Below are 55,300 nucleotides of genomic sequence, written 5' to 3'. Positions count from 1 at the left end.
TGCCATGCATGAACAGGGCAACTCCCTGCGCAACGACACGGCAGTGATCGACTGGGCCGCCAGCAACGGCATCGACAAGACCAAATTCACCGAGGCCTATAACAGTTTCGGCGTGGCCGCCAAACTGCGCCGCACGGAACGCATGATGGGCGATTACCGCGTCGACTACTGGCCGATGCTGGTGGTCGATGGCAAGTACATGACCTCCCCTGCCGAGGCAAACAAGAACGTCAAGCCGGTGCCTAACGAAGCCCAGCAGCACGCCAATGCGCTGACCGTGCTGGACTTCCTGGTATCCAAGGCCAAGGCGGAGAAGAAGTAAGGCTTTGAAGCGCGTATTCATTACCGGCGCCTCCAGCGGCATCGGGGCAGCACTGGCGGCGCATTACGCCGCGCAAGGCTGCACCCTCGGCCTGCTGGGACGTCGTGCGGATGCGCTGCAGGCGCTTGCCGCCACCCTGCCCAATCCGGAGCGCCACCGCTGCTATGCGGCCGACGTAACCGACCATGTGGCGCTGCGCAGCGCCGCCGAAGCTTTCCTCGGCTATGCCGGCGGCTGCGATATCGTCATCGCCAGCGCCGGCATCTCGCACGGCACCGTCACCGAACTGCCGGAAGACTTGCCGGTTTTCGAATCGATTATCGCCACCAACGTCACCTCCACCGTGGCGACCTTTGCGCCTTTCGTGGCGGCCATGCGCGCGCAGCGGACGCCGGCGCGCCTGGTCGGGATTGCCAGCGTTGCCGGCGTGCGCGGTTTGCCGGGCGGCGGCGCCTACAGCGCCTCCAAGGCTGCGGTGCGGGTGTATTGCGAATCGCTGCGCGTTGAATTGCGCGACAGCGCAATCAAGGTGGTCACTATCGCGCCGGGCTATATCGATACCCCGATGACGCAGCAGAACAAATATCCGATGCCCTTCCTGATGCAGCCTGCCGATTTTGCGGCGGCCGCAGCGCGCAGCATCGAACGGGGCGACAGCTACCGTGTCATCCCGTTCGGGGCGGGCATGATTGCGCGCCTGCTCGGTGCGCTGCCGAACTGGCTGTACGATCGGGCTTTCGCCAAGGCGCCGCATAAGGCGCGCAAGGGCACGACATGAATGCAACGCCTCTCGCCGCTGCTGCGATCCACGCCCTGGTTGCCGACAGCGCGTCGCACGTCGCCATTGAAGTGGTGGACGAAACCGGATCCACCAACGCCGACCTGCTGGCGCGCGTTCCTGGCGCGGCGCAGATGGCGCCCGCCGCACTGCACGGACCCGTGCTGCGCGTGGCCGAACGCCAGACCGCTGGCCGTGGCCGCGCCGGCCGCAGCTGGCTTTCCGCGCCAGGCGCATCGCTGACCTTCTCCCTCGCTTGGCCGTTTCGCGCGCCGCTGCACCGCATGGTGGGCCTGCCATTGGCGGTTGGCGTGGCGCTGGCCGAAACGGTGAATGGCCTGGGGGTGCCGGTCCAGCTCAAGTGGCCGAACGATATGTTGAAGGACGGCGCCAAACTGGCCGGCATCCTGGTGGAAACCCAGGCCGCGCCGGATGGCACCATCTGGGCTGTCATCGGTTGCGGCATGAACCTGCTGATGCCGGACGAGATGGAAGCGGCCATCGGCCGCGAAGTATCGTCGGCGCCGTGGCTGGCGCAGATGGACCGCAATGCCCTGCTGGCGCAATTGCTCAGCCGCCTGTGCGCCGTGCTGGCGGAATTCGACGATACCGGCTTTGCCGCCTTCAGCGAGCGCTGGAACGCGCTGCAGGCGTGGCGCGGGCAACCGGTGCGCTTGCTCGACCAGGGCGAAGTCCAGCAGGAAGGCCTGGCCGCCGGCGTCGACGAGCAGGGCCGGCTGCTGCTCGACACGCCTGCCGGCCGCGTGGCCGTGCTGTCGGGCGACGTTTCGCTGAGGCTCGCGCCATGAGGTACGACCTGCTGATCGACGCCGGCAATACCCGCATCAAGTGGGCGCTGGCCGCACCCGCTGCCGCCCTTGGCGACTGGCTCGCACAAGACGCGCACATGCACGCTGACGCCGCCGGCTTCCCGGCCGCCCTGACTTCCACCCTGGCCGCAGCGGGCGCCGGCGATCAGCCGGCCATCGGCCGCGTGCTGATCGCCAACGTCGCCGGACCATCCATACGCGACATGCTGGCAAGCTGGCTAGCCGCGCCGCAGCTGCAGATCCAGCCGCAAGCCATCGAATGGTTCGCTTCCGTCGCGCAGCGCGCAGGCGTGCGCAACGCCTACCGCAATCCGGCGCAACTGGGATGCGACCGTTTCGCCGCGGCCATCGGCGCGCATGCACTGTGCCCAGGCAAGGCCATCGTGGTCGCCAACTGCGGCACCGCCACCACCATCGACGCGATCACTGCCGACGGCACTTTCCTGGGCGGCATGATCCTGCCTGGACTGGGCCTGATGGCCACCTCGCTGGCCAGGAACACCGCCCAACTGCCGCAGGTCAAGCCCGGCAAGCTGCCGGAAGGTTTCGCCGACAACACCGACGACGCCATCCTGACCGGCTGCCTGGCGGCGCAAGCCGGTGCGATTGAGCGCGCATTCGAGCTGCATCAGGCCGTAGAATGTATTATTTCCGGCGGCGCCGCGCCATATATCGCGCCCGCGGTCCCCGTGCCGCACCGCCATGTCGAAAACATTGTGATGATAGGACTGCACGCTGCACTGCGTAGCGCCTGACCCATATGGAGTACCCGTGCTGAAACTGATTTTCGCCCTGCTGCTGGTCGCCAATGCCGCGCTGTTTGCGTACGGCGAAGGCTACCTTGGCCAATTCAGCGGCAACGAGCATGAGCCGGCACGCTTGCACCGCCAGCAGAACGTCGACAAGCTGCAGTTGATCAGCGCCGGCAAGGCCGAAAGCGCCGTCGCGGCGCTCGCCCCCCCGCCACCCGTGCCACGCGACGAGCCGGCAACCAACGCCTGCCTGGAAGTGGGCAATTTCGCGCTGGACGAAGCCCGCAAGTTTGAAAACCGCCTGTCGCCGCTGGAACTGGGCGATCGCCAGCAGCGCCGCAACGTGGCGGAGCAGGAAGTCTCGAGCTTCATCGTGCATATCCCGCCGCAGGCCAGCCGCGCCGCCGCCGAAAAGAAGGCCGACGAATTGCGCGAACTCGGTGTCACCAATTTCTTCATCCTGAACGACAGCTCGCCGTTGAAGTGGGGGATTTCACTGGGCGTGTTCCGTACCGAAGCAGCCGCCCAGGCGCAATTGGCCGCGCTGGTCAAGCAAGGCGTGCAGAGTGCCCGCGTGGCACCGCGCTACGCCAGCAGCAAGCAGGTGTATTTCCAGTTCCGCAACATCAGCGAAGACGCCAAGGCGCGCATCGAGAAGATCGCCGCCAAGTTCCAGGAACAGGAAACCCGTTCCTGCTCTAGCGCTCGATAACGATCGGCTTTAGTTTCAGGCTCGAAGGCAGCGCTTTGCCGGCTGCCAGCGCATCTTCACGGCTCGCGTACGGGCCGGCAAACAGGCGATAGAATTTGCCCGCCTGCTCCATATCCAGTTTCAGTCCGGCGTCGCTGGCTTCCAGCCGCTTGCGCAGGCCATCGGCGCCGTCTTCGCGCGCGTAGGAACCCAGTTGCAGGTAGAAGCCTGGCGCGCCTGAGCCGCCCAGCAGTATCGGCTTGGCCTCGTCGCCGCTGGAAGACGCCAGCATCGGCGCCGCCTTCGGCATGCTCTGCGGCGCGGGCGCGGAAGCCGTCTCCGGCGCGCTGCCGCCGTCTTTGCGCGCTGCGATCATGCGCTCGATTTCAGCCGGCGGCAGGTGCACCACCTCGAGCTGGCTGGTGCCATTGACCAGCAGGCCAAGCTTCAGCGCCGCCGTATAGGAAACGTCGATGACGCGGGTGGAATGGAACGGCCCGCGGTCATTGATGCGAACCACGACGGATTTGCCGTTCGCGATATTGGTCACACGCGCATAGGAAGGAATCGGCAGCGTCGGGTGCGCCGCCGTCATCTTGTACATATCGTAGATCTCGCCGGACGAGGTACGCTGGCCATGGAATTTCTTGCCATACCAGGTGCCGGGACCGCGCTGCTTGAAATCCGAGCCAAGCGGGATCGGCTTGTAGGTCTTGCCGAATACGACGTAAGGACGATTGGAATACGGCGCGAGAGGATCGTTGCGCACCTCCGCGTCCGGCGTATCGAGCAAGCCTGCGGGCGGGTTTGCGCCCGGACCGTCGTCCTGGTAATAGGCGCCGCGCCCGGAACCGGCCGCCGGCAGCACCGGAATGCTGGCCGTGGGCTTTGCCGTCACTGGCGACGGCGGCTTGCGCGAAGTGGAGTCGGTCTGCGTGGTACCGCAAGCGGCCAGCAGGGCGGCTGCCGCAAGCGGCAGGAGTCGGATTGCGTGCTTGTTCAAGTTTGCACCAGCTTTCTATGTCGCTGGATCGACATCAGGATGCCCGATGCCAATCCGAGTGTCAGCAGCGCAGTGCCGCCGTAGCTTATGAACGGCAGTGGCACGCCCACTACCGGAAGGATGCCGCTCACCATGCCCATGTTGACGAAGGCGTAGGTGAAGAAAATCATCGTGATCGCGCCTGCCAGCAGGCGCGTAAACAGGTTCGGTGCTCCCGATGCGATCATCAGCCCGCGGCCAATCAGCAGCAGGTACAGGAACATCAGGACCAGGTTGCCGACCAGGCCGAACTCCTCCGAATACACGGCGAAGATAAAGTCGGTGGTGCGCTCGGGAATGAACTCCAGGTGGGCCTGGGTGCCCTGGGTCCAGCCTTTGCCGGTCACACCGCCGGAGCCGATCGCAATGGTCGACTGCAGGATGTGGAAGCCTTTGCCCAGCGGGTCGGACGTCGGGTCGATCAGGGTCATGATCCGCTCGCGCTGGTAGTCGTGCATCATCGACCAGGCAACCGGCAGGCAGGCCGCGCCCATCACCACCAGGGCAAGAATGGCCCTCCACGCCAGGCCGGCCAGGAAGATCACGCAAGCGCCTGCCGCCACCACCAGCAGCGCCGTGCCCAGGTCGGGCTGGCGCGCGATCAGGAATACCGGCACCAGCAGCAGTACCGCGCCCAGGATATAGGCGTGCCAGCGCATATGCCCATGGCGCTGCTGGAAGTACCAGGCCAGCATCAGCGGCACGGCGATCTTGGCGAACTCGGAAGGCTGGATCTGCACAAAGCCCAGGTTCAGCCAGCGCCGTGCACCGAGCTTGATGGTGCCGAACAGCGCCACCGCAAGCAGCAGCGACAGCGTCACCACATAGGCCGGCAGCGCAATGCGCATCATGTTCTGCGGCGAGATGTTCGCCACGAACCACATCACCAGGAAGGACATGGCGATATTGCGCAACTGGTCTTCGATTTTGCCGGGAATGCCGATACTGGCGGAATACAGGGCGACCAGGCTGGTCGCCAGCAAAAGCACGATAACCAGCATCAGCGGGCCATCGAATACCGTCACATAAGGGCGCATGCGCCGCCACAGTGAACGCCTTTCATTGATAGGCATGCTGCCTCCTTATTCTCTTTTGCGCGGCGGGCCGGCCGGCGGCTTCTGTTCCGCCGGGACCGGCGCGGGCGCGGGTGCCTGCGGCGCCGGCACTGCCGCCTGGCCTTGCTGCTGCGCGCGGCGCTCGGCTGCCGCGTCCACATCGGCTTCAGGCAAGTCTTCCACTGGCACGGTTTCCGCGTCTTCCTTCGGCACCGGCGTCGTTTCCTTCTCCGTCGGGCGCTTGCCCAACAACCAATAGTCCAGCACTTTACGGGCGATCGGCGCCGCCACGGCGCCGCCAAAGCCGGCGTTCTCCACGATCAGCGCCAGTACGATCTTCGGCTTGTCGGCCGGAGCGAAGGCGGTGAACCAGGCGTTGTCGCGCAGGCGTTCGTCCAGGCGCGCCGCGTTGTACTTCTCGTTGGCCTTGATCGCCACCACCTGCGCGGTACCGGTCTTGCCGCCCACGGTATAGCCTGCGTTCAGGAACGCGCGGTAACCGGTGGCCCCCGGCTCGGTGGTCACGCCCACCATCGCATCCTTGATGAAGTCGATGTTGGACTGCTTGAGCGGGATGCGGTAGCTTTCCTTCGCCACCGTCAGGGTGCGCTTGCGGGTGCCGCCGTCCTCCAGGATCTTGACCAGGTGCGGCTTCATCACCACGCCGTTGTTGGCCAGGTTGGCCACCGCGTGCGCCACCTGCAGCGGCGTGTAGTTGTTGTAGCCGGAGCCGTTGGACACCGAAATCGTATCGCCGCCCACCCATTTTCCTGCCGCCGGATTCTTCTTGAAGCGCTGGCGCTTCCATTCCTGCGAAGGCAGCACGCCCTTTTTCTCGTTTTCCAGGTCGATGCCGGTCAGTTGGCCGAAGCCGAAAGGCGCCATGAAGTCATGGATCAAATCGATGCCCATGTCGCGGCCCAGCATGTAGTAATAGGTATTGCACGACACCACGATCGACTTGCGCATGTCGACCATGCCATGGCCGCCCACCACGTCGTCGCGGAACTTGTGGGTGCCGAGGTAGAAGAAGCCCGGGTCGGCAATCGCCTGGCCGGTGGTGCGCTTGCCGGTTTCCAGCGCCGCCAGCGCCATGAAAGGCTTGAAGGTGGAGCCTGGCGCATAGGTTCCCGACAGCGGCCGGTTCATCAGCGGCTTGTCGAGCGAGGTATTGAGCTCGCTCCAGCTTTGCGCGTCGATGCCGTCCACGAACAGGTTGGGGTCGTAGCCGGGGCGCGACACATAGGCCAGCACGTCGCCGGTACTCGGCTCAATCGCCACCAGCGCGCCGCGGTACTCGCCGAACGCTTCTTCTGCGATTTTCTGCAATTCGATATCGATCGACAGGATCAGGTTGGAGCCCGGCGTCGCCGGGGTCCGCGACAACGTGCGGATGGCGCGGCCGCCGGCGGTGCGTTCCACTTCTTCGTAGCCGGTCTGGCCGTGCAGTTGGCGTTCGTAGCTCTTTTCCAGGCCTTCCTTGCCGATATGTTCGGTGCCGTTGTAATTGGCTTCGTACTCGGTCCCTTCCAGCGCCTTCGACTCGGCCGGATTGATACGCCCGATATAGCCGACCACGTGCGAGGCCACCTCGCCCAGCGGGTATTGGCGGAACAGGCGGGCCTGGATATCGACACCCGGAAAGCGGAAGCGGTTGGCGGCGAAACGCGCCACTTCCTCGTCGCTCAGGCGGCTGCGCAGCGGAACGCTGGTGAAGCTCTTGGATTCCTCCATCAGCTTCTTGAAGCGGCGGCGGTCCTTGGCGGAGATCTCGACCAGCTTGGCCAACTCGTCGATCACCTCTTCCATCGGCGCGGCCACCTTGGACGGCGTGATCTCCAGTGTGATCGCGGAGTAGTTCCGCGCCAGCACCACGCCGTTGCGGTCGAGGATCAGGCCGCGGCTTGGCACGATCGGCACCACCGCGATGCGGTTGTCCTCGGCCTTGGCGATGTAATCGTTATGCTTGATGACCTGCAGCCAGATGAAGCGCGCCAGCAGCAGCGAGAAGCAAAAGAACACCAGCCCGCCCAGTACGGAAAGGCGCACCCGGAAGCGGTGCAGGTCTTGCTCTGTATTCTTAAACTCGGTCATGCTCAGATCGGGCGGGTGTGGTCTTTATCCACTGCGCGGCGCTGCGGCGCCAGCAGCAGCATGGTGGCCAGTGGCCACAACAGCGCCGCCACCACGCTTTCGATGAAGAAGTACCAGCCAGGGAATTTGCCGGCCACGATGAAGCGCACCACCATCTGCACGGTTTGCGCCAGCAACAGCAGCGGCACCACGTGCAGGATTTGCGTGGTCACCCGGAACCACAGGATGCGGCGGTGCAGCATGATGGCGAAATAGGACAGCAGCGTATACGCCAGCGCATTCTCGCCCAGCAGCGAAGCGTCGTGCACGTCCATCAGCAGGCCAAGACAGAACGCGGTGCCGATGCCGACCTTGCGCGGCTGGTGCACGCCCCAGAAGACCAGCGTCAGCGCCACGAAGTCCGGTGCCGCGAAGAAGCGGCCCCACGGCAGCATATTGAGCAGCACCGCGCAGAACAGGCTGAAGAAAATGAACAGCGGGCTGACCGGCAGCAGGATGTATTGTGGACGGTTCATCGGGTCGCCTCCTTCGGTGCTTGCGCGGCTGCTGGAGCCGGCGCCTGTGCGGTTTCCGCCTTGGCCTTTTCCTTATCCTTTTTCTTCGACGGCTTGGAGACCGGCTCCTCCTCCGGAGGGCGCGGCGGTATGTCCGGCAGCGACATCAGGATCAGCAGCGCGGTATTGCGCTCGGTGCCGGCCAGCGGCGCGCACACCACGCGGCCGAAGGCGCCGCTGGCATTGCTCTCCACCTGCACCACGCGCGCCACGGCCAGGCCGGCCGGATAGACGCCGTCGATACCGGAAGTAATCAGGATATCGCCGACCACCACGTCAGCCGTCGGCGCCATGAAGCGCAGGTCCAGGTTGCCCGACTGGCCGCGGCCGACGGCCACGGAGCGCAGGCCATTGCGCAGGATCTGCACCGGAATCGCCTGCTCCTTATCGGTCAACAGCGTGACTTCGGAGGTGAACGGGAACACCCGCGTCACCTGGCCCACCACGCCCTGGTTGTCGATCACCGGCAAGCCTGCGGCCACGCCATGCTGGATGCCGCGGTTCAGGATCACCTTGCGCGTGAACACATCGCGCGCTTCGTACAGGATTTCAGCCAGTTGCGACTTGCCCGGCACCCGCTGCTGCGCATCGAGCAGCTTGCGCAGCTGGTTGTTTTCTGCCTGGTAAAGCTGCGCCTGCTGCAAGGCCTGCGAGGCGGCAATCTGTTGCTGCTGCAGGACGCTGACCTGCTTCTCCAGCTTCGACAGCGTGGAGAAGTAGTCCCCCATGCCGACCATGGCGTCGCGCGGCAGCAGTGCGATCTTCTGCAAGGGATAGAGGACAAAGCCGACGCCCTGCCGGACTGCCGTCAGCGCATTAACGCGCGAATCGGCCAGCAGCAGCGCAATCGAAATGCACGCGAACACCATCATCTTGAAACGGGCGGACGCGCCTTGCTTGAACAGTGGCGGTGGACTGTATTCCATGTCTTCCAATTAAGAAGGGCAGCTTCCGCTGCCCTTTTTCTCAACCTTACTCGTAGGAGAAGATGGATCCCAGCTGGTCCATGCGCTCCAGCGCCAGGCCGGAGCCGCGCACCACGCAGGTCAGTGGGTCTTCTGCCACCAGCACCGGCAGGCCGGTTTCTTCCATCAGCAGGCGGTCCAGGTCGCGCAGCAGCGCGCCGCCACCGGTCAGCATCATGCCTTTTTCAGCGATGTCCGCACCCAGTTCCGGCGGGGTCTGTTCCAGCGCGTTCTTGACGGCGGAAACGATGTTGTTCAGCGGGTCGGTCAGCGCTTCCAGGATCTCGTTCGACGAAATCGTGAACGAGCGCGGGATGCCTTCCGACAGGTTGCGGCCCTTGACTTCCATTTCCTTGACTTCAGAGCCAGGGAAGGCGGAGCCGATGGCCTTCTTGATCGCTTCAGCGGTCTGTTCGCCGATCAGCATGCCGTAGTTGCGGCGGATGTAGTTGACGATCGCTTCGTCGAACTTGTCGCCGCCCACGCGCACGGAGCCCTTGTACACCATGCCGCCCAGCGAGATGATGCCAACCTCGGTGGTGCCGCCGCCGATGTCGACCACCATCGAGCCGGTTGCGTCGGAGACCGGCAGGCCGGCGCCGATCGCCGCTGCCATTGGTTCTTCGATCAGGTACACCTGCGATGCACCGGCGCCCAGCGCCGATTCACGGATCGCACGGCGTTCCACCTGGGTCGAACCGCAAGGCACGCAAATGATGATGCGTGGCGATGGGCGGAAGAATTTCGAGTCGTGCACCATGCGGATAAACTGTTTCAGCATCTGCTCGGTGACGGTGAAGTCGGCGATCACGCCGTCTTTCATCGGGCGGATCGCCTCAATGTTGCCAGGCACCTTGCCCAGCATCTGCTTTGCTTCTTTACCGACGGCCTGGATGGTTTTCTTGCCATTTGGGCCACCTTCCTGGCGGATCGCCACGACGGAAGGCTCGTCCAGCACAATGCCGGAACCGCGTACGTAGATCAGGGTGTTTGCCGTACCCAGGTCGATTGCCAGGTCAGACGAAATATAGCGACGTAAAAAACCAAACATGAGTGTCCTGTAGGGCGCAATGCGCAAAATTCGTTATATGAGGTATGCGGTCAAATGCGGCCAGGCGGGTCTTCAGCACCAGCAGCGCATTAACCCGCGATTGTACCTTATAATCTACAGCTTATTTGCCCTAAATCCACTCTATTGTGCGAGCACGCAACCGTTGATTTATGCGGTGTTCGCCGCGATTTAACTGGTGATAGGCAACCGATCCAATAAATTACACTTCTGACAATTCCATGTCCCTGACACTCAACGACGTTGAACGCATCGCCAAGCTGGCCCAGTTGGAGATGGACCAAGCCCATTCCGCCAATATGCTGGACAAGCTGAATGGCATTTTCGCGCTGGCAGAGCAGATGCAGGCCGTGGACACCGAGGGTGTTGCCCCGTTGTCTCACCCGCTGGCCAATGCCATGCAGGTCGCACTGCGCCTGCGCGAAGACGTGGCAACCGAGCCGAATCGCCGCGAGGCATACCAGCAAGTGGCGCCAAAGACCGAAGATGGCCTGTATCTGGTGCCAAAGGTCATCGAAAGCGAGTAAAGCATGCATAACAAAACAATCAAAGAGCTGTCCGAGCTGCTGCAAAAGAAGGAAATCAGCGCCGTCCAACTGGCGACCCATTTCCTGGACCGGATTGAAAAAAGCGACCTGAACGCCTTCCTGCACGTGGACCGCGCGCTGACGCTGGCCCAGGCCGAACAAGCGGACCAGCGCATCGCCAACGGCACGGCCACCCCGCTGACCGGCGTGCCGATCGCGCACAAGGACATTTTCGTCACCCAGGGCTGGCGCTCGACCGCCGGCTCGAAGATGCTGGCCAACTACGTCAGCCCGTTCGACGCCACCGTGGTGCGCAAGTTGCTGGACGCCGGCATGGTCACCCTCGGCAAGCTGAATTGCGACGAATTCGCCATGGGTTCCTCGAATGAGAACTCGGCTTTCGGCGCCGTGAAAAACCCTTGGGACAAGTCTGCCGTTCCGGGCGGCTCCTCCGGCGGCTCCGCCGCTGCGGTAGCTGCGCGCCTGGCGCCCGGCGTGACCGGCACCGATACCGGCGGCTCGATCCGCCAGCCGGCTGCGTTCTGCGGCATCACCGGCATCAAGCCAACCTACGGCCGCGCCTCGCGCTTCGGCATGATCGCCTTCGCCTCCTCGCTGGACCAGGCTGGCCCGATGGCGCAGACCGCGCAAGACTGCGCGCTGCTGCTGTCCGCCATGACCGGTTTCGACGAACGCGATTCGACCAGCCTGAGCGCCGAACAAGGCAACGCTGCCGAAGACTACACCCGCGACCTGGACCAGCCTCTGACCGGCCTGCGCATCGGCGTGCCGAAGGAATATTTTGGCGAAGGCCTGGCTGCCGACGTCGAGAAAGCCGTGCGCGCTGCGCTGGCCAAGTTCGTGGAACTGGGCGCGACCCTGGTCGACATCTCGCTGCCGAATACCGCGCTGTCGATCCCGGCCTACTACATGATCGCTCCGGCGGAAGCCTCGTCCAACCTGTCGCGCTTTGACGGTGTGCGCTACGGCCACCGCGCCGAAGGCAACCTGAACCTGCAGGACATGTACAAGAAGAGCCGCGCCGAAGGCTTCGGCCCGGAAGTACAGCGCCGCATCATGGTCGGCACCTATATCCTGTGTCACGGCTACTATGACGCCTACTACCTGAAAGCGCAGAAGATCCGCCGCAAGATCACGCAGGACTTCGCCAATGTGCTGGGCAGCCAGTGCGACGTGATCATGGGCCCTGTGGCACCGACCGTGGCCTGGGACCTGGGCTCGAAGGCGGACGATCCGGTAGCGAACTACCTGGCCGACATCTTCACCCTGTCCACCAGCCTGGCCGGCTTGCCTGGCATGTCCATCCCGTGTGGTTTTGGCGAAGGCGAGAAGAACGCCAAGCGCCCGGTAGGCCTGCAAATCATCGGCAACTACTTTGCGGAAGCGAAGCTGCTGAATGTGGCCCACCAGTTCCAGCAGGCGACTGACTGGCATAAGCGCGCGCCTTCTGAAATTTAATACCGGACAGGTCCGCAAATGTCCACTTTGGGGTCAGGCTCCGAAGTGGACAGAGAACTACCCTGTCCACTTTGGTGCCTGACCCCGAAGTGGACATTTGCTAAGTGAGAATATTATGGAATGGGAAGTCGTCATCGGTATTGAGAACCACGTACAGCTCACTACCGACTCCAAAATTTTCAGCGGCTCGCCGACCAAGTTCGGCGCCGAACCAAACACCCAGGCCAGCCCGGTTGACCTGGCGCTGCCAGGCGTGCTGCCTGTCATGAACAAGGCTGCGGTTGAACGCGCGATCCGCTTCGGTCTGGCTGTGGGCGCGAAAGTCGCGCCGCAGTCGATCTTCGCCCGCAAGAACTACTTTTACCCTGACCTGCCGAAGGGCTACCAGATCTCGCAGTTCGAAGATCCGGTGGTGCAAGGTGGCCAGCTGACCTTCGGTTACGAAAAGGACGGCAAGTTCGTTACCAAGACCGTGAACCTGACCCGCGCCCACCTCGAGGAAGACGCAGGCAAGTCGCTGCACGAGGATTACCACGGCATGTCGGGCATCGACCTGAATCGCGCCGGCACCCCGCTGCTGGAGATCGTGTCCGAGCCTGAAATGCGCAGCGCCTCCGAGGCAGTGGCCTACTGCAAGGCCCTGCACGGCCTGGTGATGTGGCTGGGCATCTGCGACGGCAATATGCAGGAAGGCTCCTTCCGCTGCGACATCAATGTGTCCGTACGTCCGAAAGGCCAGAAGGAATTCGGCACCCGTTGCGAGCTGAAAAACCTGAACTCCTTCCGCTTCATCGAGGAAGCCGTACACGTTGAAGTGGCGCGCCAGATCGAGCTGCTCGAAGACGGCGACAAGGTAGTGCAGGCGACCCGCCTGTACGACCCGGACAAGAAGGAAACGCGCCTGATGCGCGAGAAGGAAGATGCGCAGGATTACCGCTACTTCCCTGACCCGGACCTGCCGCCGCTAACCATCGGCGCGGACTGGATCGAGCGCGTGAAAGCCGCCATGCCGGAGCTGCCGGCCGTGATGCGCACACGCTTCGTGGAAGAGTACAAGCTGCCGGAATACGATTCGCTGATCCTGACCGCATCCAAAGGCATGGCGCTGTACTTCGAGGCCGTGGTTGCTGCCGCGGGCAAGGAAAACGCCAAAGCTGCCGCCAACTGGCTGATGGGAGACGTGTCGTCGACCTTGAATCGCGAAGGCGTGGAAATTGCCGAGGCGCCGGTGCTGCCAGTACAACTGGCGGGCATGCTGAAGCGCATCGCCGACGGCACGATCTCCAACAAGATCGCCAAGGAAGTATTCGGTGCGATGTGGGAAGCCAAGTCGGAAGACCCGAACCTGGTCGATGTGATCATCGAGCAGAAAGGACTGAAGCAGATTTCCGACACCGGCGCGCTGGAAGCCATCGTCAACGAAGTCATCGCCAACAACGAGAAGTCCGTTGAACAGTACCGCGCCGGCAAGGAAGCGGCCATCAACGCCCTGATCGGCCAGGCCATGAAAGCCTCGAAAGGCAAGGCCAACCCGGCGCAGTTGACCGAGCTGCTGAAGCAGAAGCTGGCTTCCTAGAACCGGTAAACCGGGGTCAGACCCAAGGGTCTGACCCCGTCTGCGGCGCGGCAAAGGGTTTCGGTTGTGCGCTGTTGATCTTCGACGAAAGTCAAAGGCCTAGAACCAACCCCGCGCCAGCGAGATCATACGGGGTCTGACACTGGTGTCAGACCCTGGTTTACCGTTTTTGAAAGGTGTGCGCACATCCACCGCAAGATATCCGCAAAAATCTCCTCCCGATTCACCTCATTGAAATTCTCGTGATAGTTCTCATGCTGCACATGGCACTCCAGCAGTTTGGGATCGATCATCGCCAGCAGATCCAAAGTAGCCTTCGGGTCGGCCAGCTTGTCGTCGCCCGCCACCACCGCATATAAAGGCCAGCGCCAGGTCGGCATCTTCTCCGCCAGCCCCTTTTGAGCCCCCTGCAGCGCCACGCCAAAGCGCACCGTGCACTCCCGCGCCCGCACATCGTCCGCCTCATCGCGATGATGGCGCGCCGTAATTGAAGCATCATGCGTCAGCACATCGGTCAAGGAAGCCATCGGCACCTTCATGGTCGGCGCCAACGCCGCCAGCACGCCGGACAGTCTCTCCATCAAAGCCGGCACCTTGATCGCATTCACATAGTACGGCGACGACAGCACGAACCCTTTCACCAGCGGATCGCGCTCCAGCACTTCCAGCCCGAAGCGCGTCGCAATCAAGGCCCCCATCGAATGCCCCATGATGAACACCGGCACGCCCGGATAATGCTGCTTGATCCAATGCAGGAACAGCTCTACTTCCTCGATGAAGACGCCGAAATCCGGGATATCCACACGGCGCGCATTCTCATGCCCGCACAGGTCGAACGCCACGGTAGCAAAGCGGTGCTGCTTGAAATACAGCGCCGGCGTCACATAGTCGCCCGCATGCGCCAGTCCGCCGTGGATGGCGAGCAGCACGCCAGCCGCAGGCTTCTCCGGCTCCCAGATGTGGATCTTGCGTTCGGCGCCATTGCGCCCCTTGAAGGTGGCGAAGCGGTCTTCTGAGAATCGGTTCATGCGGTCACGAGGAAATGCTCAGCGCAATGCCCATCTCCAGCAGCAGCGAGAGGTCGGCCAGCGTGAAATCGAGAGTGGATGCGCCCTGGCTGGACGCGGCGGAAGAGAAGGCAACACGCAATTCGGCCTGAATCGGCGCCACGTCGAAGGTGATGCCCCGCGCCTGGCACTCGTGCAGGTAGGCGCGCACCTTGCGCATCAAGGCATCCGGAACGGGGTCCGTGCCCAGCGTGGCGTAAAAGCCATGGTCCAGGCGGGTGCGGCCGGTCGGGCTGGTGTCGCCCTTCTTCCAGTCGCTTTCGGGCTCACTGGGGAGCCCGTCCCGCACGTCCGCGACCGCGGCTTCGTCGCCGTACACCTTGAGCGTTGCGATGTTCATTACTTTCCTCGGTTTAATGTTGTAAGGAAGCAATCACAGTCTAGCACAACGCCCGGCCGGCGCCAGCGCGGCTTATTCCACGCCGTATTGGCTGCGGTAAGCGGCGACAGCGTCCTTGTACTGTGCAAGCGACGGGTCGGCCGACAGGTAGGTAAACAGGTCGGACAGGTTGCCGATCGAGATCACCGGGATGCCGTAGTTCTTGCTCACTTCCTGCACTGCCGACAGCGCGGACATCTGGCCATCCTTGCCGCCGCGTTCCATGCGGTCCAGCGCGATCAGCACCGCGCAAGGCTCGGCGCCGGCGTTGCGGATCATCTCCACCGATTCGCGCACCGAGGTACCGGCCGAGATCACGTCGTCAATAATGACAACTTTGCCAGTCAATTTAGCGCCCACCAGGGTGCCGCCTTCGCCGTGGTCCTTGGCTTCCTTGCGGTTGTAGGCGAAGGAGGTATTGCGGCCTTTGCCGGCCAGCGCCATCGAGGTTGCGGAGGCCAGGGTGATGCCCTTGTAGGCCGGGCCAAACAGCATGTCGAATTCAACGCCGGAGTCCAGCAGGGTCTGGGCGTAAAAGTCGGCCAGCCGGGCCAGCGTCGCGCCGTCATGGAACAGGCCAGCGTTGAAGAAATAGGGCGATTGGCGCCCTGCTTTGGTCGTAAACTCGCCGAATTTCAGCACTCCCGCCTGTACGGAAAACGCGATAAACTCTTGCCTCAAATTGCTCATAGTGCACCCATCTCTGTTCAAAGTGCCGATATTTTAACCGGAACACCTATGCCAAAAATCATTTCCGCAAACCTGAACGGTATCCGCTCCGCCGCCAAGAAGGGCTTTTTCAACTGGATGGGCACGATCGACGCCGACATCATCTGCGTGCAGGAACTGAAGGCGCAGGCACCGGACATGACCGAAGAATTCCTCAACCCGCACGGCTACCATGGCCACTTCCACTACGCGGAGAAGAAAGGCTATTCCGGCACCGGCATCTACAGCAAGCTTGCACCTGACCGCGTGGAGATCGGTTTCGGCAGCCCGGAATTCGACGCCGAAGGCCGCTACGTGCGCGCCGATTTCGGTAACCTGACCGTCATTTCGGTGTACTGCCCGTCCGGCTCCTCGTCGGAAGAGCGCCAGCTGGCCAAGTTCCGCTTCATGGAACTGTTCCTGCCGCACCTGGAGCAGCTGCGCGCCGAGGGCCGCGAGTTCGTCATCTGCGGCGACTGGAACATCGCCCACAAAGAGATCGACCTGAAAAACTGGAAGGGCAACCTGAAGAACTCCGGCTTCCTGCCTGAGGAACGCGCCTGGATGACCAAGCTGTTCGACGAAGTCGGCTACGTCGACGTGCACCGCGGCCTCGACCAGCGCCCCGAGCAGTACACCTGGTGGTCCAACCGCGGCCAGGCTTACGCGAAGAACGTGGGCTGGCGCATCGACTACCACGTCGCCACTCCAGGCATCGCTTCCAAGGCGCACACCGTGTCTGTCTATAAGGACGAAAAGTTCTCCGATCACGCCCCGCTGATCATCGAGTACCACGCCTGATGCGCGGCGCGCTCGCAGCCTCGCTGCTGATGGCCGCCGGTGTTGCCGGAGAACGACGTCACGACTGCCGAAGAACGCAAGCGCTATCACCTGAGTGACGGCGCCACCAAACAGTTCCTGTTCGCGGTCAACGCGCTGGGCGAATACGGCGGTGAAACCATGGCCGTGATCTACTGGGCGGGCGACATGGACGGCGACGGCAAGCTCGATCTCCTGATGGGCATCCCCGACGAGAGCTGCGCATACGACGAGAGGCTGTACCTGTCCTCCGGCGCCGCGGAAAGCGTCCTGCTGCGCAAGGCAGCCCACACCCACGGCAGCCAGGCAGCCTGCGGCTGCTAGCACGCGCCTATAATACGGGGATAAAAAATCGCCCGGAATTTAAAATGAAATCTGTACTGGTTCTTTTCCTGCTGACCATCAAGAGCAGCTTTATCAACGACGAAGAGTCGGAAGCCACCGACGAGCAATTCGACACGATCCAGTTCGTGCGGACGGACAAAGGCACCTGGCGCTTCAAGACGTTCGCCGAGGACGAAGATGTGCACCTGTGGAGCATCGAAGCCGACGGCGACCTGGTCGAGCTGGCAATCGAAACCACCAACCGCCACTATGGCGACGTGATCGACGAAGCCTTCATCATCGAGAGCGATGATGGCGTGGAAGGCCTGCGCCGAGAGCTGAAAAAGCAGGGCTTGAGCGATAGCCTGCAGATCTCCCCGAAAGGCCCGCTGTTCTGGGCTCCGCCGGGCTCCAGCTACAGCCCCAAGTCCACGCCGGCGCACTGAACCAATTAAAAACGCCCATTCGTGCCTTAGTTGTTTAGAATGCCAAAATTCAAACAACTATTGCACTGGCCATGAACCAAGTCCTGACACCGTCAAACGAAGAAAACAGCAGCATCGACAAGATCGCCCTCGCCAAACAATTGGCAGGCGACATCACCCGCGGCGCCGGTGCCGGCATCCTGCGCACCGTACTGGCAGTACTTGCGGCGCTGATCGTCAACGCCTTGGGCGTCACGCTGTTGTTCCGCAGCGAACTGGGTGGCAGCCACGGCTCGGCCATGATCTATGCTGCCTTTGTCGCGGCCCCCTTCATGATCGCCGTCGCGTTCACCGGCATGATGGCTTATAAGCTCGGCTTGCAGGGTATCCTGGCACGGGTGGTGGAAAGCCAGGCGGGCCTGCTCGCCAAGCTGGGCGCAGGCATTCTGGAAACCTTCCTGCGCAGCGTCAATTCCGAACCGGGCCGCCCACTGTCGGAGAAATTCCTCGGCGGCTGGCGCAGCTTCCTGAACCTGCAATCGGGCCTGCCGAAGCCGCTGCCATGGCTGCTTGCCAGCCTGACGTCGCGCATCCCTCTGGCCGAAACGATTTCCGAAGTCGCCACCACCGGCATGACGCTGCGCGAAGTGGCGCATGCGGCGATGACGCGCACTATTTCGGAAGGCGCCGCAGGCGGCCTGCGCCCATCGAACCAGGCCTTGTTCATCGCCCTCGCGATCCAGTTCGGCATGTGGTTCCCTATCGGCCTGCTGGTCCGCCACACGTTCGGCTAAGGACCGCATAACAAGACCAGATTCAAGGAACCGCTATAGACGCTGCTTGCTCTCGAAGTAGCGCCATTCGCCCGTCAGCGGATCTGGGAAGCCGATGGCCTTGGCCAGCAGCTTCAGTGGCGACGACACGTCGTCCTGCTTGCACGGCAGGGCAACGGGGTAGAAGACATCATTCACGATCGGGATGCCGAGCGACGACAGGTGCACACGCAGCTGGTGCTGGCGGCCCGTGTGAGGCCACAGTCGATACAGCACATATTCACCGCGCTGTTCGATCACGTCGATCATGGTTTCCGAATTCGGCTCGCCCGGTTCTTCCTTCATGGTGAAGAACTTGTCTCCCTCCACCATGCGGCTGCGGTAGACGAAGGGGAATTCGCGCCCCGGCAGCGGGCCGGCCAGTGCTTCATACTCCTTCTGCACCAGGCGCTTCTGGAACAGCGACTGGTAATCGCCACGGCTGCCGGCATTGCAGGAGAAGATCACCAGCCCCGCCGTCTCGCGGTCAAGGCGATGGATCGGCACCAGGTCCTCGATGCCCAGTTTGCGGCGCACGCGCACCAGCAGCGTCTCCCTGACGAAACGGCCGGACGGAATCGTCGGCAGGAAGTGCGGCTTGTCGACCACGACGATGTGCTCGTCCTGGTACAGCACTTCTTCTTCAAACGGGATCGGGAATTCGACATCCAGCTCGCGGTAGTACCACACGCGGGCGCCGCGCACATAGCGCGATTCGGGCCGCACCGGCATGCCCTTGCCGTCCACCACGTCGCCGCGCGCCATGCGTTCACGCCACCTGGCTTCCGACACGGCGGGAAAATTGGCGGCCATGAAGGTGATCATGTCCGGCCAGTCGCCCTCCGGCAGCCACAGGTAGCTGGGCGTGACGCCATCGCGCATCGGCAATGGCGGCGCGCCCGAGGCGTGCTTCTGGCGCGCCATTTCAGGACTTGGGCAGCGGGGAAGTCTGGTACGGCGGCAGCTTGTTCACGTCCAGGCCGCGCTGGCGGGCGTAGACCGGCAACACCAGTGGCATTTGTTTCTGCATGTCCTGGATGCGCGAATTGCCGCTTGGGTGGGTGGACAGGAATTCCATCGGCTGCTGCGCATTGACGGCGCTCATCTTCTGCCACAGTGCGATACCGGCGCGCGGATCGAAGCCGGCACGCGCCGCCAGGTCGATGCCGACCAGGTCGGATTCCGTCTCATCGCCGCGCGAGAACTTCATCACGGTCAGTTGGCCGGCCACATTGGCGCCGGCATCGGTGATGCGCGGGTCAATGCCGAGGTAGGACGACAACACGGCACCGCCCAGCTTGCTGGCCAGCGACACGGCGGTCGATTGCACGGCACGCTTGCGGGCATGCTCGCGCAGGGCGTGGGCGATTTCATGGCCCATCACCATCGCCACTTCATCGTCGGTCAGGTTCAGCTTGGTCAGGATGCCGGTATAGAAGGCGATGCGGCCGCCCGGCATGCAGAAGGCGTTGACCTGGTCGGAATTGAGCAGGTTGACTTCCCATTGCCAGTTGGCGGCGGACGGATTCCAGCGCTGGGCATTCGGCACGATGCGGGAAGCAATGGCGCGCAGGCGCTTGACCTGCGGGTCGGACTCCGGCACCAGCGCTTCCTTCTGCCTGGCTTCGTTCAGCAGCTGCGAGTACTGCAGCTTGGACTGCTGGTCCATTTGCTGCTCGTCAGCAAAGACGCGCAGGCGCGAAAGCTTGGTGACGGGAATGCCGTCAGCTTTTGGGTTCATCGGTGCAGCTTGCTGAGCCGATGCGGTGCTGGCGGCCAGCGCCAGCGCAATAAGGGTGAACTTGAACTTCTTCATGGTTTTAAGATAACACAACTTAACTGGATTGCTTTTTCCGGAGCCGGAACACGGCCAAATCGCCGCGCAGGTTAGGCAGTAAGGAGACGGTCCTGCCCTCCGCCAGCGCCACACATTCGATCACTTCCAGCCCCACCTCTTCCGCCAGTTCCTGGAAGTCGTAGATGGTGGCACAGCGCACGTTCGGCGTGTCGTGCCACTGGTATGGCAGCGATTTCGAGACCGGCATGCGGCCTTTCATCAGCGCCACGCGGTGCGGCCAGTAAGCGAAATTAGGGAAGGACACGATGGCTTCGCGGCCGACGCGCACGATGTCGCGCAGCAGGTCTTCCACGTGCTTCATCATCTGCAGCGAGGACAGGCATAACACCGTATCGAAAGAGTTATCGCCGAAAATGCCCAGGCCGTTCTCGAAGTCCTGCTGGATCACGCGCACGCCGCGCTGGGTCGATGCCAGTACCTGCTCGTCCGCCAGCTCCAGGCCGTAACCGGTGCAGCGCTTGCCGCTCTGCAGGTAATCCATCATCACGCCATTGCCGCAACCCACGTCGAGCACGTGGGCGCCTTCGCGCACCCAGTGCGCAATGAAGGCCAGGTCGGGACGGGCGCTGCTCAGGTCATCGAAAGTCATGCTGCTTGTTCCTTGTTCGTTTCTTTCCACACCTGCTCGTAGTAGGCGCGCACCATGTTCATATAGCGCGCATCCTCGAGCAGGAAAGCGTCGTGGCCGTGCGGCGCGTCGATTTCAGCGTAGGTCACCTCGCGGCGGTTCGCCAGCAAAGCCTGTACGATCTCGCGGCTGCGCTCCGGCGAGAAGCGCCAGTCCGTGGTGAAGGAAGCGAGGAAGAACTTGGCGCGCGTGGCGGCCAGGGTCTTGGTCAGGTCGCCGTCGAACTTGCGCGCCGGGTCGAAGTAGTCGAGCGCCTTGGTGATCAGCAGGTAGGTGTTGGCGTCGAAGTACTCCGCGAACTTGTCGCCCTGGTAGCGCAGGTAGGATTCGATCTCGAAGTCGATGCCGAAGCCGAATTTGTAGTCGCCGCCGCTGGCGGCAATATCGCGCAGCTTGCGGCCGAACTTCTCGGCCATGTCGTCGTCCGACAGGTAGGTGATGTGGCCGATCATGCGCGCCACCTTCAGGCCGTTCTTCGGCACCACGTTGTGTTCGTAAAAGTCGCCGCCATGGTAGTCCGGGTCGGACAGGATGGCCTGGCGTGCCACGTCGTTGAAGGCGATATTCTGCGCCGACAGCTTCGGCGTGGAAGCGATCACCAGGCAATGGCGCAGGCGCTCAGGGTGCATGATGGACCAGGCCAGCGCCTGCATGCCGCCCAGCGAACCGCCCATCACCGCAGCGAACTGCTGGATGCCCAGCTGGTCGGCCAGGCGTGCCTGTGCCGCCACCCAGTCCTCCACCGTCACCACCGGGAACGCTGCGCCATACTGCTTGCCGGTTTCCGGATTGATGTGCATCGGGCCGGTCGAACCGAAGCAGGAGCCCAGGTTGTTCACGCCGATGACGAAGAACTTGTCGGTATCGAGTGCCTTGCCGGGGCCGACCATATTGTCCCACCAGCCCACGTTCTTTGGATTGTCGGCGTAATAGCCGGCCACGTGGTGCGAGGCATTCAGCGCGTGGCACACCAGCACCGCATTGGATTTGTCCGCATTCAGCGTGCCATAGGTCTCGTACATCAGCATATAGTCGCGCAGGGACGCTCCGCTCTGTAGCCGAAGGGGTTCCGCAAAGTGCATTGTCTGCGGCGAGACGATTCCAATCGAAGGCATGTGAATCCGGTTAGTCGTTAAATTGTGATGCGAAAGTTGGTATTACAGGGCTTGCAGGGCGTTGACTGCGTCGGCAATCGTTTCAGGATCCATGCTGCGCATGATCTTGCGCATCTGCGGCGCAATCTGTTCCAGGTCGCTGTTCAGGATTTCCTGCTTGACCGACAGCAGCTGCGACGGGTGCATTGAGAATTCGCGCAAGCCCATGCCCAGCAGCAGGCGCGTCATCTTGGCGTCACCCGCCATCTCGCCGCACACCGCGACCTCGATGCCGGCTTTGTGGCCGGCGGCGATGGTCATGGCGATCAGTTGCAGGATTGCCGGGTGCAGCGGATCGTACAGGTGCGCCACTTCGTAATCGACGCGGTCGATCGCCAGCGTGTACTGGATCAGGTCATTGGTGCCGATGGACAGGAAGTCCATCTTCTTGACGAACATCGGCAGCGCCAGCGCGGCAGCCGGAATTTCGATCATTGCGCCGACCGGCACTTCAGGGTCGTACTTCTCGCCCCTGTCGTCAAGCTGCGCCTTGGCGCGCTTGATCATGGTCAGCGACTGCTCGATCTCGAAGGCGTGCGCCATCATCGGAATCAGGATGCGCACCTTGCCGTGCACCGAAGCGCGCAGCACGGCGCGCAGCTGGGTCAGGAAGATCTGCGGCTCTGCCAGGCAATAGCGGATGGCGCGCAAGCCCAGGGCCGGATTGAGGGCGGTATGCTCCATCTGGTCGAGCGGCTTGTCGGCGCCGATATCCAGCGTGCGGATCGTGACCGGACGGCCCTTCATGGCCAGCACGGCCTTGGTGTACTGCTCGTATTGCTCGTCCTCGGTCGGCATCTGGCCATCGCGGCCCATGAACAGGAATTCGGAGCGGAACAGGCCAACGCCGTTGGCGCCCGACTCCATCGCGTGCTCGCAGTCTTCCGGCAACTCGATGTTCGCCATCAGCGCAATCTGCGTGCCGTCCCTGGTGATGGCCGGCGTTTTTTTCAGCTTGCCCAGCTTCTTGCGGGCGCGCATCGCCGCCATTTGGCGCTCGCGGTACTGCTCCAGCACCTGCGCGCTTGGGGTGACGATCACCACGCCGGCGTCGCCGTCGATGATCACCCAGTCGTCCTGCTGGATCAGGGTCGAGGCCTGCGACATGCCGACTGCCGCCGGAATGTCGAGCGAACGCGCCACGATCGCGGTGTGCGAGTTCTGGCCGCCAACGTCGGTCACGAAGCCGATGAAGGAACGGTCACGGAACTTCAGCATGTCGGCCGGCGAAATATCGTGGGCCACCACGATCATCTGGGCCAGGAATTCATCGCCTTCGAGCTCGGCCTGTTTCGGCAGCAGCGGTTCGCTGCCCAGCAGGACTTTCAGCACGCGCTCGGCGACCTGCTGGATATCGGCCTTGCGCTCGCGCAGGTAAGGGTCTTCGATTTCGTCGAACTGGGCCGACAGCTCGTCAATCTGGGTCAGCAGCGCCCACTCGGCGTTGTAATGGCGGCTGCGGATGATATCCAGCGGCGCCTCGGAAATCATCGGGTCCGACAGGATCAGCGCGTGCACGTCGATGAAGGCGCCCAGCTCCGTCGGGGCGTCCTTCGGCAGCTCGTTCCACAGCGTTTGAAGTTCGCGGTGCACGGCGGCCAGCGCCGATTGCAGGCGCTTCACCTCCGCTTCCACGTTCTCCTCGGAGATCAGGTAATGCTTTACATCGAGCGCCGCCGGCGCAAGGATGTGCGCGCGGCCGATCGCGATGCCTCGCGAAACCGGAATTCCGTGGAGAGAGAACGATGCCATCGGGCTGCCGTCCCGCATTTACTCGCCTTCGCCGAACTTGTCGTTGACCAGTCCGGCCAGTGCGTTGATGCAATCCTGTTCATCGGCGCCGTCCGCTTCCAGCAGGACTTTGGCGCCCTTGCCAGCAGCCAGCATCATCACGCCCATGATGGACTTGGCGTTGATGCGGCGGCCATTACGCGACAGCCAGACATCGCTCTGGAATTTGGCTGCCAGTTGGGTGAATTTTGCAGAAGCACGTGCATGCAATCCGAGCTTGTTGATGATTTCAAGTTCTTGCTGAATCATGTTTTAGTTTTGCTTAGTTGACTCGTTAATTGACTCGGATGCGGTTATCAACCTTGACCGCGCCATTCTGCGCGCCGGCCAGGGCCATTTCCACTACGACGTCCAGCGTATCGGTACGGTAGGTGATGGCACGCAGCAGCATGGGAAGGCTGATGCCTGCAACCACCTCGACCTGGCCCGCATCGGCCAGCTTATTACAGCAATTGGCGGGCGTGCCGCCTTTGATGTCGGTCATGACCAGCACGCCGGCACCGGTGTCGAGGCGCTTGATGGCTTCTCGCGCCAACTGCTGCACTTCGTTCAGGTCCTGGTCTGCCAGCACGTCGATCGCCTCCAGTTTTTCAACCGGGGCCCGGAACACATGCGCTGCGGCAGCCAGGAAAGCCTGGCCCAGCGGCGCGTGTGTCATCAATAAAATCCCTACCATGTTTATCCTTGCTTGCCTGCCCGGGCTTCCACCGCGTCGATGAACATGGACGCGACCTGGAAGCCAGTCTGCTGGGTGATCTCCTGGAAACAGGTCGGGCTGGTGACGTTCACCTCGGTGAGGTAATCGCCGATCACGTCTAATCCTACCAGCAAGAGGCCGCGCGAAGCCAATTCCGGGCCGAGGGCCTCGGCAATTTCGCGGTCGCGCGGCGACAGCGGCTGCGCCACGCCGGTGCCGCCGGCCGCCAGGTTGCCGCGCACTTCGCCGGCTTGCGGGATGCGGGCCAGGCAGAACGGCACCGCTTTGCCGTCGATCAGCAGGATGCGCTTGTCGCCCTTGACGATGTCGGGGATATAGCGCTGCGCCATGATGGTGCGGGTGCCGAGCTGGGTCAGGGTCTCGATGATCGAGCCCAGGTTCAGGCCATCGGCTTTCACGCGGAAGATGCCGGCGCCGCCCATGCCGTCCAGCGGCTTCAGGATCACGTCGCCGTGTTCGGCCTGGAAGTCGCGCAGGCGGGTTTCATCGCTGGTCACCAGGGTCGGCGCGGTAAACTGCGAGAACTGGGCGATCGACAGCTTTTCATTGTGGTCGCGGATGGCGGAAGGCTTGTTGAAGACTTGCGCGCCCTGCTTCTCCGCCAGCTGCAGCAGGTAGGTGCCGTAGACGTATTCCATGTCGAACGGCGGATCCTTGCGCTGGATCACCGCGTCGAAGGCGGCCAGGCTGGTGTCTTCCGACGGCGCGGCCTTGTACCAGTCGTGGGCATCGCCGGTCAGCTCGATGCGCGAAACGTGCGCCGTGACCTTGCCTTCCTTGAGCGCCATATGGCGCTGCTGGAAGACATACACCTCATGCCCCCGGCGCGCCGCCTCCGCCATCATGGCAAAGGTGGAGTCCTTGTAGATCTTGAAGCTGGACAGCGGGTCGGCGAGGAAGGCGATTTTCATGGATTAGTCCAAAAATGTAACAACTGATTCTAGCCGATCTGCGCGACTGGCGTTCAGTACACCTCAGGATCCGGGTCGGTGCGCTCCATCTCCAGCGAAGCAGCCAGCAGCGCCAGCCTTGCCACCACCCCGTAGACGTAGAAACGGTTCGGCACAGCGGTGCCCGGCTTGGCCTTCACATCGGGCAGCGCGTGCTGCTGCGCGAATGCCAGCGGCACGAACTGCGACCCAGGCGCATTCAGGTTCTGGTCCGGCCCCTTCTCGCCATGCACACGGTAGAAACCACCCACCACATAACGGTCAATCATATAGACGACTGGCTCGGCAAACGCTTCCTTGATACTCTCGAAGGTCGGCACGCCCTCCTGGATATTCAGGTCGGTCACCGCCTTGCCATCCTTGATCACGGTCATGCGCGCGCGCTGCTCTTCCGACAACTCTTTCAGCTCGGCCGCATCGCGAATGGTGATGATGCCCTTGCCATACGTACCAGCATCGGGCTTGATGATGACGAACGGCTTTTCCTTGATGCCGTATTCCTTGTATTTCTTGCGGATCTTGGCCAGCACCGCATCGACCGACGAGGCCAGGCATTCCTGCCCCTCCCCGGTCGCCAGGTCCACCGCGCCGCACTTGGCGTGGAACGGATTGACCATCCATGGATCAACGCCAATCAGCTTGCCGAACTTCTTGGCCACTTCGTCGTAGGCATTGAAGTGATTGGACTTGCGGCGCACCGCCCAGCCGGCATGCAGCGGCGGCAACAGGCTTTGCTCGTGCAGGTTGGTCAGGATGTCGGGAATGCCGGCCGACAGGTCGTTATTCAGCAGGATAGTGCAAGGATCGAAATCCTTCAGTCCCAGGCGGCGGCCGTTCGGTGAGCGCACCAGCGGCTCCACCACCAGCATATTGCCGTCAGGCAGCGCCAGCGGCGTTGGCTGGGTGATGGACGGGTCGAGCGTACCAAAGCGCACGCTGAGGCCGGTCTGGCGGAAAATCTGCATCAGGCGCGCCACGCCCTGGAAATAGGTCGGATGGCGCGGCTTGATTTCCGGGATCAGCAGCAAGTTGCGCGCATCGGGGCAATACTTGTCGATCGCCGCCATGGCCGCCTGCACCGAAAGGGGGATCATTTCGTTGGCCAGGAAATGGAAGCCGCCCGGGAACAGGTTGGTATCCACCGGGGCCAGCTTGTAGCCGGCATTGCGCAAGTCCACCGAAGCATAGAACGGCGGCGTATGCTCCTGCCATTCGAGGCGGAACCAGCGCTCAATGGCTGGGGTCGCGGCAATGATCTTTTCTTCAAGATCCAGTAACGGCCCGGTCAGGGCCGTGACGAGATGGGGAACCATGTGACTTCCTTGCGGGTTGGTATTTGCAGACTCTCCATTTTGGGGCAAAACCGCCGATTAAAAGATACTTTGAAACAAAAAAAGCGCCCCGAAAGGCGCTTTTAAAGTTCTAAGCTTATTAGGCGTGGTAAGCCGATTCGCCGTGGCTGGTGATGTCCAGGCCCTCGCGCTCTTCTTCTTCCGGCACGCGCAGGCCAATCACGATGTCGACCAGCTTGTAAGCCACGAAGGCAACAACAGCCGACCACACGATGGTGATGCCGACAGCGGTCGCCTGGGTGAGCACCTGGCCGCTGATCGAGTAGTCCGCGCTTGCCTTATTGGCAACGTAGTCAAATACACCCTGCCCGCCCAACGATGGTGCAGCAAACACGCCGGTCAGGATCGCGCCCAGGATACCGCCCACGCCATGCACGCCGAACACATCCAGCGAGTCATCGGCGCCGATCAGGCGTTTCAGGCCATTCACGCCCCACAGGCAGATGATGCCGGCCAGCAGGCCGATCGCCAGTGCGCCCATCGGGCCAACGAAGCCGCAAGCCGGGGTGATCGCCACCAGGCCGGCCACCGCCCCGGAGGCGCCGCCCAGCATGGAAGGCTTGCCCTTGAAGATCCACTCACCGAACACCCACGATACGGTTGCGCAGGCAGTTGCCAACAGGGTGTTGACGAAGGCCAGTGCAGCGATGTCACCAGCTTCCAGCGCCGAGCCGGCGTTGAAGCCGAACCAGCCCACCCACAGCAGCGAAGCGCCGATCATGGTCATGGTCAGCGAGTGCGGAGCCATGGAGTCGCGGCCGTAGCCAACCCGCTTGCCGATCATGATCGCGCCCACCAGGCCGGCGACAGCGGCATTGATGTGCACCACGGTGCCGCCGGCAAAGTCCAGCGCGCCCTTCTGGAAGATCCAGCCCGCCTTGGCGGTTTCGGTCGCCAGGGTCTCGGCATTGGTGATCGCATCAGGACCGGTCCAGAACCAGACCATGTGGGCGATCGGCAGGTAGCTGAAGGTGAACCACAGCACCATGAAGGCCAGCACAGCGGAGAAGCGCACGCGCTCGGCAAACGCGCCGACGATCAGGCCGCAGGTAATGGCGGCGAAGGTACCCTGGAAGGCAACATAAATGAATTCAGGGATCACAACGCCCTTGCTGAAGGTCGCGGCCACCGAGAAGCCCTTGGCCGGATCATAAATGCCGGACAACAGCGAACGGCCAAAGCCGCCGAAGAAGGCATTCCCTTCAGTGAAGGCAATCGAGTAGCCATACAGGCACCACAGCACGATGATCAGCGCGAATACGAAGAACACCTGCAGCAGTACCGACAGCATGTTCTTCGAGCGCACCAGGCCACCGTAGAACAGGGCCAGGCCCGGGATAGTCATCATGATCACCAGCAGGGTCGCCACGAACATCCAGGCGGTATCGCCCTTCTGTGCTACCGGCGCGGCCGGAGCAGCAGCAGCGGCAGCCGGAGTGGCGGCATCGGCTGCCGCCGCCACCGGCGCTGCCGGAGCAGCCGCAGGCACGGCGGCAGTTGCAGCGGCAACCGGAGCTTCGGCCGGCTTGGCATCTTGCGCCAGCACAGGCAGTGCTGCGCTGAAGGCCAACAGGACAGTCACCCCCGCCAGCCATTTCTTAATGGTCTTGTGCATCACGGTTCCCCTTACAGTGCTTCGTTGCCGGTTTCACCGGTACGGATACGGATTACTTGCTCCAGCGACGAGACGAAAATCTTGCCGTCGCCAATCTTGCCGGTGCGGGCGGCATTCTCGATCGCCTCGATCGCCTGGTCAACGATGGCATCGTCCACCGCCGCCTCGATCTTGGTCTTTGGCAGGAAATCGACCACATATTCCGCGCCGCGATACAGCTCGGTGTGGCCTTTCTGGCGGCCGAAGCCTTTGACTTCGGTCACCGTAATACCTTGCACGTTGATCGCCGACAAGGCTTCACGCACCTCGTCGAGCTTGAACGGCTTGATAATGGCGGTAATCATTTTCATACGAGTGCCTCTTCAGAAGGTTTTGGACACGGTCAGCACCAAGCCGCCCTTGCCCAGGTTTTTGCCATTGGTCGGCGCGATATACACGTCGCTATTGGTCTTGATATAGGCCAGTGCCACGGAAGCCACGCCGAAGTCCTTGGTCGCGCCGACTTTCCAGTCGGTGTAGCTGAAGACGCTATTGTTCTTCACCTTCTGGCGGCCAACGTGCAGGTTCAGGACGATGCCTTCGTACACTTCCTGGTTGACGGAAGCGTCGATGTAGGTACTGTGCTTGCTGTCGGCAAAGCCGAACAGGTTGCTCAGCGAATGCGAATACTTGAGGGTTGCCGGGCCATAGCCTACCTGGCCATACAGTTCGCGGGTATTCGGGCTTGGATGCAGGTCGTTGGAGGGGTAAACGTAAGCCAGGAAGCCCACGTCGTAGCTGACGCCAGGCGCGATTTCACCGCGCTTGCCGCCATACAGGTCCAGTTCAACGGAAGCATCACCGCCGCCATCCTTGATCCACTTGATGGTGGAGCCCCAGGCACCTGCATAGAAACCAGTCGGATTGTTGACCCAGTCGGCGCCGCCTTGCAGCGCTGGTTTCAGGCGGGTTTGCGAGATACCACGGTAGCGGTAGTCGCTGGTCAGGGCCGCGTTATAGCTGAACTCATTATCAGGCTTCGCCTCCGGGGCGGCATCGGCCGCCTGGGCCAAACCGGTTCCCATCGTTGCCATTGCCAATGCGACTGCAGCGGTGAGACCCAGCTTCTTGCTCTTGTGAATCATGGCGATTTCCTTTTGAGTGAACTTTTATTGCGGTTTAAAATTCAGTCTGAAATAACAGCTTTCTTGCTTATTAGCAGATTGCGTGCCAGCCAAAATTCGTGCGCGAATTGATATAAGGACAGGTTTCCGCACCATTTAATGCCAAAGCCGCACCTTCGTGGTGCACAAACTCACATATCGGAAAGAAAAACATGGACATGAACGCCTTCTTCAATGACCTGCAACAAAAGGTCAACCAAGTCATCGAAAACTCGCCTGCCAAGGATATTGAAAAGAACGTCAAGGCGATGATGACCCAGGGCTTTGCCAAGCTGGACCTGGTAACCCGTGAGGAATTCGACATCCAGGCCCAGATGCTGGCCAAGGCGCGCGCCAAGCTGGACCTGATGGAATCGCGCCTGGCCGAGCTGGAAGCCAAGCTGGCCGACAAGTAATCCCCTTGCGCTAGCTCAAACGAGCGGTGGCGCCCGAGGCCTACGATGTTCAGTTGTAGACCGGGAGGCCACCATGACCATTGCCGTAATCAAGAGCCGCGCCCTGGCCGGCATGCAGGCGCCGGAAGTCAGCGTCGAAGTTCATCTGGCTAACGGCCTGCCGGCCTTCACCATCGTCGGCCTGGCCGACACCGAAGTGAAAGAGTCGCGCGACCGCGTACGTGCCGCCATCACCAACGCCGGCTTCGAACTGCCGCAACACCGCATCACCGTCAACCTGGCGCCGGCCGACTTGCCCAAGGAATCAGGCCGTTTCGACCTACCGATCGCCATCGGCATCCTGGCCGCCTCCGGCCAGGTCCCGTCATCGATACTGGAACAATTCGAATTTGCCGGCGAACTGTCGCTGACCGGCGAGCTACGCCCGATTCGCGGTGCACTGGCAATGACCTACGCCATGCAGCGCTCCGCCGGTGGCGCCGGCCGTGGCTTCATCCTGCCCACGGCCAACGCCGACGAAGCCGCGCTGGTCGCCGGCGCGCGCATCTACCCCGCAGCCACACTGCTGCAGGTATGCGCCCATTTCGGGCTGGATCCCGATGGCAGCTTCGCCCTGCCGCGCCATGTGTCCCAGCCCCTGCCTCTGCCGCCAGCCATTCCCGATTTCGCCGACGTCAAAGGCCAGATCTTCGCCAAGCGCGCAATGGAGGTTGCCGCCGCAGGACGCCATTCGGTATTGCTGGTCGGCCCGCCCGGCGCCGGCAAGACCATGCTGGCTACCCGCTTTGCAGGCCTGCTGCCTTTGATGACGGACGACGAAGCACTGGAGGCCGCTGCCGTGCAGTCCCTGATCAGCGGCTTCACCGTCGAAGGCTGGAAGGTGCGCCCCTTCCGCGCCCCGCACCACACTTCGTCCGGCGCGGCACTGGTCGGTGGCGGCAGCGTACCGCGCCCCGGCGAAATTTCGCTGGCCCACTGCGGCGTGCTTTTTCTCGACGAATTACCCGAATTCGACCGCCGCGTACTGGAGGTGCTGCGCGAGCCACTCGAATCCGGCCGCGTCACCATCGCCCGCGCCACGCGGCACGCCGACTTCCCTGCCCGCTTTCAGCTGATCGCTGCCATGAACCCCTGCCCATGCGGCTACCTTGGGCACCCCGCTGGGCTTTGCCACTGTACGCCTGACCAGATCCTGCGCTACCAAAGCCGGGTATCGGGTCCCCTGCTTGACCGCATCGACATGCAGATCGAAGTCGGCCCTGTTCCACCCGACATCCTGCAAGCGGATGCCGTTGGCGAACTATCCGAGACAATTGCCGCGCGCGTGCATGCAACCTTCGAACGCCAGATCGCCCGCCAGGGCAAAACCAACCAGCAGCTTACGCCGCGCGAAATCGACCGATTCTGCAAGCCGGATGCCAGCGGCCAAGCCGTGCTGCGCGCCGCCATGCACAAGCTGCATTGGTCGGCCCGCGCCTATCACCGCGTGCTGCGCGTGGCCCGCACCGTGGCCGACCTGGATGGCCAGAAGCAGATCGGCGGCAAGCACGTATCTGAAGCGATCAATTTGCGCCGCGCCCTGCGCGAACCCTGATACCGTTACAATGCCCTTTATGAAGCAGAGAAACGTCCAGCAGCAGAATCTGGTTATCGAGGAGGAAATTCGACGCAGCGCCAACTATTGGCGAATCAAGCCTTTGCCGTCGGCACTCGTCACGGTCGCTACCGATCGCGGCGTCGACTGCACCACCTGCGTTTTCCTGGACCTCGATATCGACTATCCAGGCATGCCAAGCCTGTCCGGCCTTCTGCTGACCAATGCTGGGAGATTCATCGAGTTCGAGATCGACACGGATGCATCCCACACGAAGGTTGAATCCGTGGACCTCTGGGACGACGTAACGGATCGCCAGAATTTGAGCTCACATAACCGCGGCACCGGCCTGGGAAAAGGTGCGCTTGCCATGAAGGTGCTACGGGAATTCAATTCCGATGCAGGTGAACTCCCTTCGGCAACGCCAAGTTTCAAATGTAATTCCGCGTAAATCCGTGGTTTGGGTGGCGCTTTCTTCGCTAGAATTGCCGCCACCATGACTACCCAATACCGTTACTCGCGCTACTGCGCCGGCCCTCTCCTGATTCTTCTGTGCTGCGGCAGCGCCGCTGCCCAATCCCAGACCTCCCAGCCAGCCAAGGCCGACGCCGCGCCAGCAACCGTAAAAAAGGAAGTCCCCCCAGAGCCTGGCAACATCGCCAGTGTGACGGTGGCAGCAGAGCGCCCTACCAACCGCATCGACCGCCAGGTCTACGATGTGAAATCCGACACGTCCAGCAGCAATGGCTCCGCAGCCGATGCGCTGAACAACGTTCCTTCCGTGAATGTGGACCCGGACGGCTCGCTGACCTTGCGCGGCAGCAGCAATGTGCAGGTCTACGTCGACGGCAAGCCATCGGCCATGCTGCAAGGCGATAACCGTGGCCCGGCGCTGCAGTCGATCCCGGCAGAAGACCTGGAATCGGTGGAAGTGATCAACAACCCCGGCGCGCAATTCGGCAACGAAGGCGGCGGCGGTCCGATCATCAACCTGGTGATGAAGCGTTCGCGCAAACCAGGCGGCTTCGGCGTAGCCAATGCCAACTACGGAACGGCGGGCCGCTACAACAGCGCGCTGTCCGGCACTTATAACCAAGGCCTGTGGGGCTTCCAGGGCGGCATCAACCTGCGTCACGACGGCCGCAACTCGGTCGGCGAAACGGTGCGCGACCGCATCGATCCGCGCAGCGGCGCACTGTCGCACAGCGAGCAGCAATCGCAATCGAACGGCCTGAATGACAATGCAGGCTTGAACGGTGGCGTCACCTACAACCTGGGCGCCAGCGATACACTGGGCGCGCAAGTCGCTTACTCGCACCGCACCAACGATGCGCGCGCGACCGACAACTACCTGTCGACAGATCCTGACGGTTTCGTCACCGACAACTACCTGCGCGGCACCCTGCGCGAAGGTGAAAGTACGAACTACTCGTGGAATGCGCGCTGGGACCACAAGGGCGACGCGCCGGGCGAGACCTTCAAGATGGACTTGCGCGTTTCGATCGCCACCAACGATTCCGACAACAACTACCGCAATAGCTACGTGGTGCGGCCGCCGATCGGCAGCCAGGTCGACAGCGCGCAAAAGAACCGCAACAAGAACGAGATCATCGACTTCACCGGCGACTACGAGGCTAACTTGCTTGGCGGCGTTACCAAGCTTGGCTACAAGATCGTCCAGAACCGGAATGATTCCAGCATCGATTACACCAACATCGACCCGATCACGCAGGAAGGCTCGCCCAACGCCTTGCGCAGTAATGCCTTCGACATGAAGGAAACCATCTACGCCGCCTACGGTTCGTACCAGATGCGCCTCAACGAGCAGTGGGGCCTGATGGCAGGCCTTCGCGCCGAGCATACCGAGATGGAAATCGACCAGCTCACCAGCCAGGTCGTCGCAGGCAACAGCTACACCAACCTGATCCCGAGCTTCTTCGCCACCTACAAGATGAGCGAAAACTCGCAAATGCGTTTCGCCTACGCGCACCGCCTGCGCCGCCCGAATGCACAAGACCTGAATCCCTTCGTGGTCTACCGCGATGAACTGAACGTCTCCTCCGGCAATCCGAAACTGAAGCCGGCCCAAACGGATTCCTTCGAACTCGGTTACGAGACCCGCCTGTTCGGCCTGGAGACCAATCTGCGCGGCTACTTCCGCGACGAGGCCGATTCCATCCTGGACCGCAAATACTTCATCAGCGACACTGTGCTGCTGACCACCCGCGAAAATGCCGGCAGCACGCGCTCCGGCGGCATGGAGTTCACGCTGACCGGCAAGCTTCTGCCGACGCTATCGCTGAACCTCAGCGGCAACGTAGCGCGCTTCGAACAGAGCGTGCTGGAAGTGACTGGCGACGAGACCAAGCGCACCGCGTCTTCACTGAGCGGCCGCCTGCGCCTGAACTGGCAGGCGACCAGCACCGATATGCTGCAAGCAGCCGTCCAGGCGCAAGGCAAGATGTTGACTGGCCAGGGCTACCGCGAACCAAACACCACGCTGAACCTGACCTGGCGCCACGCCATCACGCCGCAACTGGCCCTGATGGTCAACGCCACCGACGTCTTCAACAGCAACAAGATGTCGACAGTCACCGACACCTATGCCCTGCGCGAACGCTCGCTGCGCGAATTCGATGGCCGCATCATCTACGTCGGCCTGTCCTACCGCTTCGGCGGCGCGCCAGGCACGCGGCGGGAAGGCGGGCCTGACCGCGAGCCAGGTGGCATGCGCGGTCAGGGCGGCCCTGGTATGGGTCCACCTCCAGGCGGCGGCATGGGGCCCGGCCCCGGCGGAGAATGATCCGAGCGCGAGGTGCTACCATTCAGGCTATGAAGAAACCGACCCTGAACAAAGCCCTCGCGGCCCTGCTTGCTGCAGTTGCGCTCGCAGCCTGCAGCCCCAAATTCGACTGGCGCGATTTCCGCAGCACCGATGCACCGTACACCATCATGTTGCCCGGCAAAGCCGCCACCCACACCCGCGCCGTCAACCTCGATGGCCAGGAAGTGAAGATGACCATGTCCGCAGCAGAAGTCGACGGCACCATGTTCGCCGTCGGTACTGCTGAGCTACCCGATGCCGCCAAGGCAGCCCAGGCGGTGCAAGCGATGAAGCTTGCCATGGTGCGTAATATCGGCGGTACTATTACCAAAGAAAGCACCAAGGATGGTGCGTTTGAAGTGGAAGCACGCGGCGCCGCGCCCAATGGCGCCCCGCTGGCCATGCATGGCCGCTTTCTGGCGAAGGATAAACGCGTATATCAGGTCGTCATTCTGGGGAACCAGAAACATTTTGATGCGGATACGGTTGATACATTCTTGAGTTCGTTTAAATTGTATTAAGTAGCACGACGCGCGCGACTGCACTCGTGCTATCGTATTAGCACATCAACAAACTAAGGGAAGCGCGCCATGTTGATCAAATTTAAATCCATTTCGTCGCCGGAACTCATGATGGCTCGCGAGCACGTCGAACGCATCATGGACCTGCTGAAGAAAAGTCCCACGCGAGGCGTCATCACGGCAGCGGAAGCTTCCCAGGCGCTGCAACTGCTCGAGAAGGAAGTTGCACTAAGCAAACTGCATCCGGAAGTCGATTCCGAGCATGCCGCCCATATGCCCAGCCATGCGCTGCCCGACGATGATGGGGATGCCGGTTTCGGCGAAACCCAGAAGGTAGGATTCGCGCAGCGCGCCTTCCCCCTCCTGGAAATGCTGCGTGCCGCCCAGACCGGCGGGCACGATATTGTGTGGGGCGTGTAGCCCCACCTCTGGCTTATTTCTGAGCCGGTACGAACTCTTCCATGACCGCCTTGCGCAGCAGCGCAGGCGGCAGCATCCCCTGGGACAGCACGAAGTCGTTGAACGCTTTGCGATTGAATTTCTGACGCAAGGCCACTTCCGCCGCCTGGCGGGTTTCCATCAGACGCTGATAGCCATAGAAGTATGAAGTCGCCTGGCCCGGCGCGCGGAAAGTGTAGCGCTGCATTTCCTGCGTTGCCATACCTTCGGACAGGCCAACCTCATCCATCAGGAACGACTTCACGCCTTCGGGACTGATTTCACCCAGGTTGACCATCGGGTCGAGGAAAGCGCGGGCTGCACGCTGCATGCGGGCCTGCAGCGCGAACAACTGGCCATCGAGCGGCTCGAACGGTTGCATTTCCGCCTCGGCATACAGCGCCCAGCCTTCCACGTTCACGCTGTTGAAAGCGAACACGCCGCGGGCAGTCGACACGCCCATCTCGATCATCTTCGCAAACTGCAGTTCGTGGCCTGGGCGTGCTTCGTGCGCGGTCAATGTCCAGCTACCAGCCTGGTGGGTGAAGTCGTCGAAGACCAGCTTCTTGCCGCTGGCGTCAGGCGGCATGCCGGTGGTCAGCACGAACTCGCCATACTCACCGGTATTGCCGATCAGGCGTGGAGGGCTCATGTGCGGCGCAGGCTGCTGCGCGTTCTCGGCTTCACTCGCCAGGCGAATCACCGCTTTGCGGTCCGGCAGGGTAACGATGCCTTGCTCACGCACGGCGGATTCAATTTGGGTCAGGCGTTCGCCATACAGCGGCATTACCTGATCAGCCGGGATCTGCTGCTTTTTCAGCTCGCGCATGACGGCGCGGTAGTCCGCGTTCGGCAGCTTGCGCTCCTTGGCGATCAGGCTGGCAGTAATGGCCATCTGGTTACGGATTTCTGCAAACGACGTCAAAGCCTTCGCAATCAGCTCCTTCGGCGCGATATCTACGCCGAACTGGTGCAGGTTGTCGGCGTACACTTCCACCGGCAAGCGATGGTCGGCACGCGCCTTCGGCAGGATCTGGTCCTTGATCTTGGCGTTATATGCGGTCAGTTGGGTTTCGATTGCGGCGAATGCTGGCTCCCAGCCTTTCAATTCACTCTTGCTGAGCAGGTCCTTCATGCCTTTGATCATGGCCGGGGCCGCGCTCAGCGCCTGCTCCACCTCGCCCTTGTAAGGGCCGAGCAGGTTCTTGTCGGCCTTCTGACGTTCCACATAGCGCTCGTAAGCCAGGTCAGTAATCGGACGGTAGCCCTTGGTAATACCGGCGTATTTTTCCATGCGCACTAGCAGGGTTTTCTGGCGCTCTTTCGGGATGCGTGGATCCAGCGTCTGGCGCATCACGCCGAACATGAGCTGGGTCAGGTCCAGAAATGGCAGCAAATGCTTGCGGTTCACTGCAGCCGAGCGCAACTGGTCTTCCGCCGCGCCGATCAAGATCTCCAGGTCCTGCTTGACCTTCGGGTCCTTCTCCGCCTTCAGGCGTTTCTGCAGTTCGGCGATGACAGCTCGCGTATCTTTGACGGTGACATCGAACAGGTCGCGCGACATGTCGGTAATCTGCTCGTCATAGCCATCGACGCCCAGGCTGCTGGCGCTTTCAGGAGAATACTTGGCTTGCAGGTTCAGCAGCAGTTTGGCGTTCTCGTTGCTCTTGGTGATCCAAGCCGGCTCGGTAGCCGCAGAGACGTGAAGGGAAAGCAGGGCCAGGGTCAGGCCACTGAGGAGTTTCGTGATCGGCATCGTTATTCCTTTATAAAGAATTGCGTGCCGTATAGTAAAACAAAAACCTCGCATCTGTACCCGGCTGTTTATTTCACGTTTACTCCCGCAGCCGGCTCAGCCACCTCTGGTAGTCCCCCGATATGCTTTTGCAGGAAGTCCAGGAGCCGCTTGTAAAAGTCCCTTTGGTTACTCACCAAGGCAATGCCGTGCCCTTCATCCTCAAAGCTGAGCCATTCGTTTTTGTTCCCGAAGCGCTTGAGCGCAAACCACATATCGTAGCTATGGCTGATTGGCACCCTGCGGTCCCTCTGCCCATGAATCAGCAATACCGGAGCCTTGATTTTTTCTGCATTCTTTACCGGGGAAACCTCGGCAAATTTCTCTCGCTGGGTGTGTACGTCGCCAATCAAATTTCTCATGGACTCACGGCCAACTTTACTTTCCGAACGATCCGAATAATCGGTCCACATATGCTCGATGTCCGACACGCCGGCGAAGCTGATGCCACAACGATATAGCTCAGGCGTTTTGGCCAGCCCCCACAAAGCTGCATAGCCGCCATAACTCGCGCCATAAATGCATATCCGCTTGGGATCTGCGATTCCTTCGCGTATCAGGAACTGCACTCCTGCGGTAACATCATCCTGCATGGCAAGGCCCCACTGGCCCATTCCCGCCTTCTCGAATTTCTTCCCGAAGCCGCTGGAACCACGAAATTGGGGCTGGAAGACGACGTAGCCTCGGCTGGCCAGCAGTTGCACATCCGCATCCCATCGCCAGTGATCCCTGGCAACGGGGCCACCGTGAATCATCACCACGGTCGGCTGTGGACCCTCCGCGTTAGCCGGGCGCGTCAGGTAAGCCGGAATGACGAGCCCATCTGCCGCTGCGTATTGGACCACTGACATCGGGCGCATCTCTTCCGATTTGATCAATGGGTTGGCGGCCGCGATTGTCCTTAAGCGCATCGTGGGAATATCGAGGAGATACCAGGAGCCCGGATCGACATCGCTGTAAGAATGGATAAGGATTCGCTTTGCCGGATCGCCGGACAGGGAGTTGATCGTTTCAGGGAAAGTCTGGTCTACGCTCGCCTGCAGGCTTGCCCACACAGGATTAAACCAGGCTACCTGTGGCTTCATTCCATGAGTGAACACCCTGTCAATCGCATCAACTCCACTGGACACGCCATCAGCTTGAATAATATCGAGCGTGGGATGGCCGACCATCATGCTGCCTAATGCCCGCGTCCCAACGTCATACTCATACAGCGCGTATGTGTCGCGGCCCATACGTGAACGCACCACTAGCTTGCCTGTTTCATCTGGCACATAAACCGGCGTCCAATAGTCTTCATGCACACCGAACTCTGCCAGCATCTCCCATTTCGCTTCGGGGCTGGCGCGATACCAATTGCTGACTTTTGTGACGTCTTTCCAGAAAGCAGAGTTCATCAATGTAACTGCACGCAATTGCCCTGACTTGTCGAAGGCCCAGCGAACCGGCTTCCCACTGGGATAACTGAACTTCCGAAGCTCGCCAGTTTGCGCATTGGCCAAGGCAATGTCACCGTCATCGCTATCCGTATAAACCAGCTTCATGACGGAGCTTTTGTTCCCCCTCTCGGCAGGTCCGATCAGTGATTCGGCAAATTTCACCACAACTTTGCCTTCCAGCGACATGCTCGCGACATCAAGCCCGAGATCTACGGCCAACAGATCATTGCCTGCCCATTCCACATTGCGCGGGGCTCGTGCATACGTTCCGCTGCCCCAGGTTGCGTTACTTCCGTCGTAGATCAACTTGCTTTTGAGGGTCTCGCTGTCAAAAAGACCCAATCCGTAGTTAGTGCCGTTAAAAACGATCGCGGCCAGGTGCTTGGTATCGGGTGAAATGACCACTTTCACCATCGAGCCAGGAGCAGTGGCATCATTAATGCTGAGCGACGAGGCAGCCAGGACAAGAGGCGCAACGAGGAATTGCGCCAGGACGGGCAAAAGGAAGTTTCGCATCACGAACTGAGAATAACTAGATGCGAAATTATATTGCAAAAATGCGAAAAGCCCGCTGGCATATGCCTAGCGGGCTTTTCTAATAAGAGCCTGACGATAACCTACTTTCACACTGGTTGCAGCACTATCATCGGCGCAAAGTCGTTTCACGGTCCTGTTCGGGATGGGAAGGGGTGGGACCGACTTGCTATGGTCATCAGGCATAACTTGTATGCACCCTGCTCGCTGAGCAAGGTGCGCAATCTGGAAGAAGTAAAGTTGGGTATCTCAAACACAGGCAAGTGCTGTATAACCGGCAAGGTTATAGGGACAAGCCGTACGGGCAATTAGTATCAGTTAGCTTAATGCATTACTGCACTTCCACACCTGACCTATCAACGTCCTGGTCTCGAACGACCCTTCAAAGAGCTCAAGGCTCTGGGAAATCTCATCTTAAGGCAAGTTTCCCGCTTAGATGCTTTCAGCGGTTATCTCTTCCGAACTTAGCTACCCGGCAATGCCACTGGCGTGACAACCGGTACACCAGAGGTTCGTCCACTCCGGTCCTCTCGTACTAGGAGCAGCCCCCTTCAAATTTCCAACGCCCACGGCAGATAGGGACCAAACTGTCTCACGACGTTTTAAACCCAGCTCACGTACCACTTTAAATGGCGAACAGCCATACCCTTGGGACCGGCTACAGCCCCAGGATGTGATGAGCCGACATCGAGGTGCCAAACTCCCCCGTCGATATGAACTCTTGGGAGGAATCAGCCTGTTATCCCCAGAGTACCTTTTATCCGTTGAGCGATGGCCCTTCCATACAGAACCACCGGATCACTATGTCCTACTTTCGTACCTGCTCGACTTGTCGGTCTCGCAGTTAAGCACGCTTATGCCATTGCACTATTAGCACGATGTCCGACCGTACCTAGCGTACCTTCGAACTCCTCCGTTACACTTTGGGAGGAGACCGCCCCAGTCAAACTGCCTACCATGCACTGTCCCCGATCCGGATTACGGACCAAGGTTAGAACCTCAAACAAACCAGGGTGGTATTTCAAGGTTGGCTCCATAGGAACTGGCGTCCCTACTTCAAAGCCTCCCACCTATCCTACACAGATTGGTTCAAAGTCCAATGCAAAGCTACAGTAAAGGTTCATGGGGTCTTTCCGTCTAGCCGCGGGTAGATTGCATCATCACAAACACTTCAACTTCGCTGAGTCTCGGGAGGAGACAGTGTGGCCATCGTTACGCCATTCGTGCAGGTCGGAACTTACCCGACAAGGAATTTCGCTACCTTAGGACCGTTATAGTTACGGCCGCCGTTTACTGGGACTTCAATCAAGAGCTTGCACCCCATCATTTAATCTTCCAGCACCGGGCAGGCGTCACACCCTATACGTCCACTTTCGTGTTTGCAGAGTGCTGTGTTTTTATTAAACAGTCGCAGCCACCAGTTTATTGCAACCTTTTCGTCCTTCCACAGTAAAGTGGTCAAACTACCGAGGCGTACCTTATCCCGAAGTTACGGTACCAATTTGCCGAGTTCCTTCTCCCGAGTTCTCTCAAGCGCCTTAGAATACTCATCTCGCCCACCTGTGTCGGTTTGCGGTACGGTCTCGTATGACTGAAGCTTAGAGGCTTTTCTTGGAACCACTTCCGATTGCTTCGTGCACTAGTGCACTCGTCCCAGTCCCTTGAATTACGCGCCCGGATTTGCCTAAGCGCCTTCTATGAACCAGAAACTGACTATTCCAACAGTCAGACAACCTTCCGCGATCCGTCCCCCCATCGCATCATACGACGGTGCAGGAATATTAACCTGCTTCCCATCAGCTACGCATCTCTGCCTCGCCTTAGGGGCCGACTCACCCTGCTCCGATGAACGTTGAACAGGAAACCTTGGGCTTACGGCGTGCGGGCTTTTCACCCGCATTATCGCTACTCATGTCAGCATTCGCACTTCTGATACCTCCAGCATCCTTCACAAGACACCTTCGCAGGCTTACAGAACGCTCTCCTACCATATCCTTGCGGATATCCGCAGCTTCGGTGACTGGCTTAGCCCCGTTACATCTTCCGCGCAGGACGACTCGATCAGTGAGCTATTACGCTTTCTTTAAATGATGGCTGCTTCTAAGCCAACATCCTGACTGTTTTAGCCTTCCCACTTCGTTTTCCACTTAGCCAATCTTTGGGACCTTAGCTGGCGGTCTGGGTTGTTTCCCTCTTGACACCGGACGTTAGCACCCGATGTCTGTCTCCCAAGCTCGCACTCAACGGTATTCGGAGTTTGCAATGGTTTGGTAAGTCGCGATGACCCCCTAGCCATAACAGTGCTCTACCCCCGTCGGTGATACTTGAGGCACTACCTAAATAGTTTTCGGAGAGAACCAGCTATTTCCAAGTTTGTTTAGCCTTTCACCCCTATCCACAGCTCATCCCCTAATTTTTCAACATTAGTGGGTTCGGTCCTCCAGTGCGTGTTACCGCACCTTCAACCTGGCCATGGATAGATCACTTGGTTTCGGGTCTACACCCAGCGACTAGCGCCCTATTCGGACTCGATTTCTCTACGGCTCCCCTAATTGGTTAACCTCGCCACTGAATGTAAGTCGCTGACCCATTATACAAAAGGTACGCAGTCACCCCTTACGAGGCTCCTACTGTTTGTATGCACACGGTTTCAGGATCTATTTCACTCCCCTCCCGGGGTTCTTTTCGCCTTTCCCTCACGGTACTGGTTCACTATCGGTCGATTACGAGTATTTAGCCTTGGAGGATGGTCCCCCCATGTTCAGACAGGATTTCTCGTGTCCCGCCCTACTTGTCGTATGCTTAGTACCACCGCTCTGATTTCGCGTACGGGGCTATCACCCGCTATGGCGCCTATTTCCAGAGGCTTCCACTATCAGAACGACTATCACATACAGGCTCTTCCCATTTCGCTCGCCACTACTTTGGGAATCTCGGTTGATTTCTTTTCCTGCAGCTACTTAGATGTTTCAGTTCGCCGCGTTCGCTTTGCATACCTATGTATTCAGTATGCAATGACCTAAAAGGCCGGGTTTCCCCATTCGGAAATCTTCGGATCAATGCTTGTTTGTCAGCTCCCCGAAGCTTATCGCAGACTACTACGTCCTTCATCGCCTGTAATCGCCAAGGCATCCACCATGTGCACTTATTCACTTGTCCCTATAACCTTGACGGCTATAAGTTCAAGCACTTACTACTGTGTTTGATGAGTTTTACTACTACCCTAAGTGATATCTTTCGATATCGCTTAATAAAACTTTTACTTCTTCCAGATTGTTAAAGAACGATGAACATAAGAGTTCAAACCTAAGCGTCTGCGCTTACATTTGAAATCTTGGTGGAGGATGACGGGATCGAACCGACGACCCCCTGCTTGCAAAGCAGGTGCTCTCCCAGCTGAGCTAATCCCCCGTGTGTACTGCCAAGGGACTGGTAGGGCTGGTTGGGCTCGAACCAACGACCCCCGCGTTATCAACACGGTGCTCTAACCAGCTGAGCTACAGCCCCATTTGCTGTTCTTCGTATTACAACAGTCGATAAGTGTGAACGTTTGAGTCTGATGCCGACTCTAGAAAGGAGGTGATCCAGCCGCACCTTCCGATACGGCTACCTTGTTACGACTTCACCCCAGTCACGAATCCTACCGTGGTAAGCGCCCTCCTTGCGGTTAAGCTACCTACTTCTGGTAAAACCCGCTCCCATGGTGTGACGGGCGGTGTGTACAAGACCCGGGAACGTATTCACCGCGACATGCTGATCCGCGATTACTAGCGATTCCAACTTCATGTAGTCGAGTTGCAGACTACAATCCGGACTACGATACACTTTCTGGGATTAGCTCCCCCTCGCGGGTTGGCGGCCCTCTGTATGTACCATTGTATGACGTGTGAAGCCCTACCCATAAGGGCCATGAGGACTTGACGTCATCCCCACCTTCCTCCGGTTTGTCACCGGCAGTCTCATTAGAGTGCTCTTGCGTAGCAACTAATGACAAGGGTTGCGCTCGTTGCGGGACTTAACCCAACATCTCACGACACGAGCTGACGACAGCCATGCAGCACCTGTGTGATGGTTCTCTTTCGAGCACTCCCAAATCTCTCCGGGATTCCATCCATGTCAAGGGTAGGTAAGGTTTTTCGCGTTGCATCGAATTAATCCACATCATCCACCGCTTGTGCGGGTCCCCGTCAATTCCTTTGAGTTTTAATCTTGCGACCGTACTCCCCAGGCGGTCTACTTCACGCGTTAGCTGCGTTACTAAGTCAATTAAGACCCAACAACTAGTAGACATCGTTTAGGGCGTGGACTACCAGGGTATCTAATCCTGTTTGCTCCCCACGCTTTCGTGCATGAGCGTCAGTTTTGACCCAGGGGGCTGCCTTCGCCATCGGTGTTCCTCCACATCTCTACGCATTTCACTGCTACACGTGGAATTCTACCCCCCTCTGCCAAACTCTAGCCTCGCAGTCTCCATCGCCATTCCCAGGTTAAGCCCGGGGATTTCACGACAGACTTACGAAACCGCCTGCGCACGCTTTACGCCCAGTAATTCCGATTAACGCTTGCACCCTACGTATTACCGCGGCTGCTGGCACGTAGTTAGCCGGTGCTTATTCTTCAGGTACCGTCAGCAGCTGTAGATATTAGCTACAGCCTTTTCTTCCCTGACAAAAGAGCTTTACAACCCGAAGGCCTTCTTCACTCACGCGGCATTGCTGGATCAGGGTTGCCCCCATTGTCCAAAATTCCCCACTGCTGCCTCCCGTAGGAGTCTGGACCGTGTCTCAGTTCCAGTGTGGCTGGTCGTCCTCTCAGACCAGCTACTGATCGTTGCCTTGGTGGGCCTTTACCCCACCAACTAGCTAATCAGATATCGGCCGCTCCAGGAGCACAAGGTCTTGCGATCCCCTGCTTTCATCCTTAGATCGTATGCGGTATTAGCGTAACTTTCGCTACGTTATCCCCCACTCTTGGGTACGTTCCGATATATTACTCACCCGTTCGCCACTCGCCGCCAGACCGAAGTCCGCGCTGCCGTTCGACTTGCATGTGTAAAGCATGCCGCCAGCGTTCAATCTGAGCCAGGATCAAACTCTTCAGTTTAATCTCTGTTGTTGCCGCATTTCTGCGGCAGGTCACTCACTCAAAATACTGACGAATCTCTTGCGAGATTACGTTTAATATATTTGTGCGAGCGTATAACTATATTTTGAGCATCGAACCCGAAGGTTCGTGGCAATATCGTCAAACGCCCACACTTATCGACTGTTGATTTTTAAAGATCGCTGCTTTCTTTATTCGACGAAGCGTTGTGTTCGTCAGCAGCAGAGAAGCGAGATTATGCGGTACAGCGTGCAACTCGTCAACCCCATCTTTTTCTCGTTTCGCTTCGCTGATTTGTCAGCGTTGCGTTGCGAGGGACAGAACTATAGCAAGCCAGATTCACTCTGACAAGGGCCACACGTGAAAAAGTCTGGAATGCCGTCTAAGCAAGTTCAAGCGCGCCCGCCAACAGTCTTGGTCGTCGACGATTCGCCGACCTTGCTGCTGGCCCTGCTCGATCATCTGAGCCACCACGGCTTCCTGGTTGTACTGGCACATGATGCGCGGGAGGGCATGATGCGCGCGGCGCTGGCCGAACCGGACCTGGTCCTGCTCGATATTGTTATGCCAGGCCTGGACGGCTTCGAGGCTTGCCGGCGCCTGAAGGCCGATGCCGACACGCGCGACGTGCCGGTTATCTTCATGACTGGCCTGAGCGATGCCAAGCAAATTGTCAGCGGCTTTGCCGTAGGCGGTGTTGATTACATCACCAAGCCATTCCAGGTCGAGGAAGTCCTGGCCCGCATTAATACCCACATCGCCCTGCGCCGCGCTAACAATGAACTGAAACGGGCTTACCAGTCGCTCGCCCGTGCCCAGGAAGACCTGGTGCACCATGAAAAGCTGGCGGCACTCGGCTCGCTGGTGGCCGGCATTGCCCATGAACTGAATACGCCGATCGGCAATAGCCTGATGGTAGCCAGCACCTTCGAAGCCCAAACAGGCGCTTTACGGGAACACTTCGCCAACGGTGAGAACATGCGCCGCTCGGAGCTGGCCGGCTACCTCGATAACGCCTGTACTACGACCGAGATCCTGATGCGCAACCTGCAGCGTGCGGCCGACCTGGTCACCAACTTCAAACAAGTGGCGGTGGACCAGACCAGCACCCAGCGCCGCACTTTCCTGCTGTCGGAAGTCGTATCGGGCAATGTATTGACCCTCCTGCCCTCGATCAGGCGTACGCCGTTCGAAGTGGTGCAGTCCGTGCCCGATGAACTGATGATGGACAGCTACCCCGGCCCGCTCGGCCAGGTTATCGCCAACCTGGTCAACAACGCCATCATGCACGCCTTCGACGGCCGCAGCGAAGGCAAGGTGGAGCTGGTGGCGGAATATGAGAAGCCCGATTGGATTGCACTGCATGTGCGAGATAACGGCAATGGCATCAGCGCCGGCAACCAGGAGCGCATCTTCGATCCCTTCTTTACCACGAAGATGGGGGTGGGAGGCTCAGGCCTCGGCTTGCATATCGTGCATAGCATCGTGTCCGATATCCTGGGCGGCCGGATCACTGTGCGCAGCAAAGAAGGTGGCGGAACCTGCTTTACCCTGTCCCTGCCGCTGGAGGCGCCACGTCACTGAGGCGATGTCCCGCGCAGTCACGCAGGCGCTGGCGGCTGTCCTTGTACCATTCGACGAACTCGCCCCCTTCCATCGGGACCGCAACCAGTGGCCCCTGGCCCGTGCTGCAGCCCAGTTCCCGCATCAGCGCCCAGTCGTCAACGTTCTCTATGCCGTCGGCGCAAGCCGGCACACCGAGCTTGCCGGCCATGGCAAGCAGGCCGTCGAGTAGCGGCCTGCGATGGCTGCGCTGCGCCGCCTCGTGTACAAACATGGGGTCGATCGAAATTTCCGACAGCGGGAAACAGGCAAAATCCCGCATCTTTGCTTCGTAACGCCCGCAGTGGACCGCGCCGATGCCGTAGCCACGCAAGCTAAGACGGCCAATATTGTGCAGTAGCTCAGGTTCGCAGGCGGCAACCACTGCCTCGCTGACTTCCCAGCACACGCTGCCGGGCTTGACATCCTGCGCCTGGATGCCAGCCACCAGCCGGCCCAGCTCCCCCAGGTCTTCCAGCAGTTCGACCGGCAGCGGGAGCGATAACTTGATTGCAGACAGCCCCATTTCCTGCCAACTGTGCAAGTCCGCCGCAGCTTGCGTTGCCAGCGCCAGCAGGAGCGCACCGATGGTTTCGCTGTCGCCGGCCAGTGACGGCAAAAGGCTGTCGACGTCTATCGGGTCGCGGCCCGGACGGCGCCAACTGCCCTGCACCGCGATGCCCACCATCCGGCCACTATCAAGAGCGACGCGCGGCGCATATAAAGGAATAAACTCGCCGTCCGCCAGGCCAGCTTCGATTTCAGTGATAGTGGGGGCTTCGGGTGCGACCTCTTGTTCCAGTTCGGCCAGCGCCAGCATCGATGCATCGTGCAGCAATCCTTGCAGCGCTTCCAGCCGCACCGGCTTGGGCATGGTCGACAGCAGGCGCATGGCACTACCAGGCGGCAAGCTGCCGGCCGCTTCCTGCAAGCGCGGTTGGTTGGCCGATGCGGCAATCAGATTGGCGGCCCAGCGCCGCTTCGCCAACTGCTGGATCAGCTCCATTCCGTCCATGCCGGGCATATCGAGATCGGTCAGCACCAGATCCACCGGAGCGGCACGCAGCTCCAGCGTGCGCAGCGCGTTGATGCCGTCGTTCGCAATCAGTACGGTGCCGAAGCCGATCTGGCGCAGCAGTCCGGCAACGTGCTCTCGTTGCACCGTGCTATCTTCGACGATCAAGGCCGTGCTTTCGCTAAAGTCCTTCATTCGCCCTCCGTTCCATACCGCCATATTGCAGGATTTCGCGGCTGATTGCATCCAGGGCCACACTGCGCTCCGCGGCGCCGCGCTTGACCGCTTCGCGCGGCATGCCGTACACCACGCAACTCTGCTCATCTTGCGCCAGCGTGCGGGCGCCGGCCTGGCGCATTTCCAGCAGGCCGACCGCGCCATCGTCGCCCATCCCGGTCATGATAATGCCGAGTGCACTGGCACCGGCACATTTTGCGACAGAACGGAACAGGACGTCGACCGATGGCCTGTGCCGGTTGACCAGGGGGCCTTCAACCACTTCGACAAAATATTGGGAAGGTCCGCGCCGCAACAGCATGTGGCGGCCACCGGGCGCAATCAGGGCCTGGCCAGGGCGCACCGGGTCGTTATTGCGCGCCTCCCTGACGGTGATCTGGCACAAGCCATTCAGGCGTTCGGCGAAAGCCGCGGTGAACTGTTCCGGCATGTGCTGCACGATGACGATGCCCGGTGCGGCGGGTGTCAACTCGGTCAGTACGCGTTCCAGTGCTTGCGTGCCCCCGGTCGACGTGCCCAACGCCACCACGCGCCCATTCCCGCGCGCCGGCGGTGCGCCCTCTCCCATCGGGGGCAGTATGGCGTCCGCGCTCAGCTTGGCCGATGGCGCCACGGGGGGCGCTGGCGGGCGGCTGCCGCTCGGTGGCTGCAGCCTGGCCTGGGCCGCGCTGCGCACGGCGGCCACCAGCTCGTCGCAGCCATCGCGCAGGGACTGGCGCAGGTCCAGCTTGGGCTTGCCGACGACGGCGACGGCGCCGGCGGCCAGGGCCTCCATCGAAGTGCGGGTGCTCTTTTCGGTCAGTGAGGAACAGATCACGACGGGAGTTGGCCTTTCGGCCATGATCTTGCGCAGGAAGGTGATGCCGTCCATGCGCGGCATTTCGACGTCGAGCACCACCACGTCCGGCCACTGCAGGCGCATGCGCTCTCCGGCCAGGATCGGGTCGGCCACGGCATAAGTGACCTGCATGTCCGGTTCGCGCCCGAGCAGGCCGCTCAGCACTTGCCGCACCACGGCAGAATCGTCCACCACCATGACTTTGATCTGCTTCATACTCCTCCATTTTCCGTCAGTTCCCCCTGCCGCACCCAGACGTCGCCGCTCGCCACGTCGAACAGGATATGCCGGTGACCGGTGCCGAACAGGCTTTCCGATACCACGGGTATGCCGTATTCCGCCAACAGCTTTTCCGCCGCTACGCCATTGCGATGGCCGATCCCGGGTTGCCGCCCCGCTTCGATCGAGGGAAACATGGTACCGCCGCCAAACACCTTCGCTTCGCATTCGCGCACAGGCACCCCGCACGCACGCAGCTGCGTCACCATCAATTCCAGCGCGTCCTTGCCGTAGCGGCCACTCAGTTCCGTGGCCGGCTCGGGGTCCGGGCCGGATTCGCGCTCCGACAGCAGGAAGTGCGACATGGCCCCGATGCGCAGCCGGCGATGCCACAGCGTGATCGAGACACAGGACCCCAGCACCGTGCGGATGCGATAGCGCGCGTCGCCGACAAAGTACTCACCGGGCAGCAGGTAGACTTCGAAAGCGGCGCCGGTTTCCATGTCACTCCTTGCGATAGATTGCCGGCGCGACGTTGCGCACCGGCAGTCCCATGTCGTGCAGGCTTTCCGAATGCCCGATATACAGCTGGCCTCCCGGCCGCAGGTAGTCAAGCACCCGCTGCGCCACCCGGCGCTTGGTTTCGGCGTCGAAGTAGATCAGCACATTGCGCAGGAAAATCACATCAAACTTGCCCAGCGACGGCAGGCGCGCGGCATTGAGGTTGATCTGGGCGAACTCCACGCACTCACGCAGCACGCGCGACACCAGCAATGTGCCGTCTTCGACCTCGATGCCCTTCAGGCAGAAACGGCGCAGGTATTCCGGCGGCACATGGGCGGCGCGCGTCATCGGATAATGGCCCTGGCGTGCCGTCTCAAGCACGCGCGCGCTGATGTCGGAGGCCAGCACTTCCCAGCCTTGCGCCGGCAACAGGTCGGCCAGCACCATGGCGATCGAATAAGGCTCCTCCCCAGTGGAGCAGGCCGCACTCCAGACGCGGAATGGCGCGCTGTCCTGCTTGCGCTCCCTCAGCACGGAGCGTAAATGCTCGAAATGGCGCATTTCGCGGAAAAAGTAGGTTTCGTTGGTGGTCAGCAGGTCGATTGCGATCTGGGTTTCCTCGGGCGCGGCCCCGCCACTGATCAACTGGAAATATGAACCGTAGTTGTTGAACTGCAGGTGGTGCAGCCGCTTCGCGAGCCGCCCGGACACCAGCGGCTTTTTGGCGTCCGATAGCGAGATCCCGGCCGCTTCGTGGATGAAACGCTGGAATTGCACGAACTCGCGGTCCGTCAGGGGAACGACCGGCTGCATCAATTCACATCTCCCGCCATGGCAGCAATTTCGGGCACGTTCAGCACTGACTCCAGGTTGACCAGGATCACGAATTTTCCGTTGACCTTGCCGATTCCTGTGACGAAATCATTGCGCAGCCCTGCTCCAAAACTGGGCGGCGGTTCGATTTGTCCGGCATCGATGTCGAGCACCGCATTCACCGCGTCGACCAGCAGGCCAAGCACCTGCTGCTCCGGCGCCGCGCCATTTTCGACTATGACGATGCAGCTGCGCCGCCCGATGGCGCCACCGGCGCGCCCGAAACGCGCCGCCAGGTCCAGCACCGGCACCACGGCACCGCGCAGGTTGATCACGCCGCGCACACATGGCGGCATCATCGGCACATCGGTCACGCCACCGTACTCGATGATCTCGCGCACGGCAAGTATGCCCAGCCCGAACGTTTCCTGGCCCAGGCGAAAACTCAGGTACTGGTGTTCCGCTTCCATGCCTGGGCCTCAAAATCGTGTGAAGTTGCTTTCATCCAGCGGCGGCACCCGCGCCAGGCGGCGCTGCGCGGCACGCTGGCTGGGGGGCGGCTTCGCCTCATCGTTGCGGCGCGGCGCTTCGTCCTGTGTGACACGGAAGAAGCGTATCAGCTGCTGCAATTCCTCCGCCTGGCTGCTCATTTCTTCGGCAGTGGACGCCAATTCCTCCGCACCGGCCGCATTCTGCTGCGTGCTCTGGCTCAACTGCCCCATGGCCATATTAATCTGGCTTACCCCGGAGGCCTGTTCTGTCGAGGCGGCGGCAATTTCCTGAACCAGGCGTGAGGTCTCCTCGATCGCCGGCACCATGGCTTCGAGCAAACTACCCGCCCGTTCCGCCACCTGCACACTGCCGCAGGCCAGCTCGCCGATTTCCTGTGCCGCCACCTGGCTGCGCTCGGCCAGCTTGCGCACTTCCGCCGCCACAACGGCAAAACCTCGTCCGTGCTCGCCGGCGCGCGCCGCTTCGATGGCGGCATTCAGCGCCAGCAGGTTGGTCTGGTAGGCGATATCGTCGATGATCACGATGCGCTTCGCTATATCGCGCATGGCACTGACCGTACTGCGCACCGCGTCGCCGCTTTCCCCCGCCTCTCCAGCCGCCTTGGAAGCGGTGGTGTCGGTAAACGCGCGCATTGTCCGTGTTCTGGCCGATCGAGGCGCTCATCTCTTCCACCGAGGCGCTGGTTTCCTCGACGCTGGCCGCTTGCTGGCTGGCCGCCTGCGACAGCGATTGCGCCGTGGCGCTGACCTGCTCCGAGGCCGCCGCCAGCGCCAGCGCACCGTTGCTCACCTCCGATGGCGACGCCTGACAACTTGTCCACCATCTGCTTCATTGACGCCAGCAGGCTGCGTTCATCCCCTTTTCTCAGCTGGATTTGCACCGCCAGGTTACCGTGCGCGACCTCCTGCACGATATGGGCGGCGTAATCCGGCTCGCCACCGAGCTGTCGCAACAGCCCACGTATCATCCACATCGACAGCAAGATGCCAGCCAGCAGGCCGCTGCCCAGCAGCGTGGCATTGGTGCGCATGGTGGCCGCGGTTTGCGCCATGGCCGCCTCGTATTCCTCGCGCGCCACCCGCTCCTGCAATTTCAACCACCTTTCCCATGGCCGCCAGCACAGACCGGAACTGGACGTCGGCGGCCCGCGCATCTTCCAGGGCTTCTCTATGCTTGCCGGCGCGCGCCTTCTGGATAATGGCGCCGCGCACATCCTGCCAGCCGTTCCACGCCACCGTGTACTGCGCGGCCAACTGCTGTTCTTCCTGCGTCAGGGAAGTGCCCATATACGCGTTCCAGTTCTTGCGGATCAACTCCTGGTGCGAGGCATCGCCTTGCTGGGCCGCTTCCACCTCGGCCAGGCTGCTGGCAGCGGCAGTCATCACCATGCGGTGCCGGGTGCGCAGCATGTATTCATTCACCTTGCCCAGATAAATCAGCGCCACTGTCCGGTCTTCGTAAGTCGCTTTCAGGCGCGCGTTGCTGAATTCCATGCCACGCATGCCGGCATAGCCTATGCCGGCCATCATCGCCACCAGCACCCCGACCAGCAGGCCAAGGCGCATCCCAACCGTCAGTTTTCGCTGCATCGTCTCGCTCCTATGCTGCCAGGTTTCCGGCTTGTCTAGCCTGTAGTAGCTTGAGCAGGGCCGGTATGTCCAGAATCAATGCCACCTCGCCGCTTGCCGAGCACGGTCGACCCGCTCAGGCAGGAGATTGCCGCTGAATACAGGGCTGAGCGGCTTGATCACCGCCTGGCATTGTCCCTGCAGGCCATCAACCACCAGGCCTGCGCGCTGGCCCGGCATGCCGCACCACCAGCACGCTTTCGCGGCGCGGCGTTGCGCCGTGCAGGCGGAATAGTTCGCGCAGCGCCGCCGTTGGCAGCACTTCGCCGCGCAAGTCGACCAAAGCCGCGCTCGCCCTCACGTTCATATTCCACGCATTCTTCTATCGCGCCGAGCGGAATGGCGAAGCGTGAACTGCCGACAGTGACCAGCATGCAGTCCATGATGGCCAGCGTCAGCGGCAGGCGCACCCGCACCGTCGTGCCGCGCCCTGCTTCGCTGTCGATGGTGATGCTGCCGCGTAGCGCCTCGATATTGCGCTTGACCACGTCCATGCCGACCCCGCGCCCCGACAGGCTGGTCACCGCGCTGGCGGTGGGAAAACCCGGGCTCGAATATCAGCGCGAACACTTCGCTGTCCGCTCGGCCTGTGCTCCGGCTCGAGCAAGCCGCGTTCAATGGCACTGGCAACGATGCGTTCGCGCTGCAGGCCGCCGCCGTCGTCCCCTACCTCGATCACGATGCTGCCCGAGTCATGGAAGGCGTTCAGGGATACGGTTCCCTGCAGAGGCTTGCCGCGCTGGCGCCGCACTTCGGGTGCTTCAATGCCATGGTCGATGGCGTTGCGCACCAGGTGGGTCAAGGGGTCGCCGATGCGTTCCACCAGCGTCTTGTCCAGTTCCACCTCTTCACCACTCAGGACGAGACGGATATCCTTGCCGATTTCGCGCGCCACATCGTGCACCACCCGCTGGAAGCGGTTGAAGGTGGCCCCGATCTTCACCATGCGCAGTTGCAGGGCGCTGTCGCGCACCTGTTCTACCAGCTCCGCCAGCGCCAAGGTGCTGTCCTGCAGGTCGGCATCCTTGAAGCGGCCGCCGATCATCTGGGTGCGCGCGCTGGCGATGATCAATTCCCCCACCAGCGTAATCAATTGGCCAAGGCGCTCGGCATCGACGCGGATGGTGCGGCTTTCGTGCTGGCGGGAGTTGGCCGCCGCTCCGCCGGCAGGCTCCAGGGGCGAGGGATGCGGCAGCGGGCGGCGGCGCTGCCGGCACCACTGTTCCAAGCGCGCTGGCCTGCAGCACTTCCGCGATTGCCGCGCCGTGCAATGGCACCGTTTCTGCCAGGCGCTGGAAGTCTTCATTGCCGCTGCCCGGCGGCAGCAGGCGAATGGTGCATTCGTCGTGCAGGAACTCGAATACTTTGCTGATGTCTTCGGCGTTGGCCGCGGTGTCCAGGACGACTTCGAAACCGAGATAGCAGCTTTGCGGGTCCATCTGCTCCGGCGGCGGCAGTCCGGCGTCCACCGTGGCCAGCGCCACGATGCGGCCAAGGCGGCCAAGATAGGCGATAAACGAGGCCGGATCCATCCCCTGCCGGAAGACGTCGCGTCCAAAATCCAGCGATACCAGCCAGCAGCCGCTTGGGCCGGCGTCGGTGCCGATGCTAAATGCCGGGAGCGCGGCCGGCATCAGCACCAGCCCTGGCGCGGGGACGAGATAGGCATGCAGCGCATCCAGTTGCGGGCGGCAGCGTTCACCAAGATCGCCGTGGCCGCCTCGCTCGACATCGCGCACCATCGCACCGATCTGGTCGGCGCAGTCCAGCAGCAGCGCCACCAGTTCGTCGTCGAGCGGCCCGCGTACCGTTGCGCACCTCTTCCAGCACGCTTTCCACCGCATGGGTGAACAGCACAATGTAGTCCAGCCCAAATAGGCCGGCCGTGCCCTTGATGGTGTGGGCGGAGCGAAAGATGGCGTTGACGGCTTCCTCGTGCGCAGAATGCTCGCCAAGCTTCAACAGGCCAGCCTCCATTTCGGCCAGCAATTCCCCCGCCTCGGTGACAAACGCCTGCAAGCCTTCGTCCAGGTCCATGGGGAATGCCTTCCTATTGGATGCGCAGCAGCTCGAACAGCGAGGCGACAGCCGGGCTGGGGGCGACCAGCTGCAACTCCTTTTGGCCGGCTTGCGCGGCGCGGCGCGCCATCAGCAGGAGCTGCGCGCCGGCCGTGTCGATCTCGGTGACGCCCGCCAGGTCCACTTCCAGCGCCTGCGACTGGGCAAGGCGTGCCAGGAGCACGTCTTTCAATTCCTGCACGCGCCGGATCGTGAGGTCGCCTTCAATGAAGAGCAGCGCCGGCGGCTGGATGCGCTGTGGGCTCATGCGCCAATCGTATGCCCATGCCCGGTGACTGGCAAGCCCGCTGTGGAGTTGCAATACGTCACTATTCTCGTAATTGCTTAGACCGGCGCGACGGATCGGCGGCAATCGGCGGCTGCGGTAAATGGCAGTAATGGCAGGTGCTTTTCCGCGTACAGCGGCAACTGGTCGGCATAATGCGCCGAGCGCGGATCGGTGGACTGGCCATACACCAGCAGGCCGCGCGCCAGCGGCCCGTTTTCGTCGAAGCTGACCAGGTGGATATAGCTGGTGCCCCCAGGTAACGCGTTCGTAGCCCGATGCTCCCAGCACGCCGGCCATATGGATCGAGTTGTAGCTGCCATCGATATCGCCAATCGCACCGTGAATAGGGAAGCGCTGGCCATTGCGCGGTTCGACCTGGAACTCGGCCAGGCGACCGTCAAAGGGCACGCCAAGCTGCTGCAGGCGCAACGCCGCATCCTTCAGCGCCGCCAGCATGGCCGGAATTGCTGCCGGCGCCAGGCCGCGCGGCGAGTGCAGCGGATCGGCCACATCGAATGCCAGCGACCAGATTCCCGGCAGCTTGGCCGCGCTGTTCCAGAACTCACGGAACAGCACCGCGCCGCGGCTATCCAGCTCCGCCTTGCGGTCCCACTGCGCCAGGCGGTGCATGCCTCTGCCAAGCTCAGCAGCAATGCATCAGCACCGGCCATGCAGGCCGGGAGCAGTTCCGGCAGCACCAGTTCCGCCGCCAGCACGCGGTTGCTGAACATCAGCGCCTGCAGGTCCTGGGGCCCAACCTGGCCGCGCTGCGCCAGCAGTTCTTCGATCCCGATAAAGCCGCTGCGTGTACGCAGGTGCTGCGCCACGCCCACCGGGCCGTACAAGGGCGAATATCCAAGCGGCGTCGGCCCGACCAGCGGTTGCCGCGCATTGGTGATCCAATAGCCGTCATTGGAATTTGCCACGTAATCCGAGCGCAGCATGGACGGTGCGTTGGCACCGCCGAAAATGCCATCCGGCGTGCCGTCGTCGTCACGCCCCCAGGCGCAGGAGGAGCGCGAGCCATCGAACATCAGCAATGCCGCCAGCAACAGGCAATCGCCGCCGAATTTGTCGGCTCCCTGGTGCGGCACGACGCTGGCATCGACGTACAATGCGCCGCCGTTGCGATCCGCCGCCACCGTATTTACCCAGGGCAGGCCAACCAGGCGCTCGAGCTGCTGCTTCAACTCTTGCACGCTGCCGGGCGCGCCCCATCGCAAGCCACTGCTCCATCGAGCGCGTATTGTTGCGATTCGGGTCGCCCAGCACCAGCAGGCCGCCCTGCCCCTGTGGGCTGCCTGGTATCGCCATCACCGCACCCAGCTTGCTGAAGTAGAAGGCTTTGCTCTTTTTCAGCAAGCTGCCGTCCGGCTGCAGCACTTCGATCGCCGCAGTACGGGTTTCCAGCCATATCGGGCGCGCCGTCGACCAGGTAGCGCAT

53 protein-coding genes, 2 tRNA genes, 3 rRNA genes and 2 pseudogenes (1 of these 60 cut by a window edge) are annotated in these 55,300 nt (G+C 61.2%); 20 read left to right on the top strand and 40 right to left on the bottom strand.

The window, feature by feature from the left end; translation table 11 throughout:
- The 5 genes in view from ACQ4MM_RS14425 to ACQ4MM_RS14405 are tightly spaced (at most 16 nt apart) and all read left to right on the top strand, a layout consistent with a single transcriptional unit that may run on beyond the window.
- Positions 1 to 322, top strand: the 3' portion of a protein-coding gene (locus ACQ4MM_RS14425; RefSeq protein ID WP_431478008.1) for a thiol:disulfide interchange protein DsbA/DsbL. Its footprint begins 347 nt before the window's first position; only the last 322 of its 669 coding nucleotides appear in the window; the start codon falls outside the window, past its left edge; its stop codon occupies positions 320 to 322.
- A gap of 4 nt (positions 323 to 326) precedes the next feature.
- Entirely contained in the window at positions 327 to 1,100 is a 774-nt protein-coding gene (locus ACQ4MM_RS14420; RefSeq protein ID WP_431478007.1) for an SDR family oxidoreductase, read from the top strand.
- Complete coding sequence (locus tag ACQ4MM_RS14415; RefSeq protein ID WP_431478006.1) at positions 1,097 to 1,909, top strand: biotin--[acetyl-CoA-carboxylase] ligase; 813 nt, start codon at positions 1,097 to 1,099, stop codon at positions 1,907 to 1,909. The genes ACQ4MM_RS14420 and ACQ4MM_RS14415 overlap by 4 nt, the downstream gene beginning before the upstream one ends.
- The gene (locus ACQ4MM_RS14410; RefSeq protein ID WP_431478005.1) at positions 1,906 to 2,685 is read left to right on the top strand and encodes a type III pantothenate kinase; all 780 of its coding nucleotides are present in this window, start codon (positions 1,906 to 1,908) and stop codon (positions 2,683 to 2,685) included. The genes ACQ4MM_RS14415 and ACQ4MM_RS14410 overlap by 4 nt, the downstream gene beginning before the upstream one ends.
- Before the next feature lie 16 nt (positions 2,686 to 2,701).
- The gene (locus ACQ4MM_RS14405; RefSeq protein WP_431478004.1) at positions 2,702 to 3,394 is read left to right on the top strand and encodes an SPOR domain-containing protein; all 693 of its coding nucleotides are present in this window, start codon (positions 2,702 to 2,704) and stop codon (positions 3,392 to 3,394) included.
- On the opposite strand, the gene ACQ4MM_RS14400 is transcribed toward ACQ4MM_RS14405, so the two are convergent.
- From ACQ4MM_RS14400 to ACQ4MM_RS14375, 6 genes are read right to left on the bottom strand one after another with little or no spacing between them, the layout of a single operon-like run.
- Positions 3,381 to 4,376 (bottom strand): septal ring lytic transglycosylase RlpA family protein, encoded by a 996-nt coding sequence (locus ACQ4MM_RS14400; protein ID WP_431478003.1) that lies wholly within the window; start codon positions 4,374 to 4,376, stop codon positions 3,381 to 3,383. The genes ACQ4MM_RS14405 and ACQ4MM_RS14400 overlap by 14 nt on opposite strands.
- Entirely contained in the window at positions 4,373 to 5,488 is a 1,116-nt protein-coding gene (gene rodA, locus ACQ4MM_RS14395) for a rod shape-determining protein RodA (RefSeq protein WP_431478002.1), read from the bottom strand. Before rodA ends, ACQ4MM_RS14400 begins: the two co-directional genes overlap by 4 nt.
- A gap of 9 nt (positions 5,489 to 5,497) precedes the next feature.
- Positions 5,498 to 7,564 carry a penicillin-binding protein 2 gene (gene mrdA / locus ACQ4MM_RS14390; RefSeq protein WP_431478001.1) on the bottom strand — a complete coding sequence of 689 codons (2,067 nt, stop codon included), beginning with the start codon at positions 7,562 to 7,564 and terminating at the stop codon, positions 5,498 to 5,500.
- Between the two features lie 2 nt (positions 7,565 to 7,566).
- Entirely contained in the window at positions 7,567 to 8,079 is a 513-nt protein-coding gene (gene mreD / locus ACQ4MM_RS14385) for a rod shape-determining protein MreD (protein WP_431478000.1), read from the bottom strand.
- Positions 8,076 to 9,044, bottom strand: coding sequence for a rod shape-determining protein MreC (gene mreC, locus ACQ4MM_RS14380; protein WP_431477999.1), 969 nt, complete (start codon positions 9,042 to 9,044; stop codon positions 8,076 to 8,078). Before mreC ends, mreD begins: the two co-directional genes overlap by 4 nt.
- Positions 9,045 to 9,090: 46 nt before the next feature.
- Positions 9,091 to 10,134, bottom strand: a complete 1,044-nt coding sequence (locus tag ACQ4MM_RS14375; protein ID WP_028102363.1) for a rod shape-determining protein — start codon at positions 10,132 to 10,134, stop codon at positions 9,091 to 9,093.
- Positions 10,135 to 10,373: 239 nt separating this feature from the next.
- On the opposite strand from ACQ4MM_RS14375, the gene gatC reads away from it, so the two are divergent.
- The 3 genes from gatC to gatB all read left to right on the top strand — a co-directional run bounded on the left by gatC (position 10,374) and on the right by gatB (position 13,734).
- Positions 10,374 to 10,679: an Asp-tRNA(Asn)/Glu-tRNA(Gln) amidotransferase subunit GatC gene (gatC, locus tag ACQ4MM_RS14370; RefSeq protein WP_431477998.1), complete on the top strand. Its 306-nt coding sequence runs from the start codon at positions 10,374 to 10,376 to the stop codon at positions 10,677 to 10,679.
- 3 nt (positions 10,680 to 10,682) lie between these two features.
- Entirely contained in the window at positions 10,683 to 12,158 is a 1,476-nt protein-coding gene (gene gatA / locus ACQ4MM_RS14365; RefSeq protein ID WP_431477997.1) for an Asp-tRNA(Asn)/Glu-tRNA(Gln) amidotransferase subunit GatA, read from the top strand.
- 97 nt (positions 12,159 to 12,255) lie between these two features.
- On the top strand, positions 12,256 to 13,734 hold the full coding sequence (gatB, locus tag ACQ4MM_RS14360; RefSeq protein WP_431477996.1) for an Asp-tRNA(Asn)/Glu-tRNA(Gln) amidotransferase subunit GatB: 1,479 nt from the start codon (positions 12,256 to 12,258) through the stop codon (positions 13,732 to 13,734).
- 125 nt (positions 13,735 to 13,859) lie between these two features.
- Here gatB and ACQ4MM_RS14355 read toward each other — a convergent pair whose 3' ends face one another.
- The 3 genes from ACQ4MM_RS14355 to pyrE all read right to left on the bottom strand — a co-directional run bounded on the left by ACQ4MM_RS14355 (position 13,860) and on the right by pyrE (position 15,870).
- Positions 13,860 to 14,762: an alpha/beta fold hydrolase gene (locus ACQ4MM_RS14355; RefSeq protein ID WP_431477995.1), complete on the bottom strand. Its 903-nt coding sequence runs from the start codon at positions 14,760 to 14,762 to the stop codon at positions 13,860 to 13,862.
- 4 nt (positions 14,763 to 14,766) lie between these two features.
- A complete protein-coding gene (locus ACQ4MM_RS14350; RefSeq protein WP_431477994.1) occupies positions 14,767 to 15,141 on the bottom strand; it encodes a hypothetical protein in 375 nt (124 codons plus the stop codon).
- Positions 15,142 to 15,213: 72 nt separating this feature from the next.
- Complete coding sequence (gene pyrE, locus ACQ4MM_RS14345) at positions 15,214 to 15,870, bottom strand: orotate phosphoribosyltransferase (protein ID WP_431477993.1); 657 nt, start codon at positions 15,868 to 15,870, stop codon at positions 15,214 to 15,216.
- Positions 15,871 to 15,918: 48 nt separating this feature from the next.
- Here pyrE and ACQ4MM_RS14340 point away from each other — a divergent pair, with 48 nt between their 5' ends.
- The 4 genes from ACQ4MM_RS14340 to ACQ4MM_RS14325 all read left to right on the top strand — a co-directional run bounded on the left by ACQ4MM_RS14340 (position 15,919) and on the right by ACQ4MM_RS14325 (position 18,250).
- On the top strand, positions 15,919 to 16,689 hold the full coding sequence (locus ACQ4MM_RS14340) for an exodeoxyribonuclease III (protein ID WP_431477992.1): 771 nt from the start codon (positions 15,919 to 15,921) through the stop codon (positions 16,687 to 16,689).
- 39 nt (positions 16,690 to 16,728) lie between these two features.
- A complete protein-coding gene (locus tag ACQ4MM_RS14335; protein WP_431477991.1) occupies positions 16,729 to 17,031 on the top strand; it encodes an FG-GAP repeat protein in 303 nt (100 codons plus the stop codon).
- Positions 17,032 to 17,075: 44 nt separating this feature from the next.
- Positions 17,076 to 17,477 (top strand): hypothetical protein, encoded by a 402-nt coding sequence (locus ACQ4MM_RS14330; RefSeq protein WP_431477990.1) that lies wholly within the window; start codon positions 17,076 to 17,078, stop codon positions 17,475 to 17,477.
- A 71-nt stretch (positions 17,478 to 17,548) separates the two neighbouring features.
- Complete coding sequence (locus ACQ4MM_RS14325) at positions 17,549 to 18,250, top strand: hypothetical protein (protein WP_431477989.1); 702 nt, start codon at positions 17,549 to 17,551, stop codon at positions 18,248 to 18,250.
- A 33-nt stretch (positions 18,251 to 18,283) separates the two neighbouring features.
- Here ACQ4MM_RS14325 and ACQ4MM_RS14320 read toward each other — a convergent pair whose 3' ends face one another.
- The 12 genes from ACQ4MM_RS14320 to ACQ4MM_RS14265 all read right to left on the bottom strand — a co-directional run bounded on the left by ACQ4MM_RS14320 (position 18,284) and on the right by ACQ4MM_RS14265 (position 29,458).
- Positions 18,284 to 19,192 carry a pseudouridine synthase gene (locus tag ACQ4MM_RS14320; protein WP_431477988.1) on the bottom strand — a complete coding sequence of 303 codons (909 nt, stop codon included), beginning with the start codon at positions 19,190 to 19,192 and terminating at the stop codon, positions 18,284 to 18,286.
- A gap of 1 nt (position 19,193) precedes the next feature.
- Complete coding sequence (locus tag ACQ4MM_RS14315) at positions 19,194 to 20,084, bottom strand: M48 family metallopeptidase (protein ID WP_431477987.1); 891 nt, start codon at positions 20,082 to 20,084, stop codon at positions 19,194 to 19,196.
- A 19-nt stretch (positions 20,085 to 20,103) separates the two neighbouring features.
- Positions 20,104 to 20,715 (bottom strand): methionine biosynthesis protein MetW, encoded by a 612-nt coding sequence (gene metW, locus ACQ4MM_RS14310; protein ID WP_431477986.1) that lies wholly within the window; start codon positions 20,713 to 20,715, stop codon positions 20,104 to 20,106.
- A complete protein-coding gene (gene metX, locus ACQ4MM_RS14305) occupies positions 20,712 to 21,869 on the bottom strand; it encodes a homoserine O-succinyltransferase MetX (RefSeq protein ID WP_431477985.1) in 1,158 nt (385 codons plus the stop codon). Before metX ends, metW begins: the two co-directional genes overlap by 4 nt.
- 42 nt (positions 21,870 to 21,911) lie before the next feature.
- Positions 21,912 to 23,660, bottom strand: a complete 1,749-nt coding sequence (gene ptsP / locus ACQ4MM_RS14300) for a phosphoenolpyruvate--protein phosphotransferase (RefSeq protein WP_431478020.1) — start codon at positions 23,658 to 23,660, stop codon at positions 21,912 to 21,914.
- An 18-nt stretch (positions 23,661 to 23,678) separates the two neighbouring features.
- Positions 23,679 to 23,948, bottom strand: coding sequence for an HPr family phosphocarrier protein (locus tag ACQ4MM_RS14295; protein ID WP_090444103.1), 270 nt, complete (start codon positions 23,946 to 23,948; stop codon positions 23,679 to 23,681).
- A 25-nt stretch (positions 23,949 to 23,973) separates the two neighbouring features.
- Positions 23,974 to 24,375, bottom strand: a complete 402-nt coding sequence (locus tag ACQ4MM_RS14290; protein WP_057261065.1) for a PTS sugar transporter subunit IIA — start codon at positions 24,373 to 24,375, stop codon at positions 23,974 to 23,976.
- 2 nt (positions 24,376 to 24,377) lie between these two features.
- On the bottom strand, positions 24,378 to 25,328 hold the full coding sequence (gene gshB / locus ACQ4MM_RS14285) for a glutathione synthase (protein ID WP_431477984.1): 951 nt from the start codon (positions 25,326 to 25,328) through the stop codon (positions 24,378 to 24,380).
- A gap of 53 nt (positions 25,329 to 25,381) precedes the next feature.
- A complete protein-coding gene (gene gshA / locus ACQ4MM_RS14280) occupies positions 25,382 to 26,680 on the bottom strand; it encodes a glutamate--cysteine ligase (protein WP_431477983.1) in 1,299 nt (432 codons plus the stop codon).
- Between the two features lie 118 nt (positions 26,681 to 26,798).
- The gene (locus ACQ4MM_RS14275) at positions 26,799 to 28,334 is read right to left on the bottom strand and encodes an ammonium transporter (RefSeq protein ID WP_431477982.1); all 1,536 of its coding nucleotides are present in this window, start codon (positions 28,332 to 28,334) and stop codon (positions 26,799 to 26,801) included.
- 11 nt (positions 28,335 to 28,345) lie between these two features.
- Complete coding sequence (locus ACQ4MM_RS14270; RefSeq protein WP_028102386.1) at positions 28,346 to 28,684, bottom strand: P-II family nitrogen regulator; 339 nt, start codon at positions 28,682 to 28,684, stop codon at positions 28,346 to 28,348.
- Positions 28,685 to 28,696: 12 nt separating this feature from the next.
- Positions 28,697 to 29,458: a TorF family putative porin gene (locus tag ACQ4MM_RS14265; RefSeq protein ID WP_431477981.1), complete on the bottom strand. Its 762-nt coding sequence runs from the start codon at positions 29,456 to 29,458 to the stop codon at positions 28,697 to 28,699.
- Positions 29,459 to 29,649: 191 nt separating this feature from the next.
- Here ACQ4MM_RS14265 and ACQ4MM_RS14260 point away from each other — a divergent pair, with 191 nt between their 5' ends.
- The 6 genes from ACQ4MM_RS14260 (at position 29,650) to ACQ4MM_RS14235 (ending at position 35,251) form a co-directional block, all read left to right on the top strand.
- Positions 29,650 to 29,892 carry an accessory factor UbiK family protein gene (locus tag ACQ4MM_RS14260; RefSeq protein ID WP_057261060.1) on the top strand — a complete coding sequence of 81 codons (243 nt, stop codon included), beginning with the start codon at positions 29,650 to 29,652 and terminating at the stop codon, positions 29,890 to 29,892.
- Between the two features lie 73 nt (positions 29,893 to 29,965).
- On the top strand, positions 29,966 to 31,486 hold the full coding sequence (locus tag ACQ4MM_RS14255) for a YifB family Mg chelatase-like AAA ATPase (RefSeq protein ID WP_431477980.1): 1,521 nt from the start codon (positions 29,966 to 29,968) through the stop codon (positions 31,484 to 31,486).
- Between the two features lie 19 nt (positions 31,487 to 31,505).
- Positions 31,506 to 31,937 (top strand): hypothetical protein, encoded by a 432-nt coding sequence (locus tag ACQ4MM_RS14250; RefSeq protein ID WP_431477979.1) that lies wholly within the window; start codon positions 31,506 to 31,508, stop codon positions 31,935 to 31,937.
- 45 nt (positions 31,938 to 31,982) lie between these two features.
- On the top strand, positions 31,983 to 34,289 hold the full coding sequence (locus tag ACQ4MM_RS14245) for a TonB-dependent receptor domain-containing protein (protein WP_431477978.1): 2,307 nt from the start codon (positions 31,983 to 31,985) through the stop codon (positions 34,287 to 34,289).
- 29 nt (positions 34,290 to 34,318) lie between these two features.
- Entirely contained in the window at positions 34,319 to 34,831 is a 513-nt protein-coding gene (locus tag ACQ4MM_RS14240) for a hypothetical protein (protein WP_431477977.1), read from the top strand.
- 69 nt (positions 34,832 to 34,900) lie between these two features.
- A complete protein-coding gene (locus ACQ4MM_RS14235) occupies positions 34,901 to 35,251 on the top strand; it encodes a DUF1840 domain-containing protein (RefSeq protein ID WP_431477976.1) in 351 nt (116 codons plus the stop codon).
- 13 nt (positions 35,252 to 35,264) lie between these two features.
- On the opposite strand, the gene ACQ4MM_RS14230 is transcribed toward ACQ4MM_RS14235, so the two are convergent.
- The 7 genes from ACQ4MM_RS14230 to ACQ4MM_RS14200 all read right to left on the bottom strand — a co-directional run bounded on the left by ACQ4MM_RS14230 (position 35,265) and on the right by ACQ4MM_RS14200 (position 44,140).
- A complete protein-coding gene (locus ACQ4MM_RS14230) occupies positions 35,265 to 37,025 on the bottom strand; it encodes a DUF885 domain-containing protein (RefSeq protein ID WP_431477975.1) in 1,761 nt (586 codons plus the stop codon).
- A gap of 68 nt (positions 37,026 to 37,093) precedes the next feature.
- Positions 37,094 to 39,019, bottom strand: a complete 1,926-nt coding sequence (locus ACQ4MM_RS14225) for an alpha/beta hydrolase family protein (protein WP_431477974.1) — start codon at positions 39,017 to 39,019, stop codon at positions 37,094 to 37,096.
- Positions 39,020 to 39,107: 88 nt separating this feature from the next.
- A 5S ribosomal RNA gene (gene rrf / locus ACQ4MM_RS14220) occupies positions 39,108 to 39,220 on the bottom strand.
- Between the two features lie 104 nt (positions 39,221 to 39,324).
- Positions 39,325 to 42,196: ribosomal RNA gene (locus ACQ4MM_RS14215) — 23S ribosomal RNA — on the bottom strand.
- Between the two features lie 176 nt (positions 42,197 to 42,372).
- Positions 42,373 to 42,448, bottom strand: a tRNA-Ala gene (locus tag ACQ4MM_RS14210).
- A 19-nt stretch (positions 42,449 to 42,467) separates the two neighbouring features.
- Positions 42,468 to 42,544 (bottom strand) — tRNA-Ile (locus ACQ4MM_RS14205).
- Between the two features lie 65 nt (positions 42,545 to 42,609).
- A 16S ribosomal RNA gene (locus ACQ4MM_RS14200) occupies positions 42,610 to 44,140 on the bottom strand.
- The 16S, 23S and 5S rRNA genes sit together here with 2 tRNA genes alongside, the layout of an rRNA operon.
- A 375-nt stretch (positions 44,141 to 44,515) precedes the next feature.
- Here ACQ4MM_RS14200 and ACQ4MM_RS14195 point away from each other — a divergent pair.
- Entirely contained in the window at positions 44,516 to 45,724 is a 1,209-nt protein-coding gene (locus ACQ4MM_RS14195) for a hybrid sensor histidine kinase/response regulator (RefSeq protein ID WP_431477973.1), read from the top strand.
- On the opposite strand, the gene ACQ4MM_RS14190 is transcribed toward ACQ4MM_RS14195, so the two are convergent.
- The 9 genes and pseudogenes from ACQ4MM_RS14190 to ACQ4MM_RS14150 all read right to left on the bottom strand — a co-directional run bounded on the left by ACQ4MM_RS14190 (position 45,687) and on the right by ACQ4MM_RS14150 (position 52,737).
- A complete protein-coding gene (locus ACQ4MM_RS14190) occupies positions 45,687 to 46,952 on the bottom strand; it encodes an EAL domain-containing protein (RefSeq protein WP_431477972.1) in 1,266 nt (421 codons plus the stop codon). The two genes, ACQ4MM_RS14195 and ACQ4MM_RS14190, sit on opposite strands and share 38 nt — an antisense overlap.
- On the bottom strand, positions 46,939 to 48,048 hold the full coding sequence (locus ACQ4MM_RS14185; RefSeq protein WP_431477971.1) for a protein-glutamate methylesterase/protein-glutamine glutaminase: 1,110 nt from the start codon (positions 48,046 to 48,048) through the stop codon (positions 46,939 to 46,941). Before ACQ4MM_RS14185 ends, ACQ4MM_RS14190 begins: the two co-directional genes overlap by 14 nt.
- The gene (locus tag ACQ4MM_RS14180) at positions 48,045 to 48,554 is read right to left on the bottom strand and encodes a chemotaxis protein CheD (RefSeq protein WP_431477970.1); all 510 of its coding nucleotides are present in this window, start codon (positions 48,552 to 48,554) and stop codon (positions 48,045 to 48,047) included. Before ACQ4MM_RS14180 ends, ACQ4MM_RS14185 begins: the two co-directional genes overlap by 4 nt.
- A gap of 1 nt (position 48,555) precedes the next feature.
- Positions 48,556 to 49,368, bottom strand: coding sequence for a CheR family methyltransferase (locus ACQ4MM_RS14175; RefSeq protein WP_431477969.1), 813 nt, complete (start codon positions 49,366 to 49,368; stop codon positions 48,556 to 48,558).
- Positions 49,368 to 49,838: a chemotaxis protein CheW gene (locus ACQ4MM_RS14170; protein ID WP_431477968.1), complete on the bottom strand. Its 471-nt coding sequence runs from the start codon at positions 49,836 to 49,838 to the stop codon at positions 49,368 to 49,370. Before ACQ4MM_RS14170 ends, ACQ4MM_RS14175 begins: the two co-directional genes overlap by 1 nt.
- A gap of 9 nt (positions 49,839 to 49,847) precedes the next feature.
- Positions 49,848 to 50,839: pseudogene (locus ACQ4MM_RS14165) on the bottom strand (methyl-accepting chemotaxis protein); the annotation flags it as partial.
- Entirely contained in the window at positions 50,769 to 51,470 is a 702-nt protein-coding gene (locus ACQ4MM_RS14160; protein WP_431477967.1) for an MCP four helix bundle domain-containing protein, read from the bottom strand. The pseudogene ACQ4MM_RS14165 and the gene ACQ4MM_RS14160, both read right to left, overlap by 71 nt.
- Positions 51,471 to 51,628: 158 nt before the next feature.
- On the bottom strand, positions 51,629 to 52,033 hold the full coding sequence (locus ACQ4MM_RS14155; protein ID WP_431477966.1) for an ATP-binding protein: 405 nt from the start codon (positions 52,031 to 52,033) through the stop codon (positions 51,629 to 51,631).
- Positions 52,030 to 52,737: a chemotaxis protein CheA gene (locus ACQ4MM_RS14150; RefSeq protein WP_431477965.1), complete on the bottom strand. Its 708-nt coding sequence runs from the start codon at positions 52,735 to 52,737 to the stop codon at positions 52,030 to 52,032. Before ACQ4MM_RS14150 ends, ACQ4MM_RS14155 begins: the two co-directional genes overlap by 4 nt.
- Before the next feature lie 37 nt (positions 52,738 to 52,774).
- On the opposite strand from ACQ4MM_RS14150, the gene ACQ4MM_RS14145 reads away from it, so the two are divergent.
- Positions 52,775 to 53,359, top strand: coding sequence for a hypothetical protein (locus ACQ4MM_RS14145; protein WP_431478022.1), 585 nt, complete (start codon positions 52,775 to 52,777; stop codon positions 53,357 to 53,359).
- Between the two features lies 1 nt (position 53,360).
- Here ACQ4MM_RS14145 and ACQ4MM_RS14140 read toward each other — a convergent pair.
- The 3 genes and pseudogenes from ACQ4MM_RS14140 to ACQ4MM_RS14130 form a co-directional block, all read right to left on the bottom strand.
- Positions 53,361 to 53,486, bottom strand: a pseudogene (locus tag ACQ4MM_RS14140) (Hpt domain-containing protein); the annotation flags it as partial.
- Between the two features lie 73 nt (positions 53,487 to 53,559).
- Positions 53,560 to 53,835 carry an STAS domain-containing protein gene (locus ACQ4MM_RS14135; protein WP_431476802.1) on the bottom strand — a complete coding sequence of 92 codons (276 nt, stop codon included), beginning with the start codon at positions 53,833 to 53,835 and terminating at the stop codon, positions 53,560 to 53,562.
- A gap of 461 nt (positions 53,836 to 54,296) precedes the next feature.
- Positions 54,297 to 55,079, bottom strand: a complete 783-nt coding sequence (locus ACQ4MM_RS14130) for a penicillin acylase family protein (RefSeq protein ID WP_431477964.1) — start codon at positions 55,077 to 55,079, stop codon at positions 54,297 to 54,299.
- Between the last annotated feature and the right edge of the window lie 221 nt (positions 55,080 to 55,300).

Origin of the sequence: Massilia eburnea, from assembly GCF_050709955.1 — a bacterium.
Classification (GTDB): Bacteria; Pseudomonadota; Gammaproteobacteria; order Burkholderiales; family Burkholderiaceae_D; genus Rugamonas; species Rugamonas eburnea_A.
Note: the sequence above shows the minus strand (reverse complement) of the source record. Positions and strands in the feature narration are given on the sequence as shown.

What these genes read in the sequence shown, in the direction of transcription:
- ACQ4MM_RS14415 (WP_431478006.1), top strand. Translation starts at nt 1,097, where the DNA reads ATGAATGCAACGCCTCTCGCCGCTGCTGCGATCCACGCCCTGGTTGCC.
- ACQ4MM_RS14410 (WP_431478005.1), top strand. Translation starts at nt 1,906, where the DNA reads ATGAGGTACGACCTGCTGATCGACGCCGGCAATACCCGCATCAAGTGG.
- rodA (WP_431478002.1), bottom strand. Translation starts at nt 5,488, where the DNA reads ATGCCTATCAATGAAAGGCGTTCACTGTGGCGGCGCATGCGCCCTTAT.
- mrdA (WP_431478001.1), bottom strand. Translation starts at nt 7,564, where the DNA reads ATGACCGAGTTTAAGAATACAGAGCAAGACCTGCACCGCTTCCGGGTG.
- mreD (WP_431478000.1), bottom strand. Translation starts at nt 8,079, where the DNA reads ATGAACCGTCCACAATACATCCTGCTGCCGGTCAGCCCGCTGTTCATT.
- mreC (WP_431477999.1), bottom strand. Translation starts at nt 9,044, where the DNA reads ATGGAATACAGTCCACCGCCACTGTTCAAGCAAGGCGCGTCCGCCCGT.
- ACQ4MM_RS14375 (WP_028102363.1), bottom strand. Translation starts at nt 10,134, where the DNA reads ATGTTTGGTTTTTTACGTCGCTATATTTCGTCTGACCTGGCAATCGAC.
- gatC (WP_431477998.1), top strand. Translation starts at nt 10,374, where the DNA reads ATGTCCCTGACACTCAACGACGTTGAACGCATCGCCAAGCTGGCCCAG.
- gatA (WP_431477997.1), top strand. Translation starts at nt 10,683, where the DNA reads ATGCATAACAAAACAATCAAAGAGCTGTCCGAGCTGCTGCAAAAGAAG.
- ACQ4MM_RS14355 (WP_431477995.1), bottom strand. Translation starts at nt 14,762, where the DNA reads ATGAACCGATTCTCAGAAGACCGCTTCGCCACCTTCAAGGGGCGCAAT.
- ACQ4MM_RS14350 (WP_431477994.1), bottom strand. Translation starts at nt 15,141, where the DNA reads ATGAACATCGCAACGCTCAAGGTGTACGGCGACGAAGCCGCGGTCGCG.
- pyrE (WP_431477993.1), bottom strand. Translation starts at nt 15,870, where the DNA reads ATGAGCAATTTGAGGCAAGAGTTTATCGCGTTTTCCGTACAGGCGGGA.
- ACQ4MM_RS14340 (WP_431477992.1), top strand. Translation starts at nt 15,919, where the DNA reads ATGCCAAAAATCATTTCCGCAAACCTGAACGGTATCCGCTCCGCCGCC.
- ACQ4MM_RS14330 (WP_431477990.1), top strand. Translation starts at nt 17,076, where the DNA reads ATGAAATCTGTACTGGTTCTTTTCCTGCTGACCATCAAGAGCAGCTTT.
- ACQ4MM_RS14325 (WP_431477989.1), top strand. Translation starts at nt 17,549, where the DNA reads ATGAACCAAGTCCTGACACCGTCAAACGAAGAAAACAGCAGCATCGAC.
- ACQ4MM_RS14320 (WP_431477988.1), bottom strand. Translation starts at nt 19,192, where the DNA reads ATGGCGCGCCAGAAGCACGCCTCGGGCGCGCCGCCATTGCCGATGCGC.
- ACQ4MM_RS14315 (WP_431477987.1), bottom strand. Translation starts at nt 20,084, where the DNA reads ATGAAGAAGTTCAAGTTCACCCTTATTGCGCTGGCGCTGGCCGCCAGC.
- metW (WP_431477986.1), bottom strand. Translation starts at nt 20,715, where the DNA reads ATGACTTTCGATGACCTGAGCAGCGCCCGTCCCGACCTGGCCTTCATT.
- metX (WP_431477985.1), bottom strand. Translation starts at nt 21,869, where the DNA reads ATGCCTTCGATTGGAATCGTCTCGCCGCAGACAATGCACTTTGCGGAA.
- ptsP (WP_431478020.1), bottom strand. Translation starts at nt 23,660, where the DNA reads ATGGCATCGTTCTCTCTCCACGGAATTCCGGTTTCGCGAGGCATCGCG.
- ACQ4MM_RS14295 (WP_090444103.1), bottom strand. Translation starts at nt 23,948, where the DNA reads ATGATTCAGCAAGAACTTGAAATCATCAACAAGCTCGGATTGCATGCA.
- ACQ4MM_RS14290 (WP_057261065.1), bottom strand. Translation starts at nt 24,375, where the DNA reads ATGGTAGGGATTTTATTGATGACACACGCGCCGCTGGGCCAGGCTTTC.
- gshB (WP_431477984.1), bottom strand. Translation starts at nt 25,328, where the DNA reads ATGAAAATCGCCTTCCTCGCCGACCCGCTGTCCAGCTTCAAGATCTAC.
- gshA (WP_431477983.1), bottom strand. Translation starts at nt 26,680, where the DNA reads ATGGTTCCCCATCTCGTCACGGCCCTGACCGGGCCGTTACTGGATCTT.
- ACQ4MM_RS14275 (WP_431477982.1), bottom strand. Translation starts at nt 28,334, where the DNA reads ATGCACAAGACCATTAAGAAATGGCTGGCGGGGGTGACTGTCCTGTTG.
- ACQ4MM_RS14270 (WP_028102386.1), bottom strand. Translation starts at nt 28,684, where the DNA reads ATGAAAATGATTACCGCCATTATCAAGCCGTTCAAGCTCGACGAGGTG.
- ACQ4MM_RS14265 (WP_431477981.1), bottom strand. Translation starts at nt 29,458, where the DNA reads ATGATTCACAAGAGCAAGAAGCTGGGTCTCACCGCTGCAGTCGCATTG.
- ACQ4MM_RS14260 (WP_057261060.1), top strand. Translation starts at nt 29,650, where the DNA reads ATGGACATGAACGCCTTCTTCAATGACCTGCAACAAAAGGTCAACCAA.
- ACQ4MM_RS14255 (WP_431477980.1), top strand. Translation starts at nt 29,966, where the DNA reads ATGACCATTGCCGTAATCAAGAGCCGCGCCCTGGCCGGCATGCAGGCG.
- ACQ4MM_RS14250 (WP_431477979.1), top strand. Translation starts at nt 31,506, where the DNA reads ATGAAGCAGAGAAACGTCCAGCAGCAGAATCTGGTTATCGAGGAGGAA.
- ACQ4MM_RS14245 (WP_431477978.1), top strand. Translation starts at nt 31,983, where the DNA reads ATGACTACCCAATACCGTTACTCGCGCTACTGCGCCGGCCCTCTCCTG.
- ACQ4MM_RS14240 (WP_431477977.1), top strand. Translation starts at nt 34,319, where the DNA reads ATGAAGAAACCGACCCTGAACAAAGCCCTCGCGGCCCTGCTTGCTGCA.
- ACQ4MM_RS14235 (WP_431477976.1), top strand. Translation starts at nt 34,901, where the DNA reads ATGTTGATCAAATTTAAATCCATTTCGTCGCCGGAACTCATGATGGCT.
- ACQ4MM_RS14230 (WP_431477975.1), bottom strand. Translation starts at nt 37,025, where the DNA reads ATGCCGATCACGAAACTCCTCAGTGGCCTGACCCTGGCCCTGCTTTCC.
- ACQ4MM_RS14225 (WP_431477974.1), bottom strand. Translation starts at nt 39,019, where the DNA reads ATGCGAAACTTCCTTTTGCCCGTCCTGGCGCAATTCCTCGTTGCGCCT.
- ACQ4MM_RS14195 (WP_431477973.1), top strand. Translation starts at nt 44,516, where the DNA reads ATGCCGTCTAAGCAAGTTCAAGCGCGCCCGCCAACAGTCTTGGTCGTC.
- ACQ4MM_RS14190 (WP_431477972.1), bottom strand. Translation starts at nt 46,952, where the DNA reads ATGAAGGACTTTAGCGAAAGCACGGCCTTGATCGTCGAAGATAGCACG.
- ACQ4MM_RS14185 (WP_431477971.1), bottom strand. Translation starts at nt 48,048, where the DNA reads ATGAAGCAGATCAAAGTCATGGTGGTGGACGATTCTGCCGTGGTGCGG.
- ACQ4MM_RS14180 (WP_431477970.1), bottom strand. Translation starts at nt 48,554, where the DNA reads ATGGAAACCGGCGCCGCTTTCGAAGTCTACCTGCTGCCCGGTGAGTAC.
- ACQ4MM_RS14175 (WP_431477969.1), bottom strand. Translation starts at nt 49,368, where the DNA reads ATGCAGCCGGTCGTTCCCCTGACGGACCGCGAGTTCGTGCAATTCCAG.
- ACQ4MM_RS14170 (WP_431477968.1), bottom strand. Translation starts at nt 49,838, where the DNA reads ATGGAAGCGGAACACCAGTACCTGAGTTTTCGCCTGGGCCAGGAAACG.
- ACQ4MM_RS14160 (WP_431477967.1), bottom strand. Translation starts at nt 51,470, where the DNA reads ATGCAGCGAAAACTGACGGTTGGGATGCGCCTTGGCCTGCTGGTCGGG.
- ACQ4MM_RS14135 (WP_431476802.1), bottom strand. Translation starts at nt 53,835, where the DNA reads ATGAGCCCACAGCGCATCCAGCCGCCGGCGCTGCTCTTCATTGAAGGC.